The organism is Veillonella sp., from assembly GCF_018364065.1.
In the GTDB taxonomy this organism is placed as follows: Bacteria; Bacillota; Negativicutes; order Veillonellales; family Veillonellaceae; genus Veillonella_A.
In genome coordinates this window covers 173,015-230,685 of sequence record NZ_JAGZMO010000003.1, presented here as the reverse complement: position 1 = coordinate 230,685, position 57,671 = coordinate 173,015, and the positions used below count along the sequence as shown (strand labels likewise).

At 41.7% G+C, this 57,671-nt stretch carries 46 protein-coding genes, 1 CRISPR repeat array and 1 riboswitch (1 of these 48 cut by a window edge); of the genes, 4 read left to right on the top strand and 42 right to left on the bottom strand.

The window, feature by feature from the left end; translation table 11 throughout:
- Positions 1 to 24 precede the first annotated feature (24 nt).
- Together KHZ77_RS04420 and KHZ77_RS04415 are read right to left on the bottom strand one after the other, a co-directional pair.
- Positions 25 to 975 (bottom strand): YitT family protein, encoded by a 951-nt coding sequence (locus KHZ77_RS04420; RefSeq protein WP_295196109.1) that lies wholly within the window; start codon positions 973 to 975, stop codon positions 25 to 27.
- A 264-nt stretch (positions 976 to 1,239) separates the two neighbouring features.
- The gene (locus tag KHZ77_RS04415; RefSeq protein ID WP_295196108.1) at positions 1,240 to 2,163 is read right to left on the bottom strand and encodes a YitT family protein; all 924 of its coding nucleotides are present in this window, start codon (positions 2,161 to 2,163) and stop codon (positions 1,240 to 1,242) included.
- Between the two features lie 258 nt (positions 2,164 to 2,421).
- On the opposite strand from KHZ77_RS04415, the gene ispE reads away from it, so the two are divergent.
- On the top strand, positions 2,422 to 3,306 hold the full coding sequence (gene ispE, locus KHZ77_RS04410; protein WP_295196106.1) for a 4-(cytidine 5'-diphospho)-2-C-methyl-D-erythritol kinase: 885 nt from the start codon (positions 2,422 to 2,424) through the stop codon (positions 3,304 to 3,306).
- Positions 3,306 to 4,010 (top strand): GntR family transcriptional regulator, encoded by a 705-nt coding sequence (locus KHZ77_RS04405; protein ID WP_295196104.1) that lies wholly within the window; start codon positions 3,306 to 3,308, stop codon positions 4,008 to 4,010. Before ispE ends, KHZ77_RS04405 begins: the two co-directional genes overlap by 1 nt.
- 210 nt (positions 4,011 to 4,220) lie before the next feature.
- On the opposite strand, the gene KHZ77_RS04400 is transcribed toward KHZ77_RS04405, so the two are convergent.
- The 4 genes from KHZ77_RS04400 to dapF all read right to left on the bottom strand — a co-directional run bounded on the left by KHZ77_RS04400 (position 4,221) and on the right by dapF (position 8,099).
- Positions 4,221 to 4,730 carry a pyridoxamine 5'-phosphate oxidase family protein gene (locus KHZ77_RS04400; protein ID WP_295196102.1) on the bottom strand — a complete coding sequence of 170 codons (510 nt, stop codon included), beginning with the start codon at positions 4,728 to 4,730 and terminating at the stop codon, positions 4,221 to 4,223.
- Between the two features lie 262 nt (positions 4,731 to 4,992).
- Positions 4,993 to 5,253 (bottom strand): HPr family phosphocarrier protein, encoded by a 261-nt coding sequence (locus tag KHZ77_RS04395; protein WP_295196100.1) that lies wholly within the window; start codon positions 5,251 to 5,253, stop codon positions 4,993 to 4,995.
- A gap of 201 nt (positions 5,254 to 5,454) precedes the next feature.
- Positions 5,455 to 7,194 (bottom strand): phosphoenolpyruvate--protein phosphotransferase, encoded by a 1,740-nt coding sequence (ptsP, locus tag KHZ77_RS04390; protein ID WP_295196098.1) that lies wholly within the window; start codon positions 7,192 to 7,194, stop codon positions 5,455 to 5,457.
- An 80-nt stretch (positions 7,195 to 7,274) separates the two neighbouring features.
- Positions 7,275 to 8,099: a diaminopimelate epimerase gene (gene dapF / locus KHZ77_RS04385; protein ID WP_295196096.1), complete on the bottom strand. Its 825-nt coding sequence runs from the start codon at positions 8,097 to 8,099 to the stop codon at positions 7,275 to 7,277.
- A 1,181-nt stretch (positions 8,100 to 9,280) separates the two neighbouring features.
- Between dapF and KHZ77_RS04380 the strand changes: the two genes are divergently transcribed.
- The gene (locus KHZ77_RS04380) at positions 9,281 to 10,900 is read left to right on the top strand and encodes an L-lactate permease (protein WP_295196094.1); all 1,620 of its coding nucleotides are present in this window, start codon (positions 9,281 to 9,283) and stop codon (positions 10,898 to 10,900) included.
- 208 nt (positions 10,901 to 11,108) lie between these two features.
- Here the strand turns inward: KHZ77_RS04380 and KHZ77_RS04375 are convergent, their stop codons facing one another.
- The 10 genes from KHZ77_RS04375 to KHZ77_RS04330 all read right to left on the bottom strand — a co-directional run bounded on the left by KHZ77_RS04375 (position 11,109) and on the right by KHZ77_RS04330 (position 24,049).
- On the bottom strand, positions 11,109 to 11,822 hold the full coding sequence (locus KHZ77_RS04375) for a DNA alkylation repair protein (RefSeq protein WP_295196092.1): 714 nt from the start codon (positions 11,820 to 11,822) through the stop codon (positions 11,109 to 11,111).
- 118 nt (positions 11,823 to 11,940) lie between these two features.
- On the bottom strand, positions 11,941 to 12,405 hold the full coding sequence (locus tag KHZ77_RS04370; protein WP_295196090.1) for a DUF523 domain-containing protein: 465 nt from the start codon (positions 12,403 to 12,405) through the stop codon (positions 11,941 to 11,943).
- Positions 12,406 to 12,753: 348 nt separating this feature from the next.
- Positions 12,754 to 13,565: a CRISPR direct-repeat array (repeat unit 20 nt; unit sequence GTTTTAGACCACACTAGTAT).
- Between the two features lie 129 nt (positions 13,566 to 13,694).
- The gene (gene cas2, locus KHZ77_RS04365; RefSeq protein WP_295196088.1) at positions 13,695 to 13,892 is read right to left on the bottom strand and encodes a CRISPR-associated endonuclease Cas2; all 198 of its coding nucleotides are present in this window, start codon (positions 13,890 to 13,892) and stop codon (positions 13,695 to 13,697) included.
- 4 nt (positions 13,893 to 13,896) lie between these two features.
- Positions 13,897 to 14,772: a type II CRISPR-associated endonuclease Cas1 gene (gene cas1, locus KHZ77_RS04360; protein ID WP_295196087.1), complete on the bottom strand. Its 876-nt coding sequence runs from the start codon at positions 14,770 to 14,772 to the stop codon at positions 13,897 to 13,899.
- 22 nt (positions 14,773 to 14,794) lie between these two features.
- The gene (gene cas9, locus KHZ77_RS04355; protein WP_295196086.1) at positions 14,795 to 18,919 is read right to left on the bottom strand and encodes a type II CRISPR RNA-guided endonuclease Cas9; all 4,125 of its coding nucleotides are present in this window, start codon (positions 18,917 to 18,919) and stop codon (positions 14,795 to 14,797) included.
- Positions 18,920 to 19,426: 507 nt separating this feature from the next.
- Complete coding sequence (locus tag KHZ77_RS04350) at positions 19,427 to 20,341, bottom strand: restriction endonuclease (protein WP_295196085.1); 915 nt, start codon at positions 20,339 to 20,341, stop codon at positions 19,427 to 19,429.
- An 11-nt stretch (positions 20,342 to 20,352) separates the two neighbouring features.
- Positions 20,353 to 21,882, bottom strand: coding sequence for an ABC transporter permease/substrate-binding protein (locus tag KHZ77_RS04345; RefSeq protein WP_295196083.1), 1,530 nt, complete (start codon positions 21,880 to 21,882; stop codon positions 20,353 to 20,355).
- Positions 21,883 to 21,900: 18 nt separating this feature from the next.
- Positions 21,901 to 22,620 (bottom strand): ABC transporter ATP-binding protein, encoded by a 720-nt coding sequence (locus KHZ77_RS04340; RefSeq protein ID WP_295196081.1) that lies wholly within the window; start codon positions 22,618 to 22,620, stop codon positions 21,901 to 21,903.
- Between the two features lie 36 nt (positions 22,621 to 22,656).
- A complete protein-coding gene (locus KHZ77_RS04335) occupies positions 22,657 to 23,100 on the bottom strand; it encodes a MarR family winged helix-turn-helix transcriptional regulator (RefSeq protein ID WP_295196080.1) in 444 nt (147 codons plus the stop codon).
- On the bottom strand, positions 23,093 to 24,049 hold the full coding sequence (locus tag KHZ77_RS04330) for a zinc-binding dehydrogenase (RefSeq protein ID WP_295196078.1): 957 nt from the start codon (positions 24,047 to 24,049) through the stop codon (positions 23,093 to 23,095). Before KHZ77_RS04330 ends, KHZ77_RS04335 begins: the two co-directional genes overlap by 8 nt.
- Before the next feature lie 302 nt (positions 24,050 to 24,351).
- Between KHZ77_RS04330 and KHZ77_RS04325 the strand changes: the two genes are divergently transcribed.
- On the top strand, positions 24,352 to 25,023 hold the full coding sequence (locus tag KHZ77_RS04325) for a hypothetical protein (protein WP_295196077.1): 672 nt from the start codon (positions 24,352 to 24,354) through the stop codon (positions 25,021 to 25,023).
- Between the two features lie 61 nt (positions 25,024 to 25,084).
- Here KHZ77_RS04325 and KHZ77_RS04320 read toward each other — a convergent pair whose 3' ends face one another.
- The 26 genes from KHZ77_RS04320 to KHZ77_RS04195 form a co-directional block, all read right to left on the bottom strand.
- Entirely contained in the window at positions 25,085 to 25,786 is a 702-nt protein-coding gene (locus KHZ77_RS04320; protein WP_295196075.1) for a phenylalanine--tRNA ligase beta subunit-related protein, read from the bottom strand.
- A gap of 15 nt (positions 25,787 to 25,801) precedes the next feature.
- Complete coding sequence (locus KHZ77_RS04315) at positions 25,802 to 26,629, bottom strand: MerR family transcriptional regulator (protein WP_295196073.1); 828 nt, start codon at positions 26,627 to 26,629, stop codon at positions 25,802 to 25,804.
- Between the two features lie 814 nt (positions 26,630 to 27,443).
- Positions 27,444 to 28,538: a hypothetical protein gene (locus KHZ77_RS04310; RefSeq protein ID WP_295196071.1), complete on the bottom strand. Its 1,095-nt coding sequence runs from the start codon at positions 28,536 to 28,538 to the stop codon at positions 27,444 to 27,446.
- Positions 28,513 to 29,988, bottom strand: coding sequence for a DUF5677 domain-containing protein (locus KHZ77_RS04305; RefSeq protein ID WP_295196069.1), 1,476 nt, complete (start codon positions 29,986 to 29,988; stop codon positions 28,513 to 28,515). Before KHZ77_RS04305 ends, KHZ77_RS04310 begins: the two co-directional genes overlap by 26 nt.
- A gap of 53 nt (positions 29,989 to 30,041) precedes the next feature.
- Positions 30,042 to 30,524, bottom strand: a complete 483-nt coding sequence (locus tag KHZ77_RS04300; RefSeq protein ID WP_295196067.1) for a hypothetical protein — start codon at positions 30,522 to 30,524, stop codon at positions 30,042 to 30,044.
- Positions 30,525 to 30,537: 13 nt separating this feature from the next.
- The gene (locus tag KHZ77_RS04295; RefSeq protein ID WP_295196066.1) at positions 30,538 to 30,774 is read right to left on the bottom strand and encodes a hypothetical protein; all 237 of its coding nucleotides are present in this window, start codon (positions 30,772 to 30,774) and stop codon (positions 30,538 to 30,540) included.
- 333 nt (positions 30,775 to 31,107) lie between these two features.
- Complete coding sequence (locus KHZ77_RS04290) at positions 31,108 to 34,170, bottom strand: HsdR family type I site-specific deoxyribonuclease (RefSeq protein WP_295196064.1); 3,063 nt, start codon at positions 34,168 to 34,170, stop codon at positions 31,108 to 31,110.
- 17 nt (positions 34,171 to 34,187) lie between these two features.
- Positions 34,188 to 35,435: a restriction endonuclease subunit S gene (locus tag KHZ77_RS04285; RefSeq protein WP_295196062.1), complete on the bottom strand. Its 1,248-nt coding sequence runs from the start codon at positions 35,433 to 35,435 to the stop codon at positions 34,188 to 34,190.
- Between the two features lie 11 nt (positions 35,436 to 35,446).
- Positions 35,447 to 37,054 (bottom strand): type I restriction-modification system subunit M, encoded by a 1,608-nt coding sequence (locus KHZ77_RS04280; protein WP_295196060.1) that lies wholly within the window; start codon positions 37,052 to 37,054, stop codon positions 35,447 to 35,449.
- A gap of 4 nt (positions 37,055 to 37,058) precedes the next feature.
- Positions 37,059 to 37,655: a restriction endonuclease subunit S gene (locus KHZ77_RS04275; RefSeq protein WP_295196058.1), complete on the bottom strand. Its 597-nt coding sequence runs from the start codon at positions 37,653 to 37,655 to the stop codon at positions 37,059 to 37,061.
- 243 nt (positions 37,656 to 37,898) lie between these two features.
- The gene (locus KHZ77_RS04270; protein WP_295196057.1) at positions 37,899 to 38,360 is read right to left on the bottom strand and encodes a GNAT family N-acetyltransferase; all 462 of its coding nucleotides are present in this window, start codon (positions 38,358 to 38,360) and stop codon (positions 37,899 to 37,901) included.
- 165 nt (positions 38,361 to 38,525) lie between these two features.
- Positions 38,526 to 40,061, bottom strand: a complete 1,536-nt coding sequence (guaA, locus tag KHZ77_RS04265; protein ID WP_366664913.1) for a glutamine-hydrolyzing GMP synthase — start codon at positions 40,059 to 40,061, stop codon at positions 38,526 to 38,528.
- A 295-nt stretch (positions 40,062 to 40,356) separates the two neighbouring features.
- On the bottom strand, positions 40,357 to 41,658 hold the full coding sequence (thiC, locus tag KHZ77_RS04260) for a phosphomethylpyrimidine synthase ThiC (protein WP_295196306.1): 1,302 nt from the start codon (positions 41,656 to 41,658) through the stop codon (positions 40,357 to 40,359).
- Between the two features lie 160 nt (positions 41,659 to 41,818).
- A riboswitch (TPP riboswitch) is annotated at positions 41,819 to 41,919 on the bottom strand.
- A gap of 194 nt (positions 41,920 to 42,113) precedes the next feature.
- Positions 42,114 to 43,211: an ABC transporter substrate-binding protein gene (locus KHZ77_RS04255; RefSeq protein WP_295196053.1), complete on the bottom strand. Its 1,098-nt coding sequence runs from the start codon at positions 43,209 to 43,211 to the stop codon at positions 42,114 to 42,116.
- Positions 43,211 to 44,206 (bottom strand): ABC transporter ATP-binding protein, encoded by a 996-nt coding sequence (locus KHZ77_RS04250; protein WP_295196051.1) that lies wholly within the window; start codon positions 44,204 to 44,206, stop codon positions 43,211 to 43,213. Before KHZ77_RS04250 ends, KHZ77_RS04255 begins: the two co-directional genes overlap by 1 nt.
- A gap of 9 nt (positions 44,207 to 44,215) precedes the next feature.
- Positions 44,216 to 45,220: an iron ABC transporter permease gene (locus KHZ77_RS04245; protein ID WP_295196049.1), complete on the bottom strand. Its 1,005-nt coding sequence runs from the start codon at positions 45,218 to 45,220 to the stop codon at positions 44,216 to 44,218.
- Complete coding sequence (locus KHZ77_RS04240) at positions 45,217 to 46,215, bottom strand: iron ABC transporter permease (protein ID WP_295196047.1); 999 nt, start codon at positions 46,213 to 46,215, stop codon at positions 45,217 to 45,219. Before KHZ77_RS04240 ends, KHZ77_RS04245 begins: the two co-directional genes overlap by 4 nt.
- Positions 46,216 to 46,226: 11 nt before the next feature.
- A complete protein-coding gene (locus KHZ77_RS04235; RefSeq protein WP_295196045.1) occupies positions 46,227 to 48,545 on the bottom strand; it encodes a TonB-dependent receptor in 2,319 nt (772 codons plus the stop codon).
- Between the two features lie 192 nt (positions 48,546 to 48,737).
- A complete protein-coding gene (locus KHZ77_RS04230) occupies positions 48,738 to 50,678 on the bottom strand; it encodes a TonB-dependent receptor (RefSeq protein WP_295196043.1) in 1,941 nt (646 codons plus the stop codon).
- 236 nt (positions 50,679 to 50,914) lie between these two features.
- Positions 50,915 to 51,670 carry an energy transducer TonB gene (locus KHZ77_RS04225; RefSeq protein ID WP_295196041.1) on the bottom strand — a complete coding sequence of 252 codons (756 nt, stop codon included), beginning with the start codon at positions 51,668 to 51,670 and terminating at the stop codon, positions 50,915 to 50,917.
- Between the two features lie 9 nt (positions 51,671 to 51,679).
- Entirely contained in the window at positions 51,680 to 52,087 is a 408-nt protein-coding gene (locus KHZ77_RS04220) for a biopolymer transporter ExbD (protein ID WP_295196039.1), read from the bottom strand.
- A 13-nt stretch (positions 52,088 to 52,100) separates the two neighbouring features.
- Positions 52,101 to 52,703 (bottom strand): MotA/TolQ/ExbB proton channel family protein, encoded by a 603-nt coding sequence (locus KHZ77_RS04215; protein WP_295196037.1) that lies wholly within the window; start codon positions 52,701 to 52,703, stop codon positions 52,101 to 52,103.
- Positions 52,704 to 52,804: 101 nt separating this feature from the next.
- On the bottom strand, positions 52,805 to 54,715 hold the full coding sequence (locus KHZ77_RS04210; RefSeq protein ID WP_295196035.1) for a TonB-dependent receptor: 1,911 nt from the start codon (positions 54,713 to 54,715) through the stop codon (positions 52,805 to 52,807).
- Positions 54,715 to 55,743: an ABC transporter substrate-binding protein gene (locus tag KHZ77_RS04205; RefSeq protein ID WP_295196033.1), complete on the bottom strand. Its 1,029-nt coding sequence runs from the start codon at positions 55,741 to 55,743 to the stop codon at positions 54,715 to 54,717. The genes KHZ77_RS04210 and KHZ77_RS04205 overlap by 1 nt, the downstream gene beginning before the upstream one ends.
- Positions 55,740 to 56,600, bottom strand: coding sequence for an ABC transporter ATP-binding protein (locus KHZ77_RS04200; RefSeq protein ID WP_295196031.1), 861 nt, complete (start codon positions 56,598 to 56,600; stop codon positions 55,740 to 55,742). The genes KHZ77_RS04205 and KHZ77_RS04200 overlap by 4 nt, the downstream gene beginning before the upstream one ends.
- 153 nt (positions 56,601 to 56,753) lie before the next feature.
- On the bottom strand, positions 56,754 to 57,671 hold the 3' portion of the coding sequence (locus tag KHZ77_RS04195) for an iron ABC transporter permease (RefSeq protein WP_295196029.1). It continues 189 nt past the right edge of the window; the window shows 918 of its 1,107 coding nt (coding positions 190-1,107); its start codon lies off the right edge, out of view — the gene reads right to left on this strand; it ends in the stop codon at positions 56,754 to 56,756.

The following is a 57,671-nucleotide window of genomic DNA, read 5'->3' as shown; positions in this document are numbered from 1 at the left end:
AACTGTTATCTCAAGTTTCACTTTTTAAGCTTCACTTTGCTCCCGGGAAGCTGCGCGCTCCCGTTCTGCTTTATCGTGGGCTTCACAAATAGCCTTCCTTACAGATTCGTCATTTCTGAACGTAAATCCTTGTCCGATAACTTCCGCCACATCGGTAATCATCATAAAGGCACCCGGATCTTCCGCCTGAACGGCTTCTTTCAACTTGGCCACCTGCATAAGGCCTACTACAACGAGAATTACCTGCTTGTGTTCGTGCGTATACGCCCCTTCCCCTTCGAGAATGGTGGCGCCGCGACCGATTTTATGGAGTATCACATCACACACGCCCACCGGTTTACGCGACACAATGAAGATTGCTTTTCGCTGGGAAAACCCGATAATAACTTTATTCGTTAAATGAGCCGATATATACGTACTGATTAGCGTAATCGCCGCCGATTCAATACTGATAATAATACCGGCCACCACTAGAATCATAACATTAATAACTAATACAACACTACCGATTTGCAAGCCGTAATATTTTCGAATGATTAAGGCAATCGGGTCGAGGCCGCCCGTGTTGCCGCCTGCCCGGTACACTACACCGAGGCCGAAGCCGCAAAAAATACCGCCCAAAATGGAGCCTACAATGGGGTCATGAGTCAATTCATAAGTACTTAAAAAGTGAAATCCGTCAATCATATAGGATGACACAACAGTACCGAAAATTGTCATAAATAAATGCCCGCGCCCCAACCAGCGATAGGCTGCGAATAACACCGGCACGTTTAAAATCAGGTTCATTGTCCCCACGGGAATATTAGTTATATAGTATAAAATTAACGCAACCCCACTGATGCCGCCACTAACTAACTTATGCGGCACGATAAACGCATCAATCCCTACCGAGAAAAATAACGTTCCCAAACTCACTTTCAAGAGCGACAATATCGTGCTCTTCCACTGCTCTGCGGTCCAGTCCAATTTCATAGGGCCTCCTCGAAAAGAGAATACACTCTTTTCACACCTTACTATTTTCTAACAAAATCACATCCCCTACGTGAAAACTCCCTCCGGCTTTAGTCGCATTTCTAAGCTGAAGCCGTATTTCTCAATAGTAATTTATTATATATCTATTTATTTGTTATTTGCTTGTTTGTATCTACTTGTTTGTATCTACTTGTTTGTATCTACTTGTTTGCATCTGCTTGTTTGTATCTGCTTATTAGTATGTACTTTTTTATTTGCTTGTTTTTATTTATCTGCTTCATCACCGGTTTCAACAGATTTACAATCCGCCTCACTCAGCGCCCGTTCCACGCCGGCCGGTTTTACAATCGGCATTGTGAAGCCTTGGCCGATAACTTCCGCCGCATCGGTAATAATCATAAATGCGCCCGGATCAACTCTCTGCACATAGTCCTTTAACTTCGCTACCTGCATGAGCCCTACAACGACCATAACTACCTGGCGATGCTGGTGCGTGTACGCCCCTTCCCCATCTAACAATGTGGCGCCGCGCCCCATATTATTAATAATCAGCTCGCAAATTTGGTGCGGATTGGACGAAATAATAAACGCCGCCTTCCGCTGGTTGAAACCTACAACCACTTTATTCGTAACCATGCCCATAACATAGATACTTACTAACGTAATGGCCGCCGCTTCTACGCTTACTACAATAGCTGCGGCGATAAGAATAATTACATTAATACCGAAAATGATACTGCCCATCTGCAGGCCGTAGTATTTTCGAATAATCAGCGCAATCGGATCAAGACCACCCGTATTGCCGCCGGAGCGATACACAACGCCCAATCCAAGACCGCACAGAATACCGCCAATCAGCGACCCCACCAAAGGTTCACTGGTCAGGGCGTAATCTTCCATAAAGGTCAACATGTTAATACATATAGATATAACGATGGTCCCGAAGATAGTGATGCCCACATGCCATCGTCCGAGCCATCGATAGGCCGCATAGAGTATCGGAATATTTAAAATCAGGTTCAATGTACCGACCTGAATACCCGTCATGTAGTAAAGCATTAGGGCTACCCCGCTTAAACTGCCGCTCACCAACTTGTGAGGAACAATAAAAGCATCAATCCCTATTGCGAAAATAATAGATCCAATCGTCGTCATTATCAGCGCATTCGCTGTTTGCCGCCACTTCATCAGTCAAGTCCTCCAGAAATTGAAATTTATCCCCTAATAGCTTATAATTTTAATAGCGTATATTCTTTCGTATACATTATACATAACTTTATAAACAGTTCTTATATAATGATTACTTGACTCTCTCATATACGTTCATATTAACCTAACCACTATATAATTTCAACCGGAAAAACAAGATTCAGTCCAACTATAGTTTCAACTGAAAAACAATTTTCGGTCCAACTGAAAATAAATAAACATAAAAGGAGTTACTACATGGAACAATTGAGTTTCAGCAAGATTAATATTGGCCTCGCCATTTTAGGTAAACGAGACGACGGTTACCATAATATCGACACCGTATTTCAATCCATCTATCTTGGAGATTCTTTATATTATGCCAAGCATCATTCCGTCGTATTCTCCGGTATGGCACCGGATTTGCCGCCTTACATGCAGAACATGATGGCCTACGATGAAACAAACCTCGCTATGAAGGCCCTTCGCGCCATTCAAGCCTATACAGGTTGTAAAGAAGGGGCCGCCATTCATCTTATGAAACGAGTTCCTCCCGCAGCCGGTCTCGGTGGTGGCAGCGCCGATGCGGCCGCCATGCTTCTTGGACTGAATAAATTCTGGGACCTGCGCCTCACTGAAGCGGAACTGATGGACATGGCCAACAAACTCGGCTCCGATGTGCCGTTCCTCATGCGTGGCGGTACAGCCCGTGGCACCGGCCGTGGCGAAGTATTGGAATACTTACCTACCGGCGAGCCTCATTGGCTGTTAGTTGTAAAACCGGAACTATCCGTTTCCACAGCTGACGCATATGCGCGCTTCAACGGACAATCACACGTCACATCCGCTACGATTGACCATGTAGTCGAAGCTGTCAAAGAAGGGCAGATTCGTGAAGCAATGGAACGAAGCGGCAACACCTTTGAAGAGCTTTTATTCCCGATTCATCCGGAGTTAGCAGAAATAAAACAATTTTTTATCGACCGAGGCTATACGACCATCATGACAGGCAGCGGTCCGACTATGATCGTATATTTACCGACAGCCCGCGAAGCCTTGTCCTTGCAAGATGAAATCAAAGCAAGCGGACACACTTGGCTGTCCTTAATCACTAAAACTCATGGCAAGGAGGCTTTACAATAATGTCTAAAGATATGGGCCGTTTACAACCAATTTCCCTTACCTCTTACAAACCACTTCGCGAAGTAGTTTGTGAATCTTTGCGCCAAGCGATTCGCGACGGCGTATTTAAACCGGGCGAACGCCTTATGGAGATTCCGCTCGCCGAAGAACTCGGCGTAAGTCGTACGCCAGTGCGTGAAGCCATCCGCAAACTGGAACTGGAAGGCTTTGTCGTTATGCTTCCTCATCGCGGTACCTATGTGGCAGATATTTCCCTGAAAGACATTGCACAAGTCTTTGAAATCCGCACCGCCTTGGAAGAATTGGCCGCAGCCTTGGCCGCTGAACGCATCACTCCTGATGAAGTTGAGTACTTGGAACGTCTCCTCGTAGAAATCGGCACTTACATGGAAGAAAAAAATATGGATAAGATCGTCGAAGCCGACATTAACTTCCACGAAGTACTCTACAAAGCATCTCGCAACGAGCGCCTGGTGGAAATTATCCATAACTTGCGCGAACAAACCTATCGTTTCCGCACCATGTCTATGAATCAGCCGGGCCGTCTCGTTAAAACCTGGGAAGAACATCGCCTGCTCGTAGAAGCCATTGCTGAACGCAATAGCGCGGAAGCCCGTGAAATTGCACGCATGCACATGGAACATTCCGAACAAACCCTTCTCAAGGGACTTCACATTGGCGACAAAGCGGCGGAACAGCAATAACGTGGTGAAACACTAAATCAAATAACAAAAACTCCTTTCAGCATATGCTGAAAGGAGTTTTCTTTTTGCTTATTTCAAGTTTTCGTTCAAGCTTAAAATACGTTCACGCTGAAATTATTTTAGGCTTTTATTTTAAGCCTTTACTCTAAGCTTATTTATGTTTTCCCTTACAAGTAATGTCCCCGTTATAGTGCAACTATATCACTCTAATTAAACGGAGAAGTATGGCGGACGGTATTGGTGGCCTTCTTTCATTTTCACCTTGCAGCTCAATTCCCGTGCCACCAGTTTAAATACGGACGTAGCTTTCAACATAGCCTCAGGATAATCCCAATCATGCTGCCCCGTATAGTGATGCATAATCATATTGAGCGCCTTTTCTTTTTCTTCTACATCTTCCACAAGAGATGCATCGGATGTACCGATAACGCTGTAGAATGTGGAGGAATGGTCACAAGCTGTATCAGCAGTTATCAATTCCTGCCCGCCATCCATTTCAAAAGCTGCATAACCGGTGCTCTTAATTAAATCCACTTTACGACCTGCCGCCGCACCATGGCAATAGAATACATGCTTGCCATTTTCCATTGTGTGGGCAAAATGCAACGGTACGATGTAAATATCATCCCCATCACGGAGCCCCAATCGAATTGCTTTACAAGAATTAATCAATTCGACAATTTGGCTTTCATCTGTTACTTCTCGATCATGACGACGCATAATATAACCCCCTTAATAAAAAACCTCTAATCTATCCTTTTAAGATCCCTTACGAATCCCTTAAAAGACATATTAACCCTTTTACGATTTTTAAAAGTCATATTAATAAATCAATCTCTTCTTATTATAAGTATACCGCAAATACACTTACAAAAGAAGGTTTGAAAAAAGCGCTTCATACATATCTTCAAAGACCTAACGATATGTACGAAGCGCTTTCGCTCACTACCCGGTGGCAGTCATGTTATTTAATTAGTCTAAATTAATCGTTGTGTGTAGTCAAAAATTCAGCTAAAGCGGCAACGGCTTCGGCTTCATCGGCACCTTCAGCAGAAATCAATACTTCTGCACCTTTTGTAGCGCCTAAAGTAAGCACGGTTAAAATAGATTTTGCATCAGCTTTCTTTTCACCGATGGAAACGGTAATTTTAGAAGCAAATTTTGCAGCTAATTGAGTAAATAATGTAGCAGGACGTGCATGTAAACCTGATTCATTAGTAATGGTTACTTTTTGTTCTGTCATGAGTCTTTCATCCTTCCAAAGTTGTATTAAAAGAATATATTTGTATATTCCTAATATACTGTTTATTTTAGTATAGAGACTCACATTTTGCAATAACAGTTTTACGCATATGGTCTCTAAACTTAAATAATATAATTTCTAAATTCAATTATTTCTTTACCGGTCCGCCTCAAAGCAGGGCCCAGCATATCTTCGTACGGCTTATAACGAAATGCCTTTTTCCGTTAATACGGACTTGGCGTATTCGGAAATCTCATGAGCAGTGCTCATGCTGAGCGCTTTAGCTGCCACTTCTTCACATTCAGTCACTGTAACAGAACGTACAATTTCTTTAATAACAGGAATGGCGGACGCACTCATACTGAATTCATCGAGACCTAAGCCGATAAGAATCATAGTTGCCAATGGATCGCCGGCCATTTCACCGCACATACCGGTAATATGATCCACTTTATGACCTGCATCAATCGTATTTTTAATGAGGCGCAATACAGATGGATGAAGCGGTTGATATAAATTGCCGATTTTTTCATTCATGCGGTCTACTGCCAAGGTGTACTGGCACAAGTCGTTGGTACCAATACTGAAAAAGTCTACATGAGGCGCAAACAAGTCGGCCGATACGGCAACGGATGGAATTTCCACCATGATGCCCACTTCAATATCTTCGTTAAATGCAATGCCTTCCGCACGCAATTCCGCTTTCGCTTCTTCAAGAACCACATTGGCCGCCTTGATTTCATCGATGGACGCAATCATAGGATACATAATCTGTACGCCGCCGAACGCACTGGCTCTTAAAATCGCGCGCAACTGCGTTTTGAAAATATCAGTGCGGTCCAAGCTGATGCGAATAGCGCGGTAACCTAAGAACGGATTCAATTCTTTTGGAAGCTGTAAGCATTTTAATTCTTTGTCGCCCCCAATATCCATGGTTCGGATAATAACCGGTTCACCATGCAAACGCTCCGCCACTTGTTTATAAACAGCAAACTGCTCATCTTCCGTAGGTAGGGCATCATTTTTCATATATAAGAATTCTGTACGGAACAAGCCGATACCTTCAGCCCCCAAGTGAACAGCATGACTTGCGTCCTGCGCCTTGCCCACATTGCCGAAGAGTAAAATTTTCTTGCCGTCTTTTGTTACAGAAGGAAGCTCTGCCGATTGTTTTAATTCTTGCAAATGCGCACGATATGCGTCAGCTTCTTTGGAGTATTTGGCAAAATCTTCATCAGACGGATCGAGGAGCACTTCGCCTTCGGTTCCTTTTACGACCGCTTTTGTGCCGGTAACGATATCGTCGATAGAGCCCACACCCATAACAGCCGGAATTTCAAGAGTACGAGCCATAATCGCCGCATGGCTGGTAGGGCCGCCGCTGGAAGTAACAAGACCTTTTACGATATTTTTATCCAAGGAAGCCGTATCAGATGGTGTCAAATCGTCAGCCACTAAAATAACCTGGCCTTCCAAATGCGCCAAGCCGCGTGGGCTCATGCCCAACAAGTTGCGAAGCAAACGGTCCCCAATATCTTTAATATCAGCGCCGCGTTCACGCATGTATGGATCATCCATGGCGAGGAACATATCAGCAAAGGTATTAACCGTCTGTTCAGCCGCAGCCGCCGCAGACACACAACTGCCCGTTACGAGACCCTTAATGCCGTCACTCAACGACGGATCCTGTACGATCAATGTATGTGCTTCGAAAATTGCCGCTTCCGCATCACCCATTGTTTCGCGAGCTCGTTCCTTAATCGCCTGCAATTGTGCCACCGTTGTTTCAATCGCTTGATCCAATGCCGCCAATTCGGACTGCACTTCAGACTCTTCAATCGTCGTCTTATTAATTACAATCGATTCCTGCTTATACACGTACACGGTGCCTGTACCAACGCCGCGTGCTCCTGAAATACCTGTTAGTGTTACCTGTGCCATAATGACCTCCACCATATATTATTGAATTCACTTATTAGCAAGTTTATCAGCAAGTTACTTTCATCACTTACCTTCAAAGCTTACATCTCTGTTTCAAACACTTCCGCTGCGGGACCGGTCATAAATACTGTACCGTCCTCTTCGTAGCGAATGTGCAATGTCCCTAAATATACATCCACATCCACTTCGCGGTCAGTAAGACCATTTTCAAATGCCATAATTACACTGCCGCAGCAACCTGTGCCACAAGCTAATGTTGCGCCGGCACCGCGTTCCCATGTGCGCACCTTAATGTGTTTGCGGTCCACCACTTCCACAAAATTCACATTCGTGCCACGAGGGAATAATTCGTGTTTTTCCAACTTCGGACCTAAGGTTGTGAGCGGCACCTGCGTTACGTCGTCAACGAACACTTCTGTATGTGGTACCCCCATCAACACGGAGCTGATTTCATAGGTGTCTCCATCAACAGTAACCGGTACATTCTGTACCATAGGCGCATCGTAGTCCATTGGGATCTGACGAGCTTCGAATTCAGGCTTGCCCATATTTACAGTTACCAAATCGACCTTGCCGTCTACCACAGTCAGCTGAGGCTCCATGATGCCTGCCAACGTTTCAATGGTAAACTGCTCTTTCGTGATAATCCCGCGTTCATAAACATATTTAGCAAAGCAGCGGATGCCGTTGCCGCACATTTCCGCTTCACTGCCGTCCGCATTAATAATGCGCATGCGCGTATCCGCAATCGTGGACGGTACCACTACCATGATGCCGTCACCACCGATACCCGTATGGCGATCACATAAGGCAATCGCTGTGTCTGTATAGTCCTTATTAGCGCCGTTTTCATCAACAAACACGACAAAATCATTGCCAAGACCATGCATTTTTGTAAGTTTCATAAAGGATCTCCTTTTTACTCTCTCCCGGAATATAATCATGTTATGAAAAATTTCATGTTCGCTCTCATAAACCTCGAAGGCCTGAAATGACAGCATTCCCGCCACTTCAAAGGTCCTTCTTCCCCTGCAATCTATTCATAGCAAACATTCGTATTTTTAATGTTAAATGTATTATAACATAGACAGTTACATTTAACAGTATCCTGCGCCCCTATATAAACACTAAATTTTCAGCTTTTGAATCATGTGATTTTAGTCTCAAAGCTATATATAAATTGAATAAAGCATTTATTTTACATAAGTTAAAACTTTTCTTTTTTATAAGGAATTTAAACTCTTAATTTTTCAAACAGTTTACTCCTTATTTATATATAACTAAAATGTACTGCTCTCGTATTTTAAAATTATAAATCTTGCCTTCTTATATTATTAAAATACATTATGTAATGTTTATATTTTGACTTATGGGCTTATATTACTACGACTTTCATTCAATGAACAATACAATTTATGCATAGAGATACGTAAACTTGTTTTCGCTGCCCCAATTAGGCAAACATTCTATAAATTCTATATAATTTATAAATAAATATATTGCAATCAATGAAATTGAAGCCACTTTTTTCAGCTTTTTTAGCATTTTTTGCCCTGCAAATACTTTACATTACCTATATTTTTTGGTAATTCTTATACATAACCTTTACAGTATTCTATTGTTTTTACTATTTTCTTGCCAAAAGTTTACTCATTATCATTTACTTTCAGTATTTACTTTTGTTTTGAAAATACAGTGTTTACGCTATTTTTACGAATGCCTGCCATCTTGATTATTCGTTTAAGTTATAAACACCCCATAATAATTCAAAATTATCGATATAAAACACTGGACTTTTAATATATTTATGCTACTATTAAATAAGAGATATCAGTAATTGTAATCATCGCCGGTAGAGTTACGTATTTGGTCTATTTTTCAAATCCTGAAATGATATTTTATAATTATTTTCAGAATATTTATACGCAAGCTGGCCGGTTATGAGAAAATGGCAAGACGAAAGGAGGTTACTGAATATATAGTTTTATAACTAACCTATATATGTTTTAACCGACATACAGTCATGTCGATTGATAGTATTGGTAATGTTACCATGTAGGTTTTATAGGGAAAGGATGATACCTCAATGACTACTCTCTTTGCATTGATACCGCTCTTATGGCTCATTGTAGCACTGGCCATTCTCAAAGTGCCAGCTTGGAAAGCCTGCGGTCTAGCAGCGATTGTTACATACATAATCGCCATTACCCACTTTGACAAATCTCCAAGCATTATGTTTACAGGTGCTTTGGAAGGCGTAGCACTCGCCATCTGGCCGATTCTCTTAGTTATTACGGCCGCAATTTTTACGTACAACCTGGTGGTACACACCAAAGCTATGGATACGATTAAAATGATGCTATCATCTGTTACTTCCGATATGCGTATCCTTGGTCTTTTATTAGCTTGGGGCTTCGGTGCCTTCATGGAAGGTATGGCCGGCTTCGGTACAGCCGTTGCGATCCCTGCAGCTATGATGGTGGCAGTAGGCTTCAACCCGCTAAAATCCATTTTAGCCTGTTTAGTAGCTAACTCCGTACCAACTACATTCGGTTCCATCGCGATTCCGACTACAACCTTGGCCACACTTACCGGCCTTGATCCTGTTCATTTAGGTACATTTATTTCTGCACAATTATTTATTCTTAATGTGGTTGCTCCATTCTTCGTTGTTGGTATTATCGGCGGCGGTTTCAAAGCATTAAAAGGCGTTTTCACAATCACCTTGCTGGCAGGCCTTGCCTTAGCAATTCCTGAGTTGATCATCAACATGTCAGCCGGTCCTGAATTATCCGTAATGGTGCCTTCCATCATTATCATGGGTGTGATCATCCTCGGTGCAAAATACTTACCAACTAATGATCCTGAATATAAAGTTGAAACAACAACTGAAAAGATTACTACATCACAAGCTCTAACAGCAGCTATTCCATTCTTATTAATCGTTGTATTCTTGATCTTAACTTCCAAATTGGTTCCTGCCATTAACGGTCCATTGGCATCTATTAAAACATCCGTGCCTATTTATACTGGTGAAGGTGCAAAACCATATACCTTCGTATGGATTGCGACACCTGGTATCATGATCTTCTTGGCAGCCTTCATTGGCGGCTCCATTCAAAAAGCCGGTTTTGGTGAAATGCTCGGCGTTTTGAAAAAGACAATGGTAAATCTGAAATTTACGTATATTACGATCATCTCCGTTGTTGTTACTGCTAAGTTGATGACTTACGCAGGCTTAACTTCCGACATCGCCAGATCCTTAGTATCTGTTACCGGTGAATTCTATCCGGCTTTCGCTCCATTAGTTGGTGCGTTAGGCGCATTCATTACCGGTTCCGGTACAAATGCGAACGTATTGTTCGGACCATTGCAGTTAGCTGCAGCACACGACTTGAACCCTGCATTTACAGAATTACCACTTTGGTTAGCCGGCATTAACTCCGGTGCGGCCGGTATCGGGAAAATGTTCTCCCCTCAAAGTATCGCTATCGCCATCGGCGCCGTTGCTCCTGCTCTTGATGCATTCATCGAAAGCAACAAAGTGGGCGATTCCGAAGCTAACGAATTACGCGAAAGCATTAAAGCTAACGTAATCATGGTTTCCGTTCTTAAATACTTCATCATCTTCATCATTGCTGACGGATTAATCTCCTACTTCGGCATCAACTTCATCCATGTAGTTCTTGGATTACTCGGCAAATAACCGATTTCCTCAAGCAAGGACATCCTCGAAAATAAGTTGTTGAGCGATGAAATGACTGACACTTAAATCTTGATTGAATGATGAATTCTCAAAGGATTTAAGTGTTAAAGTTCAAATGATTAAAACCTTAAATAGTATGTAAAACAAAACCTGCTACCTTGGTTCCCCCCGGTAGCAGGTTTTTGTTTGTCTTTATTCACTTTATAACTTATTTCTTTTCCCTGATTTTATTATCTTTCAAGCGAAGCGACTTCAAAAACACCTTCTGCTCATCCGTAAGTCGGCGGCTTTCCACGCCCTTCTGAATACTCTTATTATGCGTCCATACATCCAGCTTCTTCTCCGTCAAAAACGGCACCACATCTTCGTAATTAAATGCCAAAGCCGTCGCAAAGTACCAGGCAATCATCATATTTACATAATATTCATCACTGCGAAGCGCCGCGATAGCCTCAGCCTGATCTACTTTAAACGTAGGACCCAAGAAAAACGACATGAACATACTAATGCCAAAGCGAATTGTGTATGGCTGATCCGACTGAATCCATGCATACGCCAGCGGTTCCAATTCAGCCAGATGATCATTAAAAATCTTAGGCACCAAGGTATCGCATGTGCCCCAATTATCTACGTAAGGCAAAAAGCGATTTACCTCTGCCACAACCGCTTCAAAATCCTTCATATCCGACAAAAGCACTGCATGTAGTTGATTCTCCTCAAAATACGTATGTGGCAGGTCTTTTAAAAATTGAGCCATAACCTGTGGCTCTTTTTTTATTAACTGCTTCGCCAAGCGGCGCAACACGGGCGTGCGCACACCAATAAACGTCTCTTTATTTACATTAGGCGTTACCTTGCTCTGATACTCAATATACGCAGGATCACGATTTTCAAAAAGCCAATCTCGTACATTCATATCCATCGGAACCTCCTTTTATTGGCAAGAAATATAACATTGTTAACCCTATATTAGGTGCATATAGAGGCATATACACCTATATGCCTCTACCTCTACATTATCTAAATTTGTCTAAATTTGTCTATATAAGTCTTTCCAAATCTGATATAGATTGTATCTCATCAACATCGATACAAACAATACCTGCTTCTGCCAACACTGCTGCAAATACACCCTTTCCGGGAATCAAAGTCTTAGAAAACGTACCGTCATAAATCTCTTTCGAGCCACAAGACGGACTGCGCGATTGTAAAATGGCGAAGTGAACCTTCTCAGCCTTAGCAATCTGTAACGCTCGCTCAGCACCGATGCGAAACTCTGCATCCACAGACACGCCATCTCTAGTCATGACCTTGCCGTTAACAATCTCAGCCGGCACACGAGGAACGGGAAGACCACCCATTACCTCCGGACAGACAGGCACAACCTGGACCTCACCCTTATGAGAACGCAAAAACTCCGCCAATATTTCGTTGAAATTATTACCGCCGTTGTACTTGCAGTTTTCGCCCAGTAGGCAGGCGCTACATAAAATACGGATGCACATACTATCACCTTGATAGAATCATTTAAACCATAAAATTTTACAATACACTCAAACTCATCAATATGCAGCTTTTTTAGAGAGAAAATTCAGACCACACTAGTAAATACTACTATCAAACCATTTACACATTTCTCCCCCGTGATGAAGTTTAGAGTATATTAGTATTACACTACTCCCAAACAGATAAGAGTGAAAATCTTGATTTTGGGTTTACACCACACTAGTATTACACTACTCTCAAATCGCCCCTATAGAGGTTTTAGGATGATTTAGAATGTTTTATTTTTAGACTACACTAATATTACGCTACTCTCAAACACCCTCTAACGGCTACCTTTACGTTTGGTAAACTTAGGCCACATTAGTATTGCACTACTCTCAAATAAGCAAAGGTGGCGTTGTTTAAAGAGTGAGACTTAAGGCCACACTAGTATTACACTACGCTCAAACTACGCTGACTACGGTTTTTATTAAGTTCACACTTTAGACCACACTAGTATTACACTACTCTCAAACAGCGGATACGACAAAAGTTTTACCGCTTACGTTTTAGACCACACTAGTATCACACTATTCTCAAACCGCCGTATAGCACTAGTCATTGTACTATCAGTTTTAGACCACACTAGTATTGCACTACTCTCAAACACCCTAACATTGCTCATTCCCAGCATGGAGGTTTTAGACCACACTAGTATTGCACTACTCTCAAACATCACTTGCGCATCCTGAACTGTCCATGCAGTTTTAGACCGCACTAGTATTGCACTACTCTCAAACGCTCGCAATGTGCTGCATGGCAGCACTCTCGCTTTAGACCGCACTAATATTACACTACTCTCAAACTAGTGAAGGAGGTCTTTTATTCCTATATATGTTTTAGACTACACTAGTATTGCACTACTCTCAAACAGGGGCACAGGTTGGTATGGCTGCATTTAAGTTTTAGACCACACTAGTATTGCACTACTCTCAAACATCAATGGGGCAGACCTATGGGAAGAACTCGTTTTAGACCACACTAGTATTGCACTACTCTCAAACGGGGGTAAGGGCTGCTATTTTATGAGGCGTGTTTTAGACCACACTAGTATCACACTACTCTCAAACTACGCTGTTACTTTGACGCAACTTTGTATAGTTTTAGACCACACTAGTATCACACTACTCTCAAACTTAACTTCATAGTATCAACAACCGATCTGTAGTATTTACAACTTCAGTTTTTACTTCCCCAACCAAAGTCTCCATCTTCGAAAATTGTTTTTCCGTAATTGTCAGCATTTGAACTAATCCATCCGGTGGCTTTTGCCACCGTACATAGCCATAATCTTATTTGCTTCCGTTTGATTAAGTACCAGTTTCGCATAAATCGATTCTTGCATCATATAAAAACCTGTTGCCAGCAAAAATTTTCTAAACGCTCGGTACGCTTTTCTATCCGCAGCCGTCTCTACCGGTAAATCAAACATAATTAGTACTCGCATAAATCTATAACTCATACTCCACTAACCTTATTAATCCCACATCATTTTCTTTCAAGGCATCAAAAATGCTTTGACAGTATATTTTTATAGCCCCACTCAAGTATTGCTTTGTCCCGTCAATCATTACTTCCGCATTTAAAAGATTAATCAAGTCATACCGCTGATTTTTAGTAAAATTTGCATGATTAATGCCAATTACATATTTATCAACAATACCTCTCAGAGGCTCAATTACGTCGCTACTCAAATTAAACGGATTAAATTGATTGCAATGACTTATCCCCAACTGTGTCAAATAGCCCATAGATACAATTTCCCTATTAATCGCCGAAAGCAAGATTGAATAGCCATAATCTAGCGCAGCATTAATATTATTATCATCATCTCTATAAAATAATTTGCCAAATAGAGAATTAAAATAAACTTTAGCCGCATGTCCTTCACGTTGTGAGTCATCATTAAAAGCCACTTCGGCTGCATAGGAATCCAATAGTTTATACTCCGGTTTATTCAAGGACTTTAAAAGTCTCGCCTGATTATGGATTTTTTCTTGCACGAGCACAGTCCAAACAGCTTGTTTTATTTCTTCCTTCCAAGCAATTTGTTCTCGACATCGCTTACTCGTATTATGACTGCCATACAACGCGACCAACTCACTGGCCGGATTATATTTTTCATCGCAGAAAATTATTTTCACCTTTGCCTTGATTAATTGATTAAGCAAAGCGGCGGTTAAGCTAACCGCCGTCGATGCTATTACTAACACTTGGATTTCATCAATATATATGCGTTCACTCCCCACATCTTTGCGAACAAACATATAATTCATTTTGAAATCAAGCTTCGCCCTACTATCTACCACTACCACACGCCACCCCATGTGATCAGCTCCTTATTTGCCCTTACTTTTTTGAAATAATTACATGTTCCTGTTGATACAAACCTGTAATTGACTTATTAATAATAACAAATTCGCTTAAGTTGGTCAGTTTCATACCTAACTTACATCTAGATGCCGTCAATCCTACAGAACTAATATCAAAAGTAGTTTTCTGATTAGTCAACAAATTCAACATTTCCAAAAGTAAATTACATTGACCTGTAATATCTAACTTCTTAAAATTATCAATCACCTGTTCTGTTCTAAATTCCGCTCCTCGATTCAACTTCATTTTCATGAATCTAGGGTTCTGCATTTTTTGCACCAGTTTCCCGTATATCTCTTCATTAAATACCACATTCACATAATCTGGATTTGGCAAATACTTATTGTTCTCATTATGACGAGATAAATATGTTTCTATTTGTTTAATTTTACGTATAATGTCTTTTTCTAATAGCACATCAACTGCTGAATCTAAACAAATTTGATTGCCTGTCTTCCCACCTACATAGTATAAGAATCCATTAATTCTAACCAATGATCCAATGCATAGTTTTTTATAGAGTAATTGAGCTGAATTGTACTTATTTTTATCTAGAATAGATAACATATAATCCGTATAATCATCATCTTCTTTAAATTGACTGACCTTGAGTAATGGAATTGCCACAATTTGTATATCAAAATCTTTTCCATTTTTCTTAATCAACTTAAAGATACTATAATAAGCATTTGTTATTTTAGTAAATCCACCATATTGTGTCACATCACTTAATACGGGATTCTTCGTTTTCAGCGGTGCATATCCTTCGTCTTTAGCAACATTTGCTTTATACACAGTTGCATCATAAAGCCCACCTTTTTGCTCAATCACTTTCTTAGTAACCTGCACGTCATTATTGGCCATCATTTTTTCTACGACAGGAATACTCACATCAGGATTCCAAATTTCACGGCCACTAACTTTCAACGGATAATCAAACATTTTGACTAGGTTATATGGGCGTTTTCTATTATTATCCTGCTGTTTTTTATTTTTAGCATCTTGCTTATTGAACGCCTCTTGTTCTTGCGCCTTCATAAGTTTTCGCGCTTGCTTAATATAATTCCGCGGATTATTAGTGAACTTTTCATGGTATACATTACCAACAACTACGTTCAAATACGCATCTTTTGCATGATGGTGAGAGTTCAGACTGCGTAATTTAACAAAATCCATCTTCTGTCGGAAAGCAGATACGTTCTCTGCTTTTACATAGCAAATTGTACTATCCGGATATAGTCGTTTCAATAAAGTAGTTACTGCTTTAACCGACTGATTTGTCTCTACCAACTGCCGATTCACAAAATCTGCCAATTCATCATCCGTCAACTCGGTCGTACGAATAAGTCGCTCATATTTTCTTTGACTGATCAGTTTCGAGTCCACTAAAAACTTCCAAAAACTAGCTCTCTTTTCCTGTATATCCGAATTCACCGGGTATTTATCTGTTTTTTTACTGTTTTCTGTTCTTAAGGCTAATACTAAATTATCCCAACTATCATCTTTCGTTACACTACGTGGGTAAATATGGTCAATATCATATTTATCCGTGAATAACTCATCAAAAATAATTTTATTTTCTGAATACATACAACGTCCCATTTGGGTGTAATAGAGGTATAATTTTTTAGATTGGAATTCACCAACGCCACGAGCTCTAATTTCAGCTTTCCAATCCTTCTCATTGTTCTTTATATCTTTATATAGCTGTAGCAATCGATCTTTACGAGCGGTCGTACGTTTTTTATCAGCCTGATTCGTCCGTGCCACTTCGACGAAGATTTTATTAGGTACGCCGCCACGCAGTTCGGCAATTTCATCCAATACACGCAAGGTTTGCCATACGGACCGCTTAACCGCTGGCGATACGTATAGTTCATCTACTAATTCATAATCCAATCCTTCCACCGGTTTCGTCCGTGCTTCATTGAAAGCCTCAACTTGTACTAAGTATGTATTATGGGAACTCAGCACTTCCATTAATGTTAATGGATTTTGTTCCATGCACTCTAAAATGCTACATTTCGGACCATCACCGGCAACGCCTATGATTTTCTTCAAGAAGGTTTCAGATAACCGGCCCCATTCGCGGTATTTTAAATTGACTAACTTATCTCGCTGTTCTTTCGTCAAAGCATCGCCAAATTCACGTTCTAAGGTACTCTTTAAAATTTTCTTTTCTTCACCAAATAGTGTGATGTATCGAATAATCGATTCTGCCATTTGATGATCAAAGTCTTCGCCTAAAATTCGAACCATATCTCGATAGGAGTAAAGATTACTCTTGATGTCAATATCAATACCGGTCAAAACGCCTTTACCATCAGTTGTTCCGGTGCGTTTTAAAAAATCTTTAATACGGCCTTCCGTCATCTTTCTATTGGATTGTTCAAAGCATTCTCTAATAAATCGTTGTTTAATATCATAAGGGAATGGTTTACCATTATAGCGCAAATTATTCACTTCGTTTAATAATACAAAGCGAGAATAAGCTAACGAATAGCGAGGCAACACATCTTCACCGATTAAATACGTGCATTTATTAGTCAGATTTTCAATAAATGCAGCAGCGGTGGCACTAATATCGACTTTTTCTTCAAAATTCCAAGGATATACCTTACCCGCTTCTTTACGAACTACCCAGGCAAAGCCTTCCTTTTTACCTTTATGAGCCGGGTTTAAAGGGCCTACATAATAAGGCACACGGAATGTCAACAATTTTACTATTTTCTCTGCCACTGTAAATCCACTGTCATCTTTTTCACTTAAAAATGCATATTTCTTACCTGCATTTTCTAACATTTTTTCCAATTCTTCTTGGTGCATTTGGTAAGGAATAACTCCATTATCTCGTACACGAAGTAAAGGCAAGAATGCATCCAATTCCATCAAGCGAAGAATTTCTGCCCGTTTGTCTTGATCCTGGCCATCAGCCGGAAGGCCTTCAATGGCGCCCTTTAAAAATTTATAAAATTCATCGCGTTCGCAACTTTTGCCGGCCTTACTCTTCCCAATGTAAGCCACATAATTATTGAGCTTATCTTTATCTTCTTTTAAAACATGAGCACAAACTTCTTTATAAGGTTTCAAAGCAGACTTTAATAACGTTAAATGTTCTTTGTGAGTTTCAAACGCATCAACTTTCGCTTCTGATAAAAATTTCCCATCCGGCTTAATACTCGTTAGAATCAATGCATCATATAAGGTTTTGCACCCATCCAAGGCAAAAATACTTTCACCTAAGACCGGTTCATAGTTTTCCCGTTCTTCCCAATATTCTTTACCTTTGAAAGTGATGCTTTTTACACTTTCATCCAGTTCTTTATATTCAGGCTCATTAAATAAATCAGCTAATGTAACCTTTAGACCTAATACCAGTGATGCAAAAGCTTTCGCCTGCTTTTTATAATCCTTATTCTCTATAGCACTTACAGCTGCTTTAGCCAAGTCGCTCCGCGTATGACCTTGGGAGATTAATATAGAAACAAAATCAACATTCTCAAAAGCGGCCCTAAGTGCACTAAACTCTGAACAAGACAGTGCTTTTGTTAATATGTCTTCCACACCACCCGACGTTTTTAAGGCTTCCCCTTCATATAAGAAGTTACCACGATATTTAATAATATGGTGTACCGCCAAAAATAAGAGTCGAATATCGTTAGGTTCTGATTCCATCAACTCTTTACGCAGATGGAATATAGTTGGATAATCCTTATAATAGTCTTTGTCCGTATAACTGCGACCATTAAACAAGAAATATTTGCCCGCTGTACTCTTATGTTCTTTCTTGTATTGACTTTCATGTAGTCGTTGATAAAATGATGGATCTACTTTAGCAATTTCTGCAGCAAATAACTCTTCCAAAATAGCCAAACGGTCATGGCGACGATCTAAACGGCGGCGCCACGAACGGTTTGTCCGTCTTACTTCCGCTGTTTTTCCTTCTGCAAATAAGCGACTTCCCCACATTCTTTTCCCTTTTGAGCGCAGTACTTCATAGTCCTTATTCGTCACGGCCCAACCTACAGAATTTGTTCCAATATCAAGGCCAACAAAATAATTCAATACCTCTTTCTTGGCATTGCTACTCTTTGCACCCATGAAACTCCTCCTTACCAATCTAATCAACTTGTAATTCCCATAAATCTTAACACTCATTTTAAATTTATAATTATCAAGATCCCCTACCTCGATAATCGTGTTGTTATAATTGACAAAATAGAGTGCAGTAATTAATATATAGGTATAGCTAGTGCTTAGACCACACTAGTATTACACTACAAGTTCAAATAAAGATTTATCGAAATTGCCTTCGGGCGGCTCGGTGTGAGCCATTTTATCTGAACTTTACTCGACTCTTTGGAGTCGAGTTTTTTTGCAATTTTTAGCAATATCAACTCTCATCATGAAAAATGTCATTATACTTTACATTATAGTCTGTTTACTGGTAGAATACAAATTCATCTTTAATATCTAACAAAGAATCTATTTATTAGGACTGTAGGATTTTTTTATTCTCTAAAAAAGGGTTTGCAACATATCTAAATTATGCTGCAAACCCTTCATTTTATGTCAAGCAATTAAATCATTATAGATTAAGTACTAACACTAAGACTCCGAATAAAATGAGTCTAATACATATGTTGTAACTGGTGTTATAAATAATTCATATTTTATAACTAGCCTAATTAAATCGCTACCATCAATTAATGTAATAGGCGTACCTTGGCGTGCAGCCTCTCTAGCGGCAGGAGTAAATCGATTATTAGTTATAAATACCCCATAATCAGCTTGATGTTTGTTCATCGCCCCAAGAAATTGATTAATATCAGCTGAGCCTACTGGATTGACATTAAATCGCTTACATTGTATAACTACCCTCGTTGTCCGAAAGTCATCATTATCAATATGATAACCATATCCATCTATTCCACCGTCATTTGATATATTAATACCTTTGTCAGTAAACTGTACCCCCATTTTAGTCAATAAAGCTCGTGAAAATTGTTCAAATTTAGCAGGCGACATATTGGATATAGCGCGCTGCAATTTCACCTTAACATTATCATTCACTTCATCATCAACTAATTTATTATCTTCCTCATTGCTATTAGGATTAACTAACGTTTGAGTATTATCCTTATTTTTTTGAGCCATTTCTATCCAATATGTTTTAGCCTTTTCTCTAACTTCTGATTCTACATCAAAATCATCAAGTCTAATACTTCTTCCGGCTTGAGTGAGTGTAATCATTGGTTTGTATTTTTCATAAAAAATAAAACCGACATAACTTAATTCTTTTATAGCTAAATTAAATTTAAAATCAAATCTTTTATATGGATTACCAGTTCTTCCAGAAGTATATATAGTTTGTTCAAATTGAGCTATATTTTCGTCCAGCTCACTGATTCTGTCTCTTATTTCTGAGCGCTCCAATTGGCCCCCAGCTTCCTGGAGTACACTAATAATCGGCTTTATCAAATATGATGTTTGTTCCTCTGATGTTAATGTATCAAAAAACATATTTATCCTCCCTACTTATTCTTCAACAGCCCCTTGTTCTTCAGATATTCCACGGCCACTTCGTTAGCGGAGCGTCCTTCTACGTCAACGGCGTAGTTCATTTTGAGCATTTCGTCGGTTGTAATCATATGGCCCAACTGGTTAAGTACAGGCACGATTTGTGGGTATTTTTCAATGGTTTCCGCACGTAATAGCGGTGCGCCCTGGTATGGTGGGAAGAGGCCTTTATCGTCTTCCAACATGACTAAGTCATGGGTAATGATTTCAGGGTCTGTGGAGAATACTTCGATTACGTCCACGTTGCCTTTATCGATGGCTTCATAGCGCAGGCTTGGCTCCATAGTTACTACGTCAAAGCTCAAGCCATACAGCGATTTCAGGCCTTTATTGCCGTCTTCGCGGTCGTTAAACTCCAAGGTAAATCCCGCTTTCGCAATACGTTCTACTTTACGCAAATCAGAGATTGTTTTCAATCCATGTTCTTCTGCATAGGATCTTTTCACCGCGATGGCATAAGTGTTCTGATACGCCATCGGTTCGAGGAGAACCAGGTTATCCTGTTTCTTAATGCCTTCTTTGGCCGCTTCGTAAACCACTTCCGGGTTATTCCCGATATTAGTCAACGGTGGTTGAAGGAGTGAAGAGGTAACTGTACCGGTAAATTCCGGATACATATCGATAGAGCCTTTTTTCAATGCCTCGTACAAGAAGGTGGTTTTACCAAAGCTTGGCTTCACTTCCACTTTTAAATTTGTCTGATCTTCAATCAATTCCTTGTACATATTAATCAGAATTTCCGGTTCTGATCCAAGTTTGCCCGCTGCCACCAATGTATTCCCGGACATGCCCATAATGCCGCCCACATTGATTGTGGACGTAACCAGTAATAACAAGGCGGCCGCAAAGGAAATGCCGATGGTGCGTAAGGATTTTGTTTCTAAAATTTTAATAATCCAGCTAAATAACACAGCCAACAACGCCGCCGAGATGGCCCCGATTAAAATTAAGGCCGAGTTGTTGCGGTCAATGCCCAGCAAAATAAAAGACCCCAGACCGCCTGCGCCGATTAAGGCGCCCAGTGTAGCCGTACCTATCAACATAACGGATGACGTGCGAATGCCCCCGATAATGGACGGCATGGCCAAGGTCAATTCAAATTTTTTCAGCTTCTCCCAGCGGTTCATACCGAATGCATCGGCCGCTTCCTGTAAAAGCGGATCAATGCCCTGAAGGCCCGTAATTGTATTTTGTAAAATTGGGAACAATCCGTAGATTACCAGAGCCACGATGGCCGGGATTTTACCAATACCCAATAAAGGGATAAACAAACCCAGCAATGCCAGTGACGGAATGGTCTGTAAAATGCCTGCCACTTGAAGCGTCAGTTCCGACGCTTTTTTATATTTAACGACGAAGATAGCGAACGGCACCGCCAATAAAATGGAAATAAACAAGGCAATCATGGAGATTTGCACATGTTCCGCCAGCAAGTTCAGCCACTCGCCCTGTCGTTCCACAAATGTATTAATTAATGTATCCATATGTATGATTCCTACCCTCTACTCTTCATAGAAAAAACGCTGTACCACTTCATGAGCCGGATGTTCCTTAATTTGTTGCGGCGTATCCAGCTGTACAACCTCGCCCTTGCTCATTACACAAATTCGAGTCCCCAGTTTCACCGCTTCCGCCATATCGTGGGTTACAAACACAATGGTCATTTTAAACGTTTCGTGTAAACTCTTAATCAGCTTCTGTAGCTGGTTGCGACTAATCGGATCCAGTGCGCTGAACGGTTCATCCATGAGGAGGATATCCGGTTTTGTAATAATGGCGCGCAGTATGCCCACACGCTGCTGTTCACCGCCGGACAAATCGCGAGGATAGCGATTCATATATTGTTCCGGATCTAAGCCGACCATATTCAAATAGGTTTTTACCGTTTTCAACCGTTCCTCTTTCGGCCAGCCCTTCATTTCAGGAATAATTTCAATATTTTCAGCCACTGTTAAATTCGGAAATAGAGCCCCCGTTTGCAGTACGTAGCCAATGCGCAAGCGCAAGGTACGCAACTCCATGTCGAGCGTATTTTCACCATCGATACAGACGGTACCTTCCGTCGGTGTGAGTAGACGGTTAATCATTTTCAGCGTCGTCGTTTTACCGCTGCCGCTGGTGCCTACGAGCACGAAAAACTCGCCGCTCTCAATGGTCATCGATACATATTGTAAGGCCGGCTTTTTATTATAAACCTTGCTTACATTCTTAAATTCAATCATTCATCTTCTCCTCTATATGAATCAGTTCTTCTTACACTATTCAGTGTTCCCAATGGTTTGCTCCAACGCTGCCGTATATTTATTGCTTAAGTTCAACAGCAGTACCTGCTCTTCAGCAGTCAGTTTATTCATCGCCATCTGCTCCGCTTTTTCCAAAGGTTCGAGGATAGTTGTAGCAAATGTATGTCCCATTTCAGTAAGACGGATCATTTTCGAACGGCGGTCCGGCGAATTTTCGTCAAAATAAATATATCCTTTTTCTTTAAACGCCTTAATCGTCGCATTCACCACCTGCTTCGTCGAATACGTAGCCTGCACAATACGATTCTGCGTAACCCCATGCGGGTTATAGTAAATCCACATCAAAATGAGCATCGACTTGCTCTGTAAGCCATGCTTACGTGCGTAATTTTCGAAAATAGAGAATTGCTTGTCTCTAATTCTTGAGTATGCCTTAGTGTGGTTAAACGAATCAATCATTAATCACAACAACCTTTCCGAAACTTTTCGAGCCTTCCAAATAGGCCTGCGCCTCTCTGATTTCAGCCAAGTGGAATACCTTTTCCGGACTTGCATCCACCTTATATTCCTCTATAAAATCAAACAACTCTTGCAGCATTGTTCCGTTCACAATGCCCGAATAAAATCCGGTCAAATACTTACCGGCGCCCAGTTCAGTAATGAGGTCAAATCCTTCTAACGTCCATTGCCCGCCCAAAAGACCGGTGTTACATAAAATACCTTTTTCTTTTAGATGCGCCACGCTGTCTCTCATAGCGAATGGTCCTACCAAATCGGCAATTTTATGGAACGTTAACTCCGTTTGCAATTGCCCCGACGTTTCGAGAATACATTCATCAAAACCTACCGATTTCAATTGATTTGCTTTGTCTCTGCTGCGAGTCGAGCCGTATAGGCGTGCATTCGGATATTTCGCTTTTACCAATTTTGCAAAAGCTACACCTACACCACTGGTGGCACCGCGTACTAAAACTGAATCGCCGTCAGTAATTTTCAAGCGCAACAATGTGCCATACGCTGTGTGATAGGTTTCGGGAATCGCCGCCATGGTTGGCCAATCCAACTCCGCCTTAATCGGATAAATCTGTGCATTCGGTAGGAGCACATATTCAGCGTACGATCCGTTGAATGCACGGCCCATTTCGCCCATGATGGACACCACTTTGGCCCCTTTCGGCAATCGTTCAGGCTCCGTACTTTCCTCAATTAGCCCTACGCACTCAATACCTAAAATTCGTGGAAACTGCACCGTTTCCGAATAGCCCTGTCTGGTGAAAATCTCTGAGCGATTAATGCCAAACCCCTTCACTTTTACAAGCGACCAGCCCGCCTTTACAACCGGCTTGTCCACTTCTTCGTACATAAGTCGGTCTACACCGCCGGCTTCATAAATAACAACCGCTTTCATGAGAACCTCCTTATTGATGAACATCACACCAAATCTATTAGATATATAATCTTAAAATTCAACATTCAAAATTTTAGATAAGTCAAAACTTTTTACTATTTAATTTTAAAATAAAAAGACCTATCAGTCAAATTATTTGACTAAGTTGCCGTGTACAGTCCCCAGGTAGACTAATTAGCATCCTTATTGTAAGATTGAATTAACGAGTTACAATTACTACGATTGAAATCAATTATATCAACGATTCGTGTAAATAAGGAGATTAATCATTGGAAATAAAAGAGTTAGAAACGCTAATCAAATTGGATATTGAATCGGTATTTTCGCAAATTTTACAGGCGCACAACTACACATTCCCCATTAGCGCCAAGTCCCGTAGCGGTGCTGAAATCAGCGATTATTTGGAGGATTCTTTTGTCGAGTACCTCAACGCACAACCTCATGCACGAATTTATAATCCTTTGGGTTCGCCAAAGGGTGCCACCAAAAATCCGTACGACATTTGCTTTAACTACCGCTGCGAAGAAGCGAATTTTGATGATTTAATCTGGGGCGATATAAAGGCCACCAAGCGTTCCTATGCGGACAGTAACCCGGACCTGGGAACGCCGGAGAAAATTATTTCGTTCATCTTAGGCGGCCATTTCTACCTTTTATTCATCTTCCTAGAATACGAAGCTACCACAGATAATCAGACTCGCTTTGTTCCTTTTGAAAACGGCAAATACGTGCACTGTCAATTTTTAAAAGACATCCATCACTCAGTGAGAATCAATCCGAAACCACAATTTCAAGTTAATATTCACGAACCGGAAGAGTACAGAACACGAGAAGAATTTCTCGAGCTATTCCATAGAAAATATCGTGAATCCATCGACAGAAATATTGCGAAACAAAATGCAAAGAAAGCGCAGTTAGATGATCGGTTTGAGAAAATGAAACAGCAGCTCGATGAATATAATAAAAAGCCTTAATGAGTACTGCCGCAAGCTCTCAAAAAAAAGCAAAGGAGTTATTATCCTTTGCTTCTTTGTATTATATGGTCATTTCAGGATGTGCTGCATCTACTAAGCCTGCAATCACTTCACAACCGAAAATCTGCGTAATAAGTTGTTGCAATTCATCTCTGGCAATAATCAGCTGCTCTTGATTAATATCTGTAAATCCGTCGATAGGAAAGAAAATGTCTGTCGAGTCAGTCGTAATTTTCCCATGTTCACTTTGTCGCCAGGTCCAACGACGAGTCCGCACTTGTGCCCCCACAGCATAAACAACTTCCCCCGGATCAGGAGTTTCTTCTACATCATTGCCAAAGGGAAGGAACGTATCACCCGTCTGTGCAAGGCGAATGCAAATGTCTTCACTGCTGCCACCTAAATCATGTGCCCCCATGGGCAATGTATATTTTAAAGATATAGCATTTACTAAATCTACTACAGGATTGATATGAGGCATCCCCTTTCCTTTAGCAATACGGGTAAATAAGGCTTCAATAGAGCAAAGATATTTATTAGGATTAATATTTAATGCACGAAACGCTTCCCGATAGGGTAAAATCTCTGCTTCCTCCTTAACTTTTTTGCCATCAAAGCGATGTGCTGCCAGTTGGATACTGCCGTTCAAAAGTCGCTCAATCTCCGGATATTCTTTATCATTTTTAATTCCTTTAGCCATGACGACGCCAAAACAGGCATTCGGTAATTTTTCAAAAATCTCTTTTTCTACAATGAATTTCATCTTATAAACCTCTTTCTATTCACATTTAACCGGAATACAAATTTCCGTCACAAATTTGTCCGTATCGTTAGTAATCCCGTAGTCAATAAGTGTAACTTCCCGTGAGAAACCTGCAATCTGCAATTTATGCTCGCTAATATACTTCAACATTTTTTTATACTGCTCAGGTGCATCTGCATGACTGCCTCGAAAACGCAAACGAACACATAAGCTTTCAGGCAGGTTACGTGTTTTCCCCTCATAAACATCTTCTTGATCAAGTAGCAAAAACACTCCGTTATAGTGTGTAGTTTCACCTTTTTTTAAACGTTCTGCCGAAATTCCAAGTCCCACTTTGCCAAGAAATACAATCGCCTCAGCATCAGAGCGATCCAATTTTCTTATGGACAGTTCCATATCAAAGTTTCCATCCACTTTTAACGGATTATCTAACCATACAATACGGCCGGCCGGAACTTGTATAAGCGCTACCGTATCCAAAGGCGTATTTTGCGCATCTAACAGCCAATTTAAACGATGATCAATCTTTTGCTCAATTCGTTTCAAAGCGTCCTGCTTCTTCAACACGATTTGCTTTTGCTTCAAAAGCTTCTCCTCTATGAGGCCGATGTCTTTATTTTTGAGAAAATCTTCAATTTCAGACAAAGGCATGTCTAACGCTCGCAGGTAACGAATTGTATTCAATACTTCAAACTGCTCAGTTCCATAGTAGCGATAGCCTGAATCAGGAGAAATATATGCCGGCGTAAGCAAACCTATATTTTCATAATGACGCAAACTGCTGCCGCTGATATGAAATAGTTTTGACACTTCTCCAATAGGAAATAGATCTTTCCTGTCCATGTATTCAGCCTCCTGCAAAATATTTTTGTTTTATTTTCTGATGATTATGATTCTAATAATTCTAATGATTATAGTTCTAATGATTCTAATAATTATGGTTCAATAGCTTTTAATAATCATATCTAATGTTTTATCATACTCATATCATAAACTCTACAACCGTTGTAGAGTCAAGACCCTGTAGAAATAAAAAACAAAAAGCCCTGTCAGTCACGTTTGACCGACAGGACTTTATGAGGTATATATGTTTAGAGTTTTTTATATTTTGGGAGTTTCTTATTTTGAGTGTTATTGCTAATTCAATTGTTAAGCAATACCTTATATCATACGCCGCCCCTGAACGCACATTGCACTTTAACAGTTACACAACATTTACCTGATAAACACCTAGTAATAACTTAAACCTAAATTACAAATGTCTCAGTAATTACTTAATCGCTGTGTAATTCACATAGCAGTTGCACATTAATTACTAAAACTTCTTGACATTCAACACGCGAACCGCATTTAAGATAGCGATAAAAAGAACATCTACATCAGCCATTTCCCATCAGTTACGCCCGCGCCGCGAAGCGATACTGGTTAAATTCTATCGAAATAGCAAAAATGTAATCTATTCACTAGGCAATAACTATGTAAAGGAAATTTTTCAGATGACCTTTTATCATATCGCGGACCAATAAAATAATACATTGTATATTTTATTGGTCCATAAAAACTAAATCGAACCATATTATATTATTAAAAGATCGCAGCTGAAAGGTTACGGTCTTTTATATATTTCTCAAGTTCATATTATTTTATAGTTATCGCTTTAATTATCTAACACATTATAAAAGTCTTCTAACACATCACCTACTACCTTATAAGTTTTATGTGGCTCAAAATTACTCTCGTTAATATTATATTTCTCAAGTGCCAAAAATAATTTCTCATTAAAATTATATATATGCTTTTTCTGTAAAAAATCTGCCAAACAAACTCCTACAATTCTACTCTTATCAAACACCCTATAAACAATATGAGCAATATTCATCTTAAATCGTAAAGTATCAATTTGTTTTCTATTTATTATGTTTAAGCTTTCCAATAGTAATTGAACATAATAAAAAGAAACATTATATCTAATATATGGTATACACTCATATTCAACGCATGAAACAATAATATCTACTGCTTGTTGTATACACCCAAATACAAGCATAAAGAAATTAAATCCATCTGACTTACTGGTATCTAGCCCAAATTGAGGATCTGCTAGCGCTAAATTAAATCTTTCTTCAAACGATAAATCTAAATCATCATCAGAAGAAAAAACTACTAGTTCTGCAATATCATCACGAGCAAAATTTATAATATCATCTATACTGTTACATTTAACAAAATAATCCTCCAAGCTATTGACGCCATTAAAAAGACTTACGAATGCTTGCTCTCCAAGCTTATAAAGAAATTTATAGTCAGCTGATTGGCTAAGAAGTCTCACGGGTAGGATAAGAATTTTACTACCAACATTTTTCAATAGCTTTAGATTATCTTCTGCAGTTATAACAATTTGTTCATGCATAGTATCTGCTACTTTGCCATCTAACGTCTTCATTCTTAATTCTGAATATTTACCTAAAGGATCATCAAGAATGTGCTTATGTCCAATCAACAAAAATGGCAAGTGTTCATTATCGGCAAAATCTAAGAACGTAGTAGCTGTAAAAACATAACTATCTTCATTCGAAACCCAATATTTCAGATATAATTGTACTACTTTACTATAGCGTATCCAAAACAATTGAAGTTCATCAAGAGCAGCTATTGCATTGCTACTTTTTAATCGGGGTAAAAGAGATATAAGCAGCTCTCTATATTCATTTTGAATTAAGTGAATCTTATTTAAAAGCAGGTTTGATTTCAAAGTTTATTACCTCATTTAGTAGTTGTTCAGGTATACTATAGAGTTCGTTTAATAAAATTATAGTTTTATTCATAACCATGATGCAATCAGGCATAATAGACTTGAGCCTTATCTCATCATTGATATCTGGAATACAATGATATTTATGTGCTGGATTAAAACACTTTAATAATGAAGATTCACGAATTGCGCCCCATAAGCCATGTTCAAAAGAGGTCGTGTAATCATAGTATAGACCATAAAGATCCGCTTCATTAACAATTTCAGCTTTTTTCCTAATATTTTGCTGGTCAAAATATCTTGTATCCATATTAATAAATTCTTCATTCTTAAATTCATTAACTATAGCTTCAATATAGGATGTGTCAAAAGGCACATCATCTGCAATGGCACTTTCTCTATATCTAGATAAAACTAACTTATATTGCCCTATCCCATAAATCTGGTAATCACGCCAAATATTAACGTGGTGCTCTTCATTTTTTATTAAATATTTCATCATAATATAATTTTCTATCATGACACGCAAACAACTTCTACCTGCCAGGGAATTAAATAGGTGATGATTATTTATTTCTTTAAATCGTTTAAGTGAATATGTCGCTATCCCTAACAAAACATTCATTTTTTCATCAAGAGGGTCTGCAATAACAAATAAATCGGAAAGATATACAAATATTTCCTGTAGCATATTTATGTATCCTGAGATGACTCGTTCTTCATCCTTAAAATGAACAGTTACTATATTGCATTCTGTCATTTCACTTACACACCTCCAAAACTCTCTCAAATATTCAGAATCAACTTTTTCAAAAGTTAGAATTATCATTTCTAAAACACGTACTCTTCCACGAATCTCACGCATTATCTCATCAGTGTGTTTTGTTTCAGGATAGAGGTTCAATAATTCCATCTGTTCTTCTAAAAGATTAATTTTTCCCGAGATATAATTATAATAAAGTGCAATAAATCTAATATCAGTTGATTCATGAGATTGATGATCCATTAAATTACTCATAACCTGAACTATCGTTTCACATCTATTATCAATTCCCTCTTTTAAGCAAGAAAAAAATTCAGAAAAAACAGGAGTACGACTTACTGTAAACAAGACTGTCAAAGGAATAAGTGCATCCCTAGCCCCTATAGAAACAATATACTTATAAAATTGAGATTGTATTTCTTCGTCTAATCTCAATATTTGAGATAATCTAGCAGAACTTAGAGCGGGTGCTAATTTATGTAATTCAGAAACTATATAACAGGCTTTTCTTAATCCTTCCTCTCGGCCAAAATAGTCTAAAATTAGTCCAATCCAGAGATATTCTGGCATACGACCATACGTCCATGATTTCTCATCTTCTAGTTCCTGTATATTGGGCAAGGAGTTTATAGGAGTTATAAACACACCTCTTTTAAGCGAATGTTTGGACAGTTTACTATGACCCATTAATTGATATTACCTCCGCTTTAATTTCATCTTTTGAAACTCAACGCCAAGTCTCAAATGCTTCTTAGCTCTTCATTACTAAACCTTTCTCCTTTTTCATCTTCCCAAAAAGTTCTTACTTCGAATTTAGAGCTTGACGCTAAATAAAAATATGCATCTACTTCAAAATTTTGATTAGGCTTAAGATATTCATAAGGGAATTTATCATTTATAACTGTAATATTATATTTTTCAGGTATAGATGCTGAAATATTATAAGCCGTTGCTCGTCCAGAGTTCCATATCTTCATCTTATGTACTCCATGCGACACCTTGTATACTCTAGCTTCCACATATGGTTGACTTGGTATATTCTGCTGGGCTTCAATTTGTTTAGCCTCATACTCTTTAATAAACAATTCGAGCTTTTTTATCTTTTCTTCTGTTTTTCGGGATTTAATACTTTGATGAAGTGCTATTCCAGAAAACAAAAAAGATACAATCGGAATAATATAATTTATGATAATATTTAAGATTTCTTCATATTGAATCTGCATATTCTTTTCTTGCTTAGAATTTAAACATCTTTTTAAATTCTTTCTCTACCTCCTTTATCACTTCTTTTTCAACATCTTTAATATTAGCATTAATTTTATATTCATTAGCGTTCAATATTTCATCTTCTGTAAATTCATGACCACAGTCAGTGCATTTATAAATCTCCACAGCTGCCTCAGTATCATGTTCAAAGTGATTATTTGCACAAATAGGACAATTTAATTCAATTTTTCGCGATAAATCTTTCATTTTTTACCTCCTACTAGTTTATTATAAGTTCATTTGAAAAATTATATCATTCATTCCATCATTATTTATCAACCATATAAAACTCTACATTTTGTGATTTATATCTTAAATATCATAGCGCATTTGTTTTCTTTTATTCGCTTTTATGTTCTGTTTTATAGAACAATTATATCATAAAAAATATTATTTATCATCATTATAAAAAATAGGCCTCCTTAAAATTTAATTTTAAGGAGGCCTATTTAACCTACAATATTATGTGTCATTTCAATAGTGTTTTATTATATGTTTATCTATTAGCAGATAATTCTTTTAATTAAAATAATTCCGTCCTTATTGAGCCATTAACTTCTGTAATTTTTCTACATATAATTCACGTATGGCCTCCAATAATTTAGGCCAATATTTTAACCCAATATTCGGATGTTTCTTTCTATACGCTCGAGCATGAGCTGCTTTTTTCAGAGAATCTTGATTATCTTGTTTTTCATCAGGATCTTTCGATACATCATAGGTATCAACAAAATAATCCAAGACCTCTACATCAACACACCACTCTTCTGAAAAATCATTGATAAGACTCTCTCTTTCACTATTAACCCGATTATTAAGAATATCAACGAAGTTTTGATTCACAAACTCATCCGGTGTATTCTGATATTCCTTCCAAATGCCATCTAATATTCCGGCCCTAATTGGATTAATCTTATAGAGACGAGCAATGCCAGCATTAATTTTATCAGTCAAATCTTTATGTTTATCAGGATTTGAAAGAAGTTGCGTCAAATCATCATCTCGTACGGCTTCCATTAATCGCAAGATATAATCTTCATCAATTTGATCTTTATGAAAAAATTGTAATTCATAATTTATGAGGAAATTGATTCCCGGATCATCTCTATCCTCTTTATCACTTTTAATTTCATCTCTCACATTTTTAAATTTGCCAGTATAGTTTTCGATCTCTTCTTCTGTGATATGGTAATCATCTGCAAGTACTTTATCCTGATAGTCAGAGTATACCTGTATATCTGCATAGGCCATATCAAACGCTCTATAAACTTTTAAAAATTCACGTCTTTGTTTTTTAGTTAAACTATTCACTGCTCCCGGTGTCGGTACAAGAGCACGTAACTCTTTAATCGCTTTCTTAAATCTCTCTTCGGCCTCTTTCCAGGTAGGTGCTTGCACATATGTACCACCACCGCGTGAATACAAAGTCATCGCATCATCCACAGCCTTTTTGAATAAGGCCGGTGTTTGAAACGTGACAACTTGACCAAATCGTTTTTGCTTATCCAACAATCGATTCGTTCTAGAGAAGGCCTGTATAATCCTATATGAACGCATAGGTGGTCGATCCACAAACAATGTGGAAAGCGAAGGTGCATCAAATCCTGTTAACAGACGATCTACTACGATAACAATATCGAGTTGATTTTCTCGGATCTGAAATTTTTGTTTCTTACGGGCTAAGCGATCATTAACATCTCTATTGTAAGCATCTAACTGTTCCAGTGTATATTGAGTTCCAAACATTGTATTGTAATCTGCCATAGACTCTTTCATCTGCTCTTGATTGAACGTACTTCCGTCTTGATTTTCATTAAGAGAGTAAGTAATGGCAACTTTGGGAAAATCAGATAACTTTTGGCGAATCTCTTCACTGATTTTAACAGTTTTTTCTGCTCCATTTTTAACTTGTTTGAATAACTGATAATACCTTTGAGCTTGCTTAATAGAGCTGGTAGTCAATATAGCACTAAATGTTTTTCCTTTATCGCGATCTAATCTAAGTTTACCGGCGGACTTATTAATAATAAAATCAACCACTTGTAGCATATGCTGATCATCTTCATACATTTTTTCAAGTACTTTTTTCTCTTGTAGTGCCTTCTCCAATGCTAGATCATCATCGCTATCAGAAATTCCAAGTTTTGTTGCTACTTCCTTTAACTTGAATGTATTGCGATATTCTACTTGAAATCCAAGAACTGCTTCATCATGAAGAGCTTCTTTAATAGTATATGTATTGAGACAGGCTCCATACTGTTCCTCAGTTGTCGCCGGAAGATCCCCTGGTGTATTTTTAGCATCTTCACTAAAAATAGGTGTCCCTGTGAAGCCATACCAGATAGGCCTTGTAAAATATTCGTTTAAGTCCTTTTGCGCCTCAGCTGAAACCGCACGATGACATTCATCGACCACAAATATTGGACGAATTACTTTCATTTTCTCATAAATGTCAGTATTTTTTGGATACTTTCTCATTACCGCTTGCAGCTTTTGAATTGTAGTAACTAAAACATCAGCATCATCATCGTATATTTTTTTTGCTAGATCACGACTATTATTAGTGTCTTCCACATCAATAATATCATTTGCGGAATAGGCTCGAAAAGCTCCTGTTGTCTGATTGTCTAAATCTCGTCGATCTACAACAAAAATGACCTTCTTCACTCCGGGAATTTGACTCAAATTATGTGCAGCCTTATAAGAAGTCAAAGTCTTACCGGATCCCGTAGTATGCCAAATATAACCTGACTCAGTACCACTACCGCTATAAGCTTTATACGCATTAATAATCGCTTTAATTGCGTGAATCTGATAAGGTCGAAGCATAATAAGATTTTTTCGTTCACCGTCTAAAACAGTATATTGCGACACCATTCGGTGCGCCGCCGGCACTGATAAAACGGCCTCAGCAAATTCTAAATAGCCTGTCACCGGCTGGTTATCTTCATCAAGCCATGTGGACAAAAATTTTTCATTCAACTTATTTTCAGCGGCTGTTGCAATATATCGCGTATCCGTAGCATTAGAAACTACAAACATCTGTAATGTTGAAAAAATATCTCGAAATGCACCTTCTTTGAGATAACCTTTAATTTGATTAAACCCTTCCATATATGAATGGTTACGGTTTTTTAACTCCACATGAATCATTGGTAATCCGTTAATTAGCAATGTCACATCACCGCGGCGATCTCGATTCATCACTTCTTTACGAAGAAAGATAATCTGATGAACCACCTGATAAACCGACGAACCTCCGGCAATATCATCACGTTTAAACACTACCGGATACTCTCGTCCAAGAGAGGCATCTTCACGCTGAATCATAACACGAGCAACCCCATTTTCCCCAATTAACCAGGCTGCCGCATCATAGAAAGATGTAAATCGCAATTGATTCTGCACCTGCTGAAATTCATTATCCGTTAATGGATTTTCATCAAAAATATCTTTATTATTTTGTATCAATATGTTACGAAAAATCTCCCAAAGATCCTCAATTGTCCGAATATCATCGCGGAAAATCCATTGCGATTTACCCTCTGTGAGCTGTTGAATCAACTTATTTTCAATACTTGCTTCAGATTCATACCTAGACATGGCTTTGGCCTCCCCTTTTAGACAAATAAATTTTGAAGCATAAATTTTTTAAGAATTTGTAGTTGGTCATACTTGCGCATATTGATAATTATGCAGTTATCAATATATTTAAAGTATGTACCAATTTGTTTCTGTTCATCCACCGATGGTGTCATTACATTTTGTTCATCTAAATTACTTTTATTTAGATTTCCAATTGCACCATTTCCCCCGGCAACATAAACATTTATAAATTTTTTATACCAAGGAGCACTGAGTAACGCATTTACAAAGTTAGGTTCATCTGCAGTTCCCAGAAGCATAAAGCCTCCATGAACCGCTGTATTATCGGCAATATCACGGATAATGGCATGTTTTCCTACAAGTCTCGACGAGCCATTAGCAGCTGTAATAAGAATATCTCCGTTTTGAACAGTAGGAATCTTGACAATTGTCGGATTTACAAAAACATCATCATCATTCGTAGTAAATGTATCCTCATAAATATTTGAGGATCTTAATACTCTAATGCCGTCCTCACAAATATCATTAGGTGAGTAAGTTAATCCTCTTCGAACTTTCATCAAACTTGATAATTTGCAATATTTCCAATTGTCACTAAACTCTTTAAAACGAATCTTAGGCACTTTTTCTCCCTCACTAGGAAACATATTTTGTAAAAAATATGTTTTTAGCGCCTTTAACAGATCTATTCTATGTTGATAAAGCGAGCTCGTATTATCAAGTTTCTTTAAGAATACTCCAATTTTTTCTTGCTCTTCATGCAAAGTATATGGAATTTCTATATCACCTACAAGCTTCTTATTTAATCCGCCCCTTGTACCATCTCCTGATGATATTCGTCTTAATTCATCATATCTGGTTTCAAGATTATAAAATATAAATTCCGGAACTATTTTAGATTGAAACGTCATTGCTGCAATAGATTGATTCGTAACAAGTGGTATTCCATTAATTGCTACCGTACCACGGGTTTTCCCTTGTCCAGCTAGAGCTATTAAAACCGAGTTAGCTGGTATCATTTTGGCGCTAGAGTTTTGAAGACCTTTTTTAGATATCATATTATCAGTGAACTTAATATATTTCTTATGAACTTCTCCAGATGATAGCCATGGAACTTCTTTTGGTTCCCAATAGTCTTTTATACTAGTGCTAGGCGTGCCCCCAGCACAAATCACTGCTACATTAGCAATTTTATTTTTAGACCAATCTTCCATAAACCCTTGAAATCGAATAATAGGTGCGTTTTTTTTTCCTTTTAACATTCTGCTTCACCTCAACTAAAAAACTTTAAGAATTCTTCTAAGTCTTTTGCTTTCTTACGGTCAGAAGTGGTCAATTCTCGCATCAGGTCTAATATCTCTCGTTCATTAGCTTCCAACTCACTATTAATGGCCTCTAATTCCTTGTTAATTTCACCTAAATCAATTTCAGGCTCCGGTTCGAATGTATTAACATAACGTGGAATATTTAAGTTGAATTCGTTTTCTTGAATTTCTTCAAAAGACGCTACATGACTAAATTTATCTTCATTTTTTCGCTCTTCATAGGCCTTAAAAATGCGTTCAATATTCTCTTCCGTCATAAAGTTTTGCGGTTTGCCTTTGATAAATTCTTTGCTACCATCAATAAAAAGAACATCACGTCCCGGGCGACTCTTTTTCAACACCACTATCGTTGTTGGAATGCCAGTAGAGTAAAAGATTCCTGCCGGTAACCCAATGACTGCATAAATCATTCCTTTTTCCAATAATTTTTCACGAATTTTTCCTTCCGTACCTCCACGGAATAATACACCATGTGGAAGTACAATGCCCATTGTTCCGGTTGATTTTAGATGGAATAATCCATGGAGTAAAAAGGCATAGTCAGCTTTTGATTTAGGTGGCAACACACCATAGTCGGAAAAACGTATGTCACCCAGAAAGTCTTTATCGGCACTCCACTTTTGCGAATATGGCGGATTCATTAAAACTCCGTCAAAATCGGTTACTTCTTCTGATGGCCAATCCGCATCAAGAGTATCTGCATTATTAAGTTCTTGTTTTGTTGCTGAAATACCGTGAATAATCATATTCATACGCGCCAAGTTATATGTAGATGTCTTATTTTCTTGTCCATAATAATGTACTGAATCCGGATTCTCCACATATTTTCTAACATTGAGTAATAATGAGCCTGATCCCATAGCCGGATCATAGGCAGAAAATCCTCGTTTACCTTCTTGCCCACTAGTAACAATGCGTGCCAATAAAGTTGATACCGATTGAGGCGTATAGAATTCTCCAGCCTTCTGCCCCATATCAGATGCAAAATTGCTAATTAAATATTCATAAGCATCGCCAAGAATATCTCCATTATGGCTGTCTAGATTAAGTGGTGCCAATGCTTTCATTACATCAGCTATCAAGTCATTTTGCTTCTGTGCTGTAGGTCCTAGTTTAGTCGAATGCAAATCAACATCGTCAAATAAGTGCTCCAATAGCGCCACATTCGACTGCTCAAGATTGGTGAATCCTTGATTTAGATGCTCCAATTGAAATGTTTTCTTTTCTATTTCATCGATAAAAGCCGTAAATGTAAATTGTGGTTTAATCTCATAATCCATATCCATAGTATCAAGCAAATCTTGCTTAAAATCCGGGTCATCATAATATTTTTGATAAGCAGCTTGACGCTGGGCTTCCGTTACCACATCATTTTCTTCCAACTCACCACTATTCACTAAGGCATTAGCCGCTATTTCTAATGTCTTATCCGATAAATGTTTATAAAAAATTAGTCCTAGTGCATAATCCATATAATCGGCAGCACCCATCGTCTGGCGCATTACATTAGCAGAATCCCACAATACTTGTTCGAGTCTCTTTTTTTCGTTGCTCATAATGTTATATCTCCTTTTTATCCATCATCTGATCACGTAAAATTTTACGAAGTCCTTCACTCTTAAGCTTAATCTTTTCCATTTCGAGATTATGTAGAACACCGCGAAAAGCCTGGAACTTAAGCTCCACTTTTTTTGTCTCTAAATACCGTTGATATAAGACCTTTACATAAAACTCTCCTATTTCTTCTTGCCTGCTCATAGGTTTAAGCGGTATTTTTATTTGCTTTAACTGTTGTGCTGATAATCGCGTAATAACCGAACCTTGCAATAAAAGGCTACACTGCTTATTTATAATTTCCGATTCATTCAACAGATAACAGAGGTAGTATGGATGCAAAAGTCTAGAATCAACCTTTATTACGGAAAACACTTGACTTATAAACTTATTTTGATTTTCATTGGAAATAATTGTTGCCGCCATATTATCGCCTGAATTAGATTGGCGATATATAATCGCATTTGTAGTCATCGCAGTCTTCATTCGATAAAAATCATGGTCAAAATCTGCATTAGTATATTTTAGTTCCTGCTCCTCTTCCGACAACCTAGCTATATTATATCCGGATACAATATCAGCTAAGTCTCCCAATCGTATCATCAACTTCACCTCCTGTAAATTTTATAATTTACGTTTTATTATGTTTCTATCATATTATATATCTTAGTGTTCGTCAATACGTAAATTAATTAATTTACGTATCGCAAATTGCTCACTTATATAAAAAAGACCTGTCGGCCAATTCCTTGACCGACAGATCTTATTTTATATATTACATTTTAATCTTGAATATTGATGGTTATGATATACTGCAACAAACTAAAAGGTCAATCGCATTTGATGCTACGCCACATTACCATGAGTGGATTTATCAGATACGCCTTCATCCATAAAGCCGAATTTTTCATAGTAATGAATGAGCTTATCTTTGCAAGTAAGTATAAGACCTTTGCGTCCCTGCGCTCTAGCATCGTCAATGGCGCGTTGAATCAATTCCCCTGCTAGTCCACGTTTGCGATAAGCAGGAATTATATTAACACCGAAAATCATCTGCCAAGCGCCGTTTTCATTATGCATAGAAGCATCTGAATACATTTCGTCAACTAAATCAGCTTCGTCTCTTACCATTCCAGCGACAAAGGCGATTAGCTTATCACCATCGTACATGAGCCAGAAATGGTTGCCATACTCTTTAACTCGATCAACAAAATCTTTCTCTTTGGCTGCTTCCGCCGGTGGAAAACATTCTGCCTCAACGGCCGCAATGTCAGGAATATCCGCCACAGTTGCATGTCTGATAATCATATAATCCTCTCCTTACTAAATTAATCTCCATAAAAAAAATAATAGTGTAACTTAATTAATTAAGTTACACTATTATTTAATTACACTACTATTAATTATCTAGAATACGTCAAGATTTACGCTCAAAGAATATTCAATCAGCTTAACTATAAATTTATGTTGAGATTATTCCCACTCAATGGTAGCCGGTGGTTTGGAAGTAATATCATACACGATACGGTTGATGTGTTTTACTTCGTTAATAATGCGCACGGAGATTTTATCCAATACTTCGTATGGAATGCGTGCCCAGTCGGCTGTCATGAAGTCGGTTGTGGTTACACCGCGCAATGCCAAGGTGTAATCGTAAGTACGGAAGTCACCCATAACGCCTACAGTACGTGTGCTGGTCAATACAGCAAAGTACTGGTTGATGGAGCGATCAAGGCCCGCATTGGCGATTTCTTCACGGAATACGGCGTCCGCATCACGTAAAATGTCCAATTTTTCAGGAGTGATTTCGCCCATTACACGGATAGCAAGGCCAGGACCCGGGAATGGTTGACGCCATACTAAGTAGTCAGCTAAACCGAGTTCAGCACCTAATTCGCGAACTTCGTCTTTGAACAGGTTGCGAAGTGGTTCAATTAAGCCTTTGAAATCAACAACTGCAGGCAAACCGCCTACGTTGTGATGGCTCTTAATTACGGCAGCATCGCCGGCACCGGATTCGATAACGTCAGGGTAAATCGTGCCCTGTGCCAAGAAATCAACGGAACCGATTTTACGGCCTTCGTCTTCAAATACGCGAATGAATTCTTCGCCGATAATTTTACGTTTTTGTTCCGGTTCTTCAACGCCGGCTAAACGGCCTAAGAAACGGTCAGCCGCATCAACGCGGATGAAGTGCATGCCGGAGTCTTTGAACGCCGCTTCTACTTCATCGCCTTCGTTTTTACGCATTAAACCGTGGTCAACGAAAATACAAGTAAGCTGGCTACCTACGGCTTTAGAAATAAGCGCTGCCGCTACGGAGCTGTCAACGCCGCCGGATAAAGCGAGTAATACTTTGCCGTCGCCCACTTTGTTGCGGATCTCTTCTACAGCCACTTTTGCATAGTTGGCCATTGTCCATTCACCATGGCAACCGCACACTTCAAACAAGAAGTTGTGAATCATTTCTTTGCCGTGTTCGCTGTGAAGAACTTCCGGATGGTACTGCATGGCATATAATTTTTGCGCTTCATTCTGCATAGCTGCTACAGGGCAGTTTGCAGTATGTGCCACTACTTCGAACCCTTCAGGCACAGATGCTACATAGTCCACATGGCTCATCCAAACGATTTCGTTTTCGCTGAGACCTTTGAATAAAGGAGACTGTGTGTTTACTGTTACAGGTGTTTTGCCAAACTCGCGTGCATCAGCGGATTTAACTTCGCCGCCCAATGTATGCGCCATGAGCTGCATGCCATAGCAAAGGCCGAGTACAGGAATTCCCAATTCGAACACTTCTTTTTCAATGCGTGGCGAATTATCTTCGTACACACTGTTAGGACCGCCGGTGAAAATAACGCCCATCGGTCTTAATTCTTTAATTTTAGCAACCGCTTTATCGTACGGATACACTTCGCAATATACGTGATTTTCACGAACGCGGCGTGCGATCAGCTGGTTATACTGTCCACCAAAATCAACAACAATGACAAGCTCTTTTTGGTTCATTATACCCTCCATCAATGCAACAGTACTGCCTATGTTTACTCATTTTTTGTAAAAAACTTCAAAAATCATATTCATAGCTACATTCAATAATTTCTATTAAGTGTTTGTTCAATATAATATTATACCATAGAAAGCAAGCGTTCTCCTAACTACTAATATAATAATTAGCTCCACTGCTATCCACACTTAGAAGACAAAAACAGAGGCACTCGTAAGTACTTTTACAAATGCCTCTATTATTGACTATATGTATATTATATCACATACTGTCACAATTTCTTAAGTTTTGCTCTTCTTATCGAATGGACACGTCTTCACCGGCCAAGATGTGTTTCATGGTACGGGCCGGACACATTTTACCGCACATGGTGCAGGTGCCTTCGCATTCAGGTTTGCTGGATTCATAGTAACGACGCGCTTTTTCAGGGTCGATTGCCAAGGAAATCATGGTATCGAAATCAACTTCCGCACGGGCTTTACTCATAGCGTCATCCCAAGCTTGTGCGCCCGGAATACCTTTTGCCAAATCTGCTGCGTGCGCTGCAATACGTGTAGCGATGATGCCTTCTTTTACGTCTTCAACGGTTGGTAAACGCAAATGTTCCGCCGGTGTTACGTAGCAGAGGAAATCGGCACCGCAGGAGCCGGCAATGGCACCGCCGATAGCACTGGTAATGTGGTCATAGCCAGGTGCAATATCAGTCACCAATGGCCCCAACACGTAGAATGGCGCTTCATGGCAAAGGCGTTTTTCCAGTTTCATATTGGCTGCGATTTCAGTCAATACCATGTGGCCCGGACCTTCAATCATAACCTGTACATTGTGCTCCCATGCGCGTTTAGTCAATTCGCCCAATGTGATCAACTCTTCAATCTGAGCCGCATCGGTAGCATCATGAGTACAACCAGGACGGCAAGCATCGCCGAGGCTCAAGGTTACGTCGTATTCTTCGCAAATATCCAACAAACGGTCATAGTATTCGTAGAACGGATTTTCCTGTTTGTTCATTTCCATCCAGGCGAATAAGAGGGAACCGCCGCGGGATACGATATTGGTCAAACGTGGATTGTCTTTAATGCGCTGCGCTGTTTTCTGGTTCATGCCGCAATGAATGGTCATGAAGTCTACGCCGTCTTTCGCGTGCTGTTCCACAACTTCGAAAAATTCATCAACAGTAATGTCTTTTAAATCTTTATCCAACATACCTACCGCATCATACATTGGCACAGTACCGATCATAGCGGTGGACATATCGATAAGGCGTGTGCGGAATGCCTGTGTTTTACCGAAGTTGGACAAGTCCATAATCGCTTCCGCTTTCATTGCAATGGCGTTGCGTACTTTTTCCAATTCTTCATCAATATTGTTATGTTCCGGGGACACACCTAAATTTACGTTAATCTTTGTGCGGCAGTTTTTGCCAACCCCTTCCGGTGACAGGCTTGTATGATTTTTGTTGGCTGGAATCGCAACTTTACCGGATGCCACCAAGGCCATTAAATCATCAATGCGCATTTGTTCCTTTTCTGCAACGATTCGCATCTGCTCCGTTACAATCCCTTTGCGTGCCGCATCCATCTGCGTGGTATACGTCATAACACCTGCATTCACTTGAACTTGCTCATTGTTTTCAGCCTTCATTTGTCCCTTCATCGAAGAGCCTCCTTTGCGTTTACATATAACACCATTTACCTTAATCAAACACGCAAAAAAGCAAAAGAAAAAGCTCATCCACGTTTGGATGAGCTAAAAACACCATAAGTCTGTATAGCTTTCCTACGTCGGCATTATCCGAATCAGGTCAAGGGTCAAGTTTCTTCAACTTATCTCAGCCTACAGGCTCCCCTAGCTTTTTTGTGCATTTCCTTCATTATAGTATACGTTTTGTTAAAAAACAACCTTCAATTCTTTACTATGATTATTAAGGAAAGCCGTAATACGAGACTATGCCTACATTATTTTACATGCTATACATCATTCAAGATTACTTTATGGTCTTGCATTTTCTGTCATTCTATATATCATTCAAGATTGCTTTATCGCTTTACCTGTTAAGGTTGTTTGATAAAATATCGCCGCAAGTCTTCAATGGCCATTTCCTTCGCAATGATGCCATGTGCATTCCAGCGAATAGGATCCACATTAAACACATGGTTATCCCGCACCGCCGGAATGATTTGCCACAGCGGATCTTCACGAAGTTCCGCATAGCGTTTCTCTGCAGCCTCATTATTCCCCGCACTGCTCGGTCCATAGCCACTGCTTACAATTAAATACTCCGCCTTAATTTCCGGGAGCATTTCCAGTGAAATAACACTCGTATCGCTGCCATTCTGTGAAATGGCCAATGCATCCGGGCGAATATTCAGCAGTTCGTACATGAATCGGCTAATGGGATTCGAGTCATACGGATAGAGACGTACTTCTTTTTTCAAAACTCGGATAAGTGCCACCGGCTCATCGCCGATTATGCTTTTAATCTCCATGCGAGCTTCTTTTACACGGCTGTAATACAGTGCCAAGCGGGCTTCTGCATCTTTTTCACGATGTAAAATGCGACCCATAGCCAATAAGGTGCTTTCTGTTTGTTGCAAGTTCAATGCCGCAACCGGCGCAATTTTACTCAATGCGTCATATGTGTTACGGTCAAATGAGTCGCGAAGTAATATTAAATCCGGCTTCAGCGCCTGCACCTGCTCCAGGTTAATGGCCTTCGTATCTTCATTGATACTGATAGTGGCCACACCCTGTTTTACCAGTTCATCATGCAGATAAAACGTAGGCGTGTTATAGGCGCCCACCATAGGTGCGCCCAATGCAACCATCGGGTCTTCCAATCGAATAACTACTACGCGCTGCGGGTTGTCCGGCAATACGGTTGTACCGTACTTATGCTTTAAAATCGTTTTTCCGTTCTCTACGGTGAACAGTTTATCTGCGTCCTTTTTTACCTGCTTATAGCGAGCCGCCAACTCCGCATCAATGGCCTCCGATGTATCTGCACGAGGTACATTTACATCGAAAAGAGGCTTATGAACTGCTTTTGATTTAAGCGGCGATGCAATCTGCCAATCCGACGCGGCTACACCGCAGCCGGCGCTGACAAAAAGCACTAGCACCAAAAGTGCGCACAAACTCCAGTTTTTCATTACAAACCGCCTCCCACGTATTGGGGAATACAGAACGGCATGCGTGTAACCGGGTCTCGCATAATCATGGCCGTAATATTAAACACGTCGCGAAGCATTTCGTCGGTAATTACGTCTTCCGGCGTTCCCTGGAACCGCACTTCGCCGGCTTTCATAGCGATTATATTATCAGCGAATCGGGCCGCCTGGTTCAACTCGTGAAGGACCATGACGATAGTTTTTCCAAACTTCGTATTCAAGTAGTCCACCAATTGCAGCACTTCCAACTGATGCGCAATATCCAGGAAGCTGGTCGGTTCATCCAGGAACAAAATGTCCGTATCCTGTGCCACCGCCATGGCAATCCAGGCGCGCTGGCGCTGTCCGCCGGACAAGCTGTGAATCGGCCGATCCGCCAATTCTTTCAGATGCGTAATTTCAAGCGCCCAGTCCACATAAGCCTTATCTTCTTTGTTAACTTTCGAAAATATACCGTTCCGATACGGTGCACGACCGTATGAAATGAGTTCTCGTACGGTCAACCCTTCCGGTGCGGTCGGATGTTGTGGCAAAATAGCCAGTTTCTTTGCCAGCTCATGAGTAGGTACATCATGAATGGACGTGCCATCTAAATACACGGCGCCGTTCATAGGCTTAATAATTCGGCAAATCGTTTTTAACAGGGTCGACTTACCACAGCCGTTGGCTCCGATGAGCGTCGTTATTTTACCGCGCGGAATTGTGAGGTTCAGATGATCAATAATCGCCTTTTTATCGTAACCGGTCGTCAGATTTTCGATGACAATATCTGATTTGGCAGTCTCTTTTGCCCCGAGGGCCAGTCCGGTTTTGGAATTAGCGCCTTCGTCAGAGTCTTTGTTAGATGCTTTGTTAGAGCCTTTGTTAAAATCTTTGCCGGCGTCTTCGTTAGAGTCTTCACTGGAGTCTCTATTGGCGTCTGTGTTTGCCTCCATATTGAAAACAGCATCAGAATCAATATATAAGCTATTACTCACTGCCCTCACCTAACCTTTCTTACGCGCTAAGATAAATAGAAAATACGGAGCCCCGATCAGGGCCACTACGATGCCAACCAGCATTTCATCGGGCGCCATGACAACACGGCCAACCCAGTCCGCCGTAACAAGCAACCAGCCGCCGATGAGTGCGGTTAATGGCAATACGTATGTGCAGTCCGCCCCGACAAGGCGCCTTGCAATGTGCGGTGCCACCAAGCCCACGAAGCCGATGCTGCCCCCAATCGATACGCTGGTAGCCGCTAGAATTACAGCCATAAACAAGAATAACAAGCGGCTTTTCATAATATTCACGCCCAGGCCGATAGCCGTTTCATCGCGCAAGGCTAACACATTGAGTGTCATTCGTTTCGAATACAGGAATGCAAATACTACGACGAGCACGGCCAATAACACAACGACCTGCGCCCAACTTGTTCCGGCAATGCGCCCGATAAGCCATGTATTCACCTGATGAAATTGCTCCGATGACAGGGCAACGATGAATAACATTTGTAATGCATGAATACCTGCTGTCAGTGTAATACCGCTCAGCACCAACGCATAGTTGCCTTCCGATTTGCCATGATATATAGACAAGGCGTAAATACAGCCGGCCGCCATCAAGGCACCTACGATGGCTACCAAAGGTAAAGCCCAAATAGGTAGTCCCTGATTATCCGGGATGAGATATACAAGCATCATTACCGCCAAACCGGCACCGGCATTCACGCCGAGCAGTCCCGGCCCGGCCAGTTCGTTACGTGTTATCTGCTGAAACACAGCCCCTGACAAAGCGAGTCCCATGCCGATTAAAACAGCCAGTACGGCGCGAACTAAACGGAAGTCGAATACGGTAAGTCGCTCTTCCGCCGTACCGCCGCCCAAGAGGATCAGAAGCAGTCGTTCTTTATCGAAGTATGTAAAGCCTGTGCTCACGTGCAGATAGAAGAACACCGCTAATAGCACTACGAACACAAAGCTATAAACAAAAAACTTTTTCTCATTCGTCATGACCGCGCCCCCTTTCTATTAGCTAAGTATAGAAAGAAAGGAACGCCTATCATGGCGGTTACTGCGCCCAACGGCGCCTCGAAAGGCGGTGCTACGGAGCGTGCCACCAAATCGGCGGCCACTACGAGGATGGCTCCCAGTAGCGCCGTAATAGGAATGAGCTTTCTATAATCAATGCCCACCAGTTTACGCGCCATGTGCGGTGTTACGAGGCCTACGAAACCGATGGGGCCCGCAACGGCTACGGCGGAACCGCACAAAAGCAGCACCGCTACACCGGCGAGTACGCGAATTCGCATCATATGACCGCCGAGACCGATGGCCATTTCTTCACCGAAGTTCAGTAATGTAACCGATTTAGACAAGTAGAGTGCCAATACAAATCCCACGATGGTCCAAGGCCATAGGAGCAGCACTTGCGACATGCGAACGCCGCCGATACCGCCGGCTGTCCAGTAACTCAAATCTTGAGCCACGTCGAAATATACGACCAGGGCCTGCGTAATGGCGAGGAAAACGGCGCTCACCGCCGTCCCTGCCAAGGCAAGAAAGACCAGCGACATTTTTGAACCGCTACGATTGGCCAGCAGCATAATGATAAGTGTTGCCAGGGCGGCACCGCCGAAGGCAAAGAGAATCGTTACATTCAACGATGCATCGGGCAGAGCAATCAATACCACCGCCAAGCCCAGTGCCGCACCGGAGTTAATCCCCATAATAGACGGACTGGCCATGGGATTATTCGTTACACCTTGCATGAGGCAGCCGGCTACGGCGAAGCTGAGCCCGCAGGCAATCGCTAAGAGCAGCCGCGGCAACCGCAAGGTACGCACCAACAGTTCATCCACCTGCGTAGGATCATAGGCAGTCAGCGCTTTCCAAATTACCGGCAGTGGAATCTGCCGCGCCCCTACAGTAAGTGAGTATGCCGCTAATGCGATGAGGCCGATTAACAGTAACACGCCCAAAAGCCACGGTCTACGATACCAATTCATAAAAACCTCGATTAGAAATCAGCAGAAACGGACAAGGTGAAGGTTCGACCTTTACCTAAGTAAATCGCATTCGTTGTGCTGCCTTGCAATGCATGCCATTTTACCGTGTCGAGCACGTTGTACACATTGGCACGAACAGTTAACGGCGTTTTATCCCAAGTGAATTTATAACGAGCGCCCAAGTCCCAACGAACCCATGGACTGGTGCTTAATGTATTCGCCATGTTTACATAGGCTTTGCCATTGTAAGTCAAACGTGTATTAACAGCCAGACCTTCTACGCTCTTAATGTCCTGTTCAACACCGATAACGCCGCTCCAGCGAGGCACACCGGTGGCCTGATTGCCTTCGTAGCCCGCATAGGAAGATGCCAAGGTAATATATTTAGCATCCATGTAGGTAATGCCGCCAAGAATACGAGTGCCTTCGCGCGGTTCGCCGAACACGCTCAATTCAATGCCTCGGTTACGTTGTTCACCGGCTAAGGAGTAGTAATTGTCGTCAGTCGTAATGAAGCTTGGATTTTTCATGGTAAATGCACTCAACGTTGTGGCAATTTTACCGAAGTCAAATTTGGCTCCCACTTCATACTGTGTTGTTTTATAAGGCGCAAATGTTTCACCTGCATTTTCCGTACCGTCCGGTGCTGTTTCACCAAGCGATAAGCCCTGCGCATAGTTTGCGTATACAGAGACACGGTCGTTCAATTTATGTACGATACCGAAAGTCGGTGTAAAGGCCGTTTCATCATACTGCGTCGTGCTCTTCAAGGAAGTGCCGCTATAGCTGTACGAAGTGTCTTTTACCTGTTGAATACGTCCGCCCACAATGAAGTTCCAACGATTATCCGCTGTAGAAATGATGTCATTAACGCCGATACTCTGTTGGATTCGGTTGTCGCGAATCAAGTACGGACCATAGCTGCCATCAGTAAAGCTCTGCCAGGTCGGATTGTAAACGCTGGTCGTGTACGTATCTTTCACAGACGGCTTATCTTCATACACTTTGTAGCGAACCTGAGAAGCCGCAATGCTTACTTCATGAGACAAAGAACCTGTTTGTAAATGTCCGCGTACGCCGAATTCACTGGAAATCGCTTTATTGATCTGACGATTATGTACATAACTTACTTTCGCGTTGCCATTCACATTATTCAACAAGAAACGGTTGGACAGGCCGTCCTGAGAGGTGTTACGCATACCGAACGCAGCCCATGCGGTCCAGTTATCATTGAGGTCATATTCCCCTTTCCAAAGGGCGAATTTTTCCGTAATTCGGCGATACGTATCCGGTGCACCGAATTTTGCATCATCGCTGACGCTCGGCAAAGATGTCATCTTATTCGCAATACTTTGCGACATAGTCACCTGGTACTGCGGATTTTCGATATCATTGTAAATGTAGCCCATATCAAGGGATGTACGCCAGCGGTCACCTTTTGCATCAAGGCCCATAAATACGGAGTTGGCGCTATTGGATTCATCGCTGTACGCATCTTCCTGACCACCTCGATTTAACACATTAAGGCGAACCCCATATTTTCCGTTGTTGAAACGACGGCTCATGTCCAGCTGCTGTGTAAATTGATTGCCTTCACCATATGTAAGTGTAACCGTATTTTTCGGCTCGTCGCCTGCATGTTTCGTCACATAATTAACAACGCCGCCTACCGAATCATTCGGTGCCATACCGCTAAGCATAGCGCTAGGACCTTTTAAAATTTCAACATTTTCAAGATACTCGATGCCGGTGTAGTAGCGCGGTGCAATCCCGTAAATACCGTTCAACTGCACGTCCTGCTGAGTCGTTTTAAAACCGCGAATACTCCATGCGTTAGATGCGCCGGATAACGTCAAATCCGTTACCGACGGATCATTGGCCAATACATCAATGATGTTGTTGGACTGCTGATTCTCCATCGTTTCTTCTGTGATAGAAATTACATTAAACGGCACATCCAAGAAGTCTTTTTTCCCCAACATGCCGATGCTGTTAACGCGGGATACCTGACCGCCTGCATATACAGGATCTTCCGAAGAAGGCTGTGCCACTACCGGCGCCGGTGTTGCCTTGCTAACAATAACCTCGCCCAAGTCATAAACATCATCACTCTGCGATGCGCTCGCTTGTGCAGTACCATTCACACTTGCCCCGGTTTGCGCAGTCTGTACGGTTTGCCCGGTTACTGCAGTTGACGTACTCTGCACCGCATCAGCAGCCCCTACTGTATAAGCTCCAACACTCCACGCACTTCCCAACAACAACGCACACAAAATTCGCGCGCTCAACCGGCTGTTCACCACGCCGGACATTTTCATCGTTCGTTTCATTTTCTGTCCTCTCTCTGTCCAACTTTATTACTACACACACTACAAAATATCTAAGTTATAAGGCTGAATACACACTGCCAAATATCCAAGCCACAAGGCTGAATACGCACTGCCAAATCGACAGTGCGCATACCATTAACTATTAAAGGCCTATACAGTTAGCCAAGCTTATAAAGTTAACTGCGGCTATAACTAGAAGCTATGTTCAACGCCCACTACATAATGGCGCTCAGGCATTGCATAGGAGCCGATGGTCGTGGACGGTTCCACTTCATAGGACTCATTGGTCAAGTTAAATGCCTGTGCGTAGATTTTCGTTGAATCATTAAGCTTGTAATTCACATTCATATCCCACACAAAATAGGAAGAATCAGAGTATTTCTTCACGGATCGTCCTGTTACATACTGGAACGCATTGTTTACAGTCCAGCGATTTTTCTCATAGGACACTTCCAAACTATAACGGTTCGGATTACGATTGTCCGTAGAATCCACATAACCGCTGCCTGTATCCTGTTTTATTTGTAAATAGCTGTAACCCGCTTTGGCGCTCCACGCGTCAGTGAATTTGTACGTAGCGCTCAAATTTAAGCCCTGACGTTTTTCACGGTTTACGTTTTCATAATATCCCTGCACATAGTTATTGGAGGTATCATAATAACCGTTCACCCAAGATAAGGCGTTTTTCAGGCGGCTGTGGAACACGCTGGCCGACACGGTCAATTTATCCGACACATTACTGTCCATACCGAGTGTTATGGTTTGGGATTTTTCCTGGTCCAAATCAGGATTGCCGCGCCAGAACTCAGTGTTCGCATAGAGCATTTTCAAGGTCGGATTGTTTACCGCCTGCCCCCAGGAAATGTACGCATGCGTTTTATCATCCAGCTTTTTGTTTAAACCGATGTGTGATGCAAAATCACCGCCAAAGGTATCCTGATGCTCATAACGGGTACCGAAGTTAGCTGTCCAACCGCGACCCAATTCCCATTTATCTTCCACGTAAACAGCCTTGCTAATCATAGATTTATCAAGGTAAACGCCGTTATTTTCTTCTTTAATGTGCTCCTGGTTATATGTAACCCCACTAATTAATGTATGGTTATCGAGCTTCCATGTCTTTTGCCCTTCCAAACCGTCCATGGATAAGTCATGGCCATACGTGCTTGAAGAAGATCCGCTGCCGAAACCGGAGTCACTGCTTTCCGTATTGCGGTACGCACGGATGAAAGTCCCTTTATCAAGACCGAAGTTATACGTTACGCCGTAACTCATATCTACCGTGTCTTTCACATTGCCCGCACCGGTTACAGTACCTGTTAATGGATTTTTAAGTCGAATGCCGTAACCGTCGTTCTTTTCCACACGGCTGAAATCTACGCTTAGCAAATCGTCTTCGCCAATGTAGCGGTCATAGCGGGCCGTCCACTTGTCGCGGTTAATATAACTATCCGGAAACTCGTGTGAATTGCCCTGATAATCTTTGTAATGCACATTGTCTCGACGCTCTTTCGTATAGGATACGAAGTAGCCGTTCTTTTCATCGCCGCCCTGCGTAATCACAGAGCCTTTGCGATAACCCCAACTGCCTAGTTCTGCACGCACTTTTGTGCTGGATCCTTCCGTCGGCGTTTTCGTAATAATATTAATAACGCCGGCCACCGCACGTTCACCATACAATGCGGAGTTTGGCCCCTTTACCACTTCGATGTGGTCAATATTGTCCATCGGAATCTGATCGATATCGATGGCATTGGAAGCGCCGGACACAACCAGGTGGTCCCAGTTCATTTTGCGACCGTTTACCATGACGAGCACGCGTGTATCGCCATTCAATTCAGGGTAAGCTGCGAACCCCTTCTGAACAACCGGTATATTGTTGGCTTTCAGCGCATCGGATACATTATTATAATTGCCTTTTTCAATCTGCGCCGCCGTAATTACCGTTGTATCAGCCGGTACATCGATTTTCTTTTCCTGTAAACGACTGGCCGTTACGATGATTTCACCCAAATCATACACACTGTCGTCTGTCACATCCGCAGCCCACACACTACCTGTTACCATCGTTAACGCAAGCGCTGACAAAAGCGCCTTATTTTTATTCCCTAAGTGATTCTGATTCTTTCTCATTTTAGTCCTCCAAACGGGGGGCTATACCTAGCCTGCACAACAAGGGCTATACCAAACCCTCAAAACAGGGGCTACACCTAACCCATGTAATAGGGGCTTCACCTACCCACAAAAACTCCGCCGCACCCGTCTACACCTCACAGGGCGGCCTTCACACACCATCAACAACATCAGAATCGGGAGCGCCTATGTGCTCCCGATTGTATTGTTTCGTATCGTTCCCTAACGATGTTTAATTAGTTTCTAAATGTAATGCGTCCTTCTGACACAACGGGTTGACCGTTTACTGTTTTAGGACTGTATGCGCTGTTCTTCGCACGCGCTCTGGCTGCACGGTCATAAGCGCCGTCACCACTGGACTGTTCCACATACGCTTCTACAGCGCGGCCCGATTCATTCACAACAACATGAATCACTACCGTGCCGGAGTAACCATCAAGAGAGCGGTCGCCCAAAAATTGCAACGGCTCCACTACAGTTTGAGAACCGCCGGTTCCTTCACCGCCGTCACCGCTGCCGCCGTTAGGATCAGTCCCTGTTCCGTCGCCACCTGCACCGGTGCCGCCTTCCGCAGTACCGCCCTGTGCGCCGCTGCCATAATCGCTGTTAATGCCACCCGGCGTAGGCACAACCGGAGTCGGTTGCGGTTTCGCAGTAGGTTCCATCATTTGCTTCACAGGCACACCATTTTGAATATCTGCCACTTCCTGTGCAGTCAATGGAGGCGGTGCCTGTACGGCTGCCGGGGCGGGTGCGGAAATTTTCGGGCCACCCAACGCCGGGCCGTCGCCTAACACACTGATTTCCACCGGCGTCGTATCAATTTGCAAATCCGGTTTCTGTGTAAAGGACCAAATCAATCCTCCCACTAAAAAACAGTTAATCACCAAGGAGCTGATGATAGCTGTACGCCAGCGATTTTTATAAATGTGAGCAAATGGCGATGAGCCGGAGTTTACATTTTCCTGCACCTGCTGTACATGTTCACTCATAAGCTTCACCTACTTGCTGCTTTCCGTTGCCACCGCAATCTTCGTCAACTGCATGGTTTTCAACGTATCAAGAACCTGTACGAAAGCACCGTACTGCGCTTTTGTATCAGCTCGTAAAATAATCGTAATGTCTTCGCCCTTCGCTTTTTCAAGCTGCAGACGTTTTACCATGCCGTTCAAGTCCATTTTGTCCTGTTCAACATAAATGCTCCCGTCTTCTGTAATGGTAATCGGGATTTTACGCTGAATGTCTACGGCGCCGGCCGAAGCGGTCGGCAGGTTAACCGGCATGGAACGCTGTACCACCATGGACAGCATGCTCATCATAAAGAACACTAATAGGAAGAATATAATGTCGATCATCGGAATGATCATGAGCTTTGGTTTGCTTGTGGTTCGAAGGCTTCTCAGTTGCATAGATTCGGCCCTCTTACGCGATATCCGCTACGGAATTCATGTACACATTACTGATTTCTTCCATATCAGTAATCAATTTATCCTGTTTCTGAACCAAGTACGCGTGAATAACCAAGGCGATAATAGCCACACAAAGGCCGGTTGCTGTCGCAATCAACGCTTCGCCTACACCGCCGGTAATGGCGAACGGCTGGCCGTCAGATACGGAAAGTACGCTGAAGGAGCTGATCATACCGGTTACGGTACCCAACAAGCCCAACAATGGGGACAATGTTACGATCGTTTCCAAATAGTTTAAACGGGAACGAAGACGACCGGCAATCGCACCGGCTGCGCCCTGTAAGGCCGCACTTTTAGACTTAATCGTGTCACGACGAATCGCTGCAGTCAACATTTCAGACGCAACGCCGCCGTCTTCAGCACACAACGCTTCCAAACCACTAAGATTTTGCTCTTCTGTTAAACGAGGAATTTCCTCGCGCAACTTCGTCATATTGGACTCAGCCGCCTTATACGTACGTAAACGTTCTACTAAAATAGCAATTGAAATAATGGAGCATAACAGTAATGGGTACATTACCAGTCCGCCCTGATGAAATAACTCTAAAACTTCCATGTGTATATCCTCTTTTCTATCAAATAATAATTCGACTCTTAACTTATATTCCATAGGCGAACCGGGCTATGTATGCCCGGTTGCATCTATATTTTCTTGGCTTAGAATTTGTGTTCCACACCGGCTACAAAATGACGGCCCGGCATTGCATAAGCACCTACAGGGTAGTTGTATGGTTCCACTTCATAAGATTCATCAGTCAAGTTGAAGCCCTGTGCATATAACTTAGTGGATTCGTTCAATTTGTAGTTCACGTTCACATCCCAGGTGAAGTACTGTGAATCGGTGTAGTACGCGGTGGAACGGCCGGTTACGTACTGCAAGGTATTAATAACGGACCAGCGATTTTTTTCGTAAGTAAGTTCCAAACCATAGGTGTTCGGATGGCGGTTCTTATCGTCATTCACCATACCGCTGCCTGTATCTACATGCTGACGCAAGTAATTGTAGAAGGCTTTCACCTTCCAAGCATCATCCAATTTGTAAGTGGCGCTCAAGTTCAAACCCTGACGTTTTTCCTTATTTACGTTGTAGTAAACGGTTTTTGAAATGCTTGTATCCCATACCCAGTCGAGGGCGTCTTTCAAGTGACTTTCGAAAATGCTTGCGGATACGTTGAGGCGATCATTGATCTGGCTGTCCGCACCGATTGTGTACGTGTAGGATTTTTCCTGTTTCAAATCAGGATTGCCGATCCAGTACGGGGAATTTGCATAGAGCATTTTCAAGGTCGGATTATTTACCGCCTGGCCCCAGGATGCGTACACGTGCGTACGGTCGTCGAGTTTCTTGTTAATGCCGATATGAGACGCCCAGTCACCGCCGAAGGTGTTGTGGTGTTCATAACGGGTACCGATATTAGCTGTCCAGCCTTTGCCCAATTCCCATTTATCTTCCACATAAGCCGCTTTAGAAGTCGCTGTTTTGTCGAAGCTTACACCGTCATTAGTTTCATCAATGGTTTCACGATTATACGTAGCACCACTGATTAAGGTGTGGTCGCCCAGTTTCCAAGTTTTCTGGCCTTCCACGCCGAACATGCCCAAGTCATGGGTGTATGGTGTGCCCGCAAACGGCGCATTGGCACGTTCCGAGTTACGGTATGTACGAATAAAGGTGTCGTTACCTTCACCGAAGTAATACGTAGCACCATAAGAAGTATCAATTGTTTTCGACTTCATGCCGGCGCCATAAGCGGTACCGGTTGTAGGATCACTTAAGTAAATGCCGAAGCCGTCATTTCTGTGATTGTAAGAGAAATCCAAGCTTAAATGGTCTTCTGTGTAGTAATGATCGAAACGGGCTGTAAACGCATCGCGGTCAATGGATGTGTCCGGGAATACATGTTTGTTGCCGTTTACATCTTTATATTCGTAATTTTTCTGTTTTTCTTTGCTGTAAGTTACGAAGTACGCGTTCTTTTCATCGCCGCCCTGCGTAACAATGGATGCCTTGCGATAGCCCCAAGTGCCCACTTCGCCGCGCACTGTCGTCTGCTGACCTTCAATGCCCTGCTTTGTGATAATGTTGATAACACCGGCCACGGCACGTTCACCATATAGGGAGGAGTTAGGTCCCTTAACTACTTCGATACGGTCAATGTTTTCTACCGGGAACTGGTCGATATCGATAGCATTGTTCGCACCGGATACGATGAGATGATCCCAGTTCATGCGGCGGCCGTTTACCATAACGAGCACACGAGTGTCGCCGTTAAGCTCCGGATAAGCGGCAAAGCCTTTCTGTACAACCGGCACATTGTTGGCTTTCAACGCATCAGATACACTGCTGTAGTTGCCTTTTTCAATATCTTTAGACGTGATAACCGTCGTATCGGCCGGCACATCAATTTTCTTTTCCGCCACGCGGTTTGCCGTTACAAGCACTTCTCCCAAATCGTAAACGCTTGTATCATCAGCTGCATAAGATAAAGCAGTTCCGCCTGCTGTTACTACAAAGGCCGCCAAAGCAGCTCGCATCAATCGTCCACACACAACATTTCTTGAATCCATTATTTACTGTCCTCCTCAAAGCCAAGGGCAATTTTTTCCAAGGCATCTACCACACGTCCGTTACCGTTATTTACATCCGCGAAAGGCACCGTCACAATTCGGCCTTCGCGAATCGCCCGCATATTGCGCAAGTTCGGATCACTCAACAACTCCGCTCTTGCTTCTTCATCCGTCAATGCGCGGTCTCCACGGCTTACGGTTACATACACAATTACATCAGGATCGAACGCCAACACCCGCTCCGGTCCTACTATTGAAATTTGCCGGTCAGTCAAATTATGACCGCCCGCTTTTTTAACGATGTCGTCAACGAGATAAATGGGACCGTATAAGCTATACGTACTATGCCCATGGGCCTGTAAAATAATGACATTCGGCTTATACTGTCGCTCCTGTACTCGTTCCTCCACCGCCTGCACTCGCGCTTGTAATTGTTCTTTATAGGCACTTGCCTTGTCCGGGACTTGAAACAATCGTCCCATATCATCAATAAAGGGGTATATACTGCTTTCGATAGTCGGCGTGCTCTTGCGAATCGTGGCCGGCACTATATACGCACCAATATCTCGTTCATACCACTGCCGCACATCTCCCAGCGCGGCCGGTGTAAAATGATGCGACCATCCGATAATCAAATCCGGTTGGGCCGCAAATACCTGCTCCCGACTTGGCACATAGGCGTTTGTCAGTAGAGGCAGGGCTGCATACTTTGCCGCATATCGAGGCGGCTCTTCACCATAGGGTGCCACCGTGCCGACAATATGCTTCTCCAGCCCCAAGTCAATGAGCAACTCCGTCGCGCCCGGGTATGTACTGATGACCCGCTGCGGCGGTCCCTTATACGTGAATTCCAACGGCTTGCCGTCACTGTCTACATTCTGTATGACAATGCCGCTGCGATTGTCGTTGCCCTGACCGATCACACGCCAATGGCCGTTCGTGTAGGAAAACCATGCCACCACCAACAGCACGGCAATACTCAGAATACCAATCACCCGCCGGCTCCATCGTTCCCAAGAAAACATCATAGGCCGGGGCCTCCCCATGTAATATGCACATCAGAATTGGCCGACCTTATGGACTCTGCCTTTCCGCCGGCCCCCATCGACATATGCCGTAAAGGCTGACGTCCATAGGTGATAATCGGCGAGCCGTCTGGATGATAGGAAATACTGCTCCGCACTTCATACACATTTTCAATGAGTTCCTGTGTAATAATATCCTGCGGCGCTCCCTGTGCTACAAGTTGTCCCTGTTTCATAATGAACACTTCGTCACAGAAGAGGGATGCCAAATTCAAATCATGAAGCGTAACGAGCACCCCGATGTTTAAGTGTTTAATAACCTCCAACAACTCCAACTGGTACGTAATGTCCAGATGATTTGTAGGTTCGTCTAAAATTAAATACTCCGGCTCCTGACAAAGGACGCGGGCCAGCATCACACGCTGCTGCTCCCCGCCCGATAAAGAGGAAAAACTGCGATGGGCCTGTTCGGCCATGCCCACGGTTATTAATGCCTTGTGGGCCAACGCCATATCCTCTTCCGTATCATCGTCGAAACCTTTTTTATAGGGCGTACGCCCCATCATTACAATCTGCCATACAGTAAAGTCAAAATTCACCGCGTGAAATTGACCCATAACGCCAATTTTCTGCGCCGCTTCCCGCATAGGAATATCCTGCAGTCGCTGTCCGTCAAAGCGAATTTCACCGCTCTGCATAGGCAGCACGCGATACAAATGTTTTAACAACGTCGACTTACCGCAGCCGTTAGGCCCCATAAGAGCCACAAACTTATTAGCCGGCACGGTTAAGGATATATCCCGTAAAATCTTGGCGTCACCTACCGTATATGACAAGTTATTTATTACAATCTCTTGCATATGAACTCCTGACCTTGCCTCCTCTAATCCAACCACTTCATTATTCAGTACAAAACCACTGTGCCGCATACGTGTTTTACCCAATAGACACACTTACTATTCGACCAAACGTTTCACTGCACAATGGCGTCCTATATACCAACTGACTTGCCCTCAGCCCCCGAAGTTCTTGCTGTTTCCGAACAGGAGCTTCATAAATAAAGGGGCACCCAGCAACGCTGTGAGTATGCCGATTGGCAAATCGCCGGACGGCAACAATACACGAGACAGGAGATCGGCCAATACCAAGAAGATGGCGCCCCCTAAAATCACTACAGGCAACAGGCGTTTATGACCGACGCCTACAATGTTGCGGCACATATGAGGAATCACGAGTCCCACAAATCCGATAATACCGCATTGTGATACGAGCACCCCGGTCAAAAGTGCCACACAGGCCATGTACACATAGCGCTTACGCACTGCGTTAATACCTAAGGTGATGGCCATTTCTTCGCCCAGAAGTAAGGCATCGAGCACTCGAACTTGAGATAAAAAATAGAGGCCCATACCGGCAACTACTAAAATTGGCCACAATAACATTGACCACTTAGCATCGGCTAATGACCCCATCGTCCAAAATGCCGCGCTCTGCATTCCTTCTGCATCACCGGCCATATAAATGATAAAATTCGACAGTGCTGTGCACAACGCGCCTACAACGGCACCGGCCAACACTAACTTAACGGTGGAAATCTTCGTTCCCAAACCGGCTAACACTAGTACTGCTAATGTAGCTATAACCGCTCCGCCGAAGGCCCACACGGGCACGCCGAGCTGAACTGCACCTAGCAGATGTCCCAATAAAATTGCCACTACGGCTCCAACGGATGCTCCGGACGCGATACCTAAAATGAAAGGTTCCGCCAACGGATTTTGCACCGTTGCTTGCATAACTGTGCCCGATAATGCCAACCCTGCTCCCACCAGGGCCGCCAATAACACGCGGGGCACGCGAATATCCCAAACTATGTCTACCAATGCGGGCGCTACCGAAGCCGGATTGCTGCCGGCCACTTTTGCCAGGATAAT

Bases quoted from the DNA above. Each gene is read 5' to 3' on its own strand.
- KHZ77_RS04420 (WP_295196109.1), bottom strand. From the start codon at position 975: ATGAAATTGGACTGGACCGCAGAGCAGTGGAAGAGCACGATATTGTCG.
- KHZ77_RS04415 (WP_295196108.1), bottom strand. From the start codon at position 2,163: ATGAAGTGGCGGCAAACAGCGAATGCGCTGATAATGACGACGATTGGA.
- ispE (WP_295196106.1), top strand. From the start codon at position 2,422: ATGGAACAATTGAGTTTCAGCAAGATTAATATTGGCCTCGCCATTTTA.
- KHZ77_RS04405 (WP_295196104.1), top strand. From the start codon at position 3,306: ATGTCTAAAGATATGGGCCGTTTACAACCAATTTCCCTTACCTCTTAC.
- KHZ77_RS04400 (WP_295196102.1), bottom strand. From the start codon at position 4,730: ATGCGTCGTCATGATCGAGAAGTAACAGATGAAAGCCAAATTGTCGAA.
- KHZ77_RS04395 (WP_295196100.1), bottom strand. From the start codon at position 5,253: ATGACAGAACAAAAAGTAACCATTACTAATGAATCAGGTTTACATGCA.
- ptsP (WP_295196098.1), bottom strand. From the start codon at position 7,194: ATGGCACAGGTAACACTAACAGGTATTTCAGGAGCACGCGGCGTTGGT.
- dapF (WP_295196096.1), bottom strand. From the start codon at position 8,099: ATGAAACTTACAAAAATGCATGGTCTTGGCAATGATTTTGTCGTGTTT.
- KHZ77_RS04380 (WP_295196094.1), top strand. From the start codon at position 9,281: ATGACTACTCTCTTTGCATTGATACCGCTCTTATGGCTCATTGTAGCA.
- KHZ77_RS04375 (WP_295196092.1), bottom strand. From the start codon at position 11,822: ATGGATATGAATGTACGAGATTGGCTTTTTGAAAATCGTGATCCTGCG.
- KHZ77_RS04370 (WP_295196090.1), bottom strand. From the start codon at position 12,405: ATGTGCATCCGTATTTTATGTAGCGCCTGCCTACTGGGCGAAAACTGC.
- cas2 (WP_295196088.1), bottom strand. From the start codon at position 13,892: ATGCGAGTACTAATTATGTTTGATTTACCGGTAGAGACGGCTGCGGAT.
- cas1 (WP_295196087.1), bottom strand. From the start codon at position 14,772: ATGGGGTGGCGTGTGGTAGTGGTAGATAGTAGGGCGAAGCTTGATTTC.
- cas9 (WP_295196086.1), bottom strand. From the start codon at position 18,919: ATGGGTGCAAAGAGTAGCAATGCCAAGAAAGAGGTATTGAATTATTTT.
- KHZ77_RS04350 (WP_295196085.1), bottom strand. From the start codon at position 20,341: ATGTTTTTTGATACATTAACATCAGAGGAACAAACATCATATTTGATA.
- KHZ77_RS04345 (WP_295196083.1), bottom strand. From the start codon at position 21,882: ATGGATACATTAATTAATACATTTGTGGAACGACAGGGCGAGTGGCTG.
- KHZ77_RS04340 (WP_295196081.1), bottom strand. From the start codon at position 22,620: ATGATTGAATTTAAGAATGTAAGCAAGGTTTATAATAAAAAGCCGGCC.
- KHZ77_RS04335 (WP_295196080.1), bottom strand. From the start codon at position 23,100: ATGATTGATTCGTTTAACCACACTAAGGCATACTCAAGAATTAGAGAC.
- KHZ77_RS04330 (WP_295196078.1), bottom strand. From the start codon at position 24,049: ATGAAAGCGGTTGTTATTTATGAAGCCGGCGGTGTAGACCGACTTATG.
- KHZ77_RS04320 (WP_295196075.1), bottom strand. From the start codon at position 25,786: ATGAAATTCATTGTAGAAAAAGAGATTTTTGAAAAATTACCGAATGCC.
- KHZ77_RS04315 (WP_295196073.1), bottom strand. From the start codon at position 26,629: ATGGACAGGAAAGATCTATTTCCTATTGGAGAAGTGTCAAAACTATTT.
- KHZ77_RS04305 (WP_295196069.1), bottom strand. From the start codon at position 29,988: ATGGGTCATAGTAAACTGTCCAAACATTCGCTTAAAAGAGGTGTGTTT.
- KHZ77_RS04300 (WP_295196067.1), bottom strand. From the start codon at position 30,524: ATGCAGATTCAATATGAAGAAATCTTAAATATTATCATAAATTATATT.
- KHZ77_RS04295 (WP_295196066.1), bottom strand. From the start codon at position 30,774: ATGAAAGATTTATCGCGAAAAATTGAATTAAATTGTCCTATTTGTGCA.
- KHZ77_RS04290 (WP_295196064.1), bottom strand. From the start codon at position 34,170: ATGTCTAGGTATGAATCTGAAGCAAGTATTGAAAATAAGTTGATTCAA.
- KHZ77_RS04285 (WP_295196062.1), bottom strand. From the start codon at position 35,435: ATGTTAAAAGGAAAAAAAAACGCACCTATTATTCGATTTCAAGGGTTT.
- KHZ77_RS04280 (WP_295196060.1), bottom strand. From the start codon at position 37,054: ATGAGCAACGAAAAAAAGAGACTCGAACAAGTATTGTGGGATTCTGCT.
- KHZ77_RS04275 (WP_295196058.1), bottom strand. From the start codon at position 37,655: ATGATACGATTGGGAGACTTAGCTGATATTGTATCCGGATATAATATA.
- KHZ77_RS04270 (WP_295196057.1), bottom strand. From the start codon at position 38,360: ATGATTATCAGACATGCAACTGTGGCGGATATTCCTGACATTGCGGCC.
- guaA (WP_366664913.1), bottom strand. From the start codon at position 40,061: ATGAACCAAAAAGAGCTTGTCATTGTTGTTGATTTTGGTGGACAGTAT.
- thiC (WP_295196306.1), bottom strand. From the start codon at position 41,658: ATGACGTATACCACGCAGATGGATGCGGCACGCAAAGGGATTGTAACG.
- KHZ77_RS04255 (WP_295196053.1), bottom strand. From the start codon at position 43,211: ATGAAAAACTGGAGTTTGTGCGCACTTTTGGTGCTAGTGCTTTTTGTC.
- KHZ77_RS04245 (WP_295196049.1), bottom strand. From the start codon at position 45,220: ATGACGAATGAGAAAAAGTTTTTTGTTTATAGCTTTGTGTTCGTAGTG.
- KHZ77_RS04240 (WP_295196047.1), bottom strand. From the start codon at position 46,215: ATGAATTGGTATCGTAGACCGTGGCTTTTGGGCGTGTTACTGTTAATC.
- KHZ77_RS04235 (WP_295196045.1), bottom strand. From the start codon at position 48,545: ATGAAACGAACGATGAAAATGTCCGGCGTGGTGAACAGCCGGTTGAGC.
- KHZ77_RS04230 (WP_295196043.1), bottom strand. From the start codon at position 50,678: ATGAGAAAGAATCAGAATCACTTAGGGAATAAAAATAAGGCGCTTTTG.
- KHZ77_RS04225 (WP_295196041.1), bottom strand. From the start codon at position 51,670: ATGAGTGAACATGTACAGCAGGTGCAGGAAAATGTAAACTCCGGCTCA.
- KHZ77_RS04220 (WP_295196039.1), bottom strand. From the start codon at position 52,087: ATGCAACTGAGAAGCCTTCGAACCACAAGCAAACCAAAGCTCATGATC.
- KHZ77_RS04215 (WP_295196037.1), bottom strand. From the start codon at position 52,703: ATGGAAGTTTTAGAGTTATTTCATCAGGGCGGACTGGTAATGTACCCA.
- KHZ77_RS04210 (WP_295196035.1), bottom strand. From the start codon at position 54,715: ATGGATTCAAGAAATGTTGTGTGTGGACGATTGATGCGAGCTGCTTTG.
- KHZ77_RS04205 (WP_295196033.1), bottom strand. From the start codon at position 55,743: ATGATGTTTTCTTGGGAACGATGGAGCCGGCGGGTGATTGGTATTCTG.
- KHZ77_RS04200 (WP_295196031.1), bottom strand. From the start codon at position 56,600: ATGCAAGAGATTGTAATAAATAACTTGTCATATACGGTAGGTGACGCC.